The organism is Chryseobacterium sp. Chry.R1 (genome assembly GCF_039645525.1).
Lineage (GTDB): Bacteria > Bacteroidota > Bacteroidia > Flavobacteriales > Weeksellaceae > Chryseobacterium > Chryseobacterium proteolyticum.
The window spans coordinates 4210022-4267692 of record NZ_CP151793.1; the positions used below are offsets into that span (position 1 = coordinate 4210022).

The window sequence follows — 57671 nt, forward strand, 5'->3', positions numbered from 1 at the left end:
ATAGTTTGTTCATTTGGCATCCTGCAAATATCAAACAAAATAATTATCCTACCAAAAAAGTAGACTAACAATTCAAAAAAAAGGACCCGATCAGTCGATCAGATCCATTAATGTTTTTTCTTCTAAAATTTTAAGCGAAGCATCCCGAACCTCAATGAGGACATCGTGCAAACCACAATGATCTTCGTTGCAATCGTCACATTTTTCATAAAAATTAAGACTTACACAAGGAAGCATTGCAATAGGACCATTAACCAGGCGAATGATCTTCGCCAGTTTTACATCGGCAGGATTTTCTTTAAAGAAGTATCCACCACCCTTGCCTTTCTTGCTATCAAGGATATCAGATTTCTTGAGTTCAAGCAGAATATTTTCCAGAAATTTAAGCGGAATCTTCTTATGTTCCGCAATTTCAGAAATAAGGGTTGGCCCTTCATTTCTTTTTTCTACAAGATATGAAAGTGCCTTAAAAGCATATTGAGATTTTTTTGACAGCATTACAGCAAATTTAAGAAAATAGTTTCATATGTGGTAAGTCGTGAAATTGCTAATTTATCGAATAGCGAAACCATCTAATTGTGAAGCTGCTGAATTCACAATTTTACCAATAAGTAATTCCGCTTTTTCGCCTTTTCCGCTCTTCCCCCTTCCCTTTTCCTCATAATTCATTACATTTGCGGTATGTTCAGTAAACAAGAAGCACAGCAACTAAAGAAAGAATTTTGGACCGCCTTTGGGAAATCTTTTCCAAGAAAATGGATGTTGTACGATACCAAGATCAAAGATTTTTCTTTCAAATTCCATGCGGATAATAAAAAAGCCGAAGTATCTCTGGATATTGAAATGAAGGATGAGATTTTTAGAAATGCATATTATGAAAAGATATGGTCTTTGGAGGACATTCTAAAAGATTATGTGGGAGATTTTAATAAAGATGAGTTTTTTACACTGGAAAACGGAAAAGTTATCAGTAAGATCTGGATTGAAAAGCATCATGTTTCAATTTTCAATAAAAATACGTGGAGCGAAATATTTGAATTTTTTGTCGAAAAAATGGATGGCTTTGAAAGGTTCTACTATGAATATGAAGATTTTATCAAAGACGTGTAAATAATGACCATCATTCTTGAGTTATTTATCCGGTTATTTCTTGGAATACTCCATGATTCTTGTGGAGATATTCTTTCAACAAATAATTTATGGCGTTATAAAATACCTATATCGAAAGATTAAGAATATTCTTAAACTATTCTGATGAGCAACCCTGACAGCTGATAAATTATTTACCTTGCTATTTCTCTTAGAGAATTTCCTGATAATTTAGCTTTTGCTCTAAGTTGGGAAGCTTCTCTTTTTTTCTTCCTCCATTCCCATGGAGAAATTGTTTCACTTCCGGACCATAATCCTAATTTAAGACTTCTGGCTTTTGATTCGAGTACTCCAAGATTTTCATTATTAGAGTATTGGTAATACCACCACCCCAATCCTTTTTTTATAATCTCTTCGGACAGGTACTGATCTTTATCGAAATATACTTTAGCAATGATGCGTCCGTACCGGTCAGAAGTGGTTTTATAGTATAGGATCTCTTTTCCAAATACCAGATCACTTGTCAGTTGTTTGGCGTTTTTTCCAAATGGCTGACCTTTCTCAGGACAATCTACCTCAGCAAGACGTAATGTGGTCTGGTTATTATTTTTATCAAGAACCAGGATCGTATCACCATCCTTAATACCGATTACTTTTGCTTTGATTTGCGCCAAAACTAACCCTGAAGTCCCTATCAATAGTACAAAAAACATCTTCCCCAGCCTTTTCATGTATTTTTCTTCTTTAGTATAAACAAAATTCGCGAGGCAATTTTAGCTATTTTAAACATAATATCGCTTACTTTTCTCTGAATATTATCCACAAATTGTTTATTGTTCAGGAAATCCCTCTATAAATGATTGTACAGCAAACCATAATAGCTTTAAAAGTATTTTTTGCCAAAAGGCAAATACGGTATCATTTTCTTTAGCTAAATTTCGGGCATGAAAGAATTATTCAATTTCGTTTTAAGGTTTGGGAATCTCAATGAACAGCAGATCGAATTTATAAAAAGTAAATCCACCGAACTTCATCTTTCCAGAGATGAATATTTTTCCGAAGCCGGAAAAATTGCCAGACAGGTAGGATTTATCGTTGATGGTATTCTACGGGTCTGCTATTATGATAATAAAGGAGAAGAAATTACCAAATACTTTATCGAGGAAAATAACCTGGTCGTGGATCTGGAAAGTTTTGATAACGAAATTCATTCCAGCACATACGTTCAGGCAGTTACGGATTGTACGATGATCGTTTTTTCACGGAAAGACTGGCTAGAACTGTTGCAGACCATTGTCGGATGGGAAGCTATTGTTCATAAAATTATTTCAAGAGCACTGATCCAGAAGGTAGAAAGAAGAAGCCCTCTGGTTTCAGAAGATGCGACCACCCGTTATCTCAAATTTCTTGAAATCTACCCTACTGTGGTCAACCGGATTCCTCTTTCCTATATCGCCTCATATCTTGGTATCACACAGTCTTCCCTGAGCAGGATAAGAAAAAATATACGCTAAGATCACTTTTTGCCAAATGACAAAAGATCTCATTTTTTAATACCTCACCTTTACATCACTAAATAAAACAAGAAAATGAAATCAGTATTAATCACAGGTGCCAACAGAAGCATTGGCCTGGAAACTGCAAAACAACTCTCATCAAAAGGACTATTGGTCTACCTTGGAAGCCGCAGTCTTGAAAAAGGAGAAGCTGTAGTAAAAGAACTTCAGGATAAAGGATATCAGAATATCAAAGCAATTGAAATAGATGTTACCAACTCCGATTCTATTTCGGAAGCGAGGAATACTATTGAAAGGGAACAGGGCAAACTGGATGTTCTCATCAATAACGCAGGAATTCTGGGTATCAATCCGCAAACGGCTTCAGAAACTTCTATTAAGGACATCCAGCAAGTCTTCGACACCAACTTCTTCGGAGTGATCAGCGTTACACAGGCTTTCTTAGATCTTCTTAAAAAGTCAGACAGCCCGAGAATCAGCAATATCACATCCGGGCTCGGTTCTCTGACTTTACAAAGCGATCCCAGCTGGAAGTATTATCATGTAAAGGGAGCCGCTTACGGGCCATCAAAATCAGCGTTGAATGCATACACCATTGTTTTGGCGTATGAATTAAGGGAACTTCCCTTTAAGGTCAATGTAATAGATCCCGGCTATACGGCAACAGACTTCAATGCCCACAGCGGTCCGGGATCCGTAGAAAGCGCTGCTTCTTTTATCATTAAGCACACTCTGACTGATGAAAACGGACCAACAGGTCAGTATTTCAGTAATGATATTGAAGATGAGATTGGAATTAGTCCTTGGTAGGTTTGTATAATTTGATTTTTTGTACAATGTAAAAAGTAAAATGTATCAATGATTTTAGAGAGACCTTAAGGTTTCTCTTTTTTGTTTTCCTATTTTTGTTACTTACATACTAGCATGAATATTTTTAATAAAACAGAAATCAAATACATCGTCATCCAGATTATTGCTTTTAACTTTATTCTTATTCCGCCAAGGTTATTTTCCTATTTAACGGATATACACCTTTCGCAGTTGTTTTTAAATTCGGCTAAAAACTCTGGTAGTTTAGTTGAACTGTTTGAGAAAAACAATATTGATTCCATTCGATTCAATGACCTTATCAGTACGATCAGAAATTACCAGACTGTAGGGTTTATTATTGGCTGTCTGATCTGTATATGGATCACCTCAAAACGAAAATTAAGCTGGATCAATCCTTTAATTGTTATTGTGATCAGCTTTTTACTTATATTTTTAAAACAGGCATCATTTCCCTTTAAACCTTTGTATCTGGAACATTGGTTTAATCAATTTGAAATCTATGTCTATTTCAGTGGTTGCTTATTTTTGGTAATAAGTCTATCTTTATTTTATTTAAGTTATAAGATGAGACTCGGCAAAACTTAGAATTATCATATAAAGTTTACTCTTCAAGGATTCTCAATTTTCTATATGCCAAGAAAACATTTATCTTATTTTAAATCTTTTCTCTTATATCTATATTAAAAGAAAACTTAAAAGTTCCATCTCATTTTTTTATATTTGTACAAAACACAGGTACAACATCATTATGGAAAAACTACGAAATTTAAGAAAACAAAGAGGATTCTCACAGGAGAAACTGGCAGGCATTATCGCAACAGATCCTTCCAACTACTCCCGCAAGGAAAGAGGAGAAATAAGAATATATGATGACGAATGGGAAAAGCTTGCAGCCGCTTTGGATGTTCCTGTAGAAGAAATAAAAGAGGAAAGACCTACAGGTATAGTACATAATGATAATTCAACTTTCAGCGATAACTCAAATTCCGGTAATTTTTACAATCAGCAGTTCAATATCCCGGATTCGGTTATAGAAAACTTACAGGATTATATTAAGGTTTTAAAAGAACAGATTGAAGCCTTAAAGGAGGAAAACCAAAAATTAAAATCTAAGTAAGATATTTCTCGTTGATCATTTCTAAAGTTAGTATATTACCTATGACTATAGAAGAACAAATCAACCATTACATTTCAACTCAATCAGACACGAAACGCCGAGATATGGAAACCCTGCATCAGTACATTCTGCAAGTGATGCCAGAATGTAAATTATGGTTTCTGGATGGTAAAAATGAAGAAGGAAAAACGATTTCCAATCCCAATATCGGATATGGTTTCCGGGTCATGAAATATGCTGATGGAAGTACCCGGGATTTTTACCAGATTGGCCTCAGCGCTAATACAACAGGTATTTCAATTTACATTCTTGGTATTGATGATAAAAACTATTTACCCCAAGCCTATGGTGAAAAAATAGGAAAAGCCAGTGTGACCGGTTATTGTATTAAGTTCAAAGCATTGAAAGATATCGATATTGAAGTGCTTGGAGAAGCGATACGAGACGGTATTAGTAAGAGCCTGACACAGTAAAGTATATTCTGATCAATAAAAAAGAGAAACCGTAAAGTTTCTCTTTTTCAATTCATTATCGTTTAATTGAATTTTCTTTTTCTCAACCAGAAGAACAATCCTCCGAGTAACCCAATAATGACTAGCGGAAGCAGCAAATTAAACCATTGCCAGTTGGTCTTTTCTTCTGTAATTCTCTGTCTGTCCAATAGCCTTTCTTCGATATTCCTGTTTCTTAATTCCATCAGGTTGCTGTCATCTAAAAGGTAATCCAAAGCGTTTCGCAGGAACTGTTCATTTCCAAATTGTTCATTGGTTAATAAATCTACTCCTAACGGCAAAGGTTCTCCCTTGATCACTTTATTTCTTCCTACGTCACCATCTGCAATCACGATCATTTTATTTTCCGGGCTCTGACCTTTAAAACCAGGATAGGATTTTCTTTCAATTCTCGAAGCATAAGCGGAAGTAAATTTCCCTTCCAATGCTACAGCAAAGATTTTCGGAGTACTTGGCTTTTCCATTTGCCCAAGACTATCTACGCTTGAAATTTCTTTCAGATCCACATAATTCGGAACCTGTTTCAATAAAGTCCTTTCACTCGATTCAAAAAGAACTTTGGTTTTAATATTCTTTCTGCCTAAAGTATCAATTGATGTGGGAAATTCAAATTTTACCGGATTGATATTCTTGGTGATCGGGTCGTTCTTTTCAGCAATACCCAAAGGGAAATAGGGCCATGGAAGACTTGTATACTGCGGATTGCCACTCACCTCTCCCGTTACCAGCCTTAACAAAGCAAATTTCTTTACATCTTTAACCAAAGCAGGATTGATCCTGATTCCATAATTGAAGAAGAAATCAGTCATGTTGATATCCACTGGGAATGGCATTACCTTTTTAGATCGGGTTAAGGTATCCATTTCGGCATTTACGGCATCAATCATCCATAATGTTTTTCCACCGTTCATAATATACTGGTCCAGGATCACTTTTTCACCATCTGTAAATGCTTTTCTCGGCTTTGCAATAACAAGAGCGCTCATTTGTTTCAGCAACGGAACATCCGCAGCCGTTAGCTCAACCTGGTTTTTAGGAATCACAGGACCGGCATCGTAGTTTTCTAATGCTAAATGCATAAAACCCTGGAATTCTCCCGGACTTAATTCATCCTGGTTAACCAAAACTCCTATTTTCTTTCTCTTATCAGTGGCAATATTCTTGATGTTCGATACAAGATTATATTCTAAATTTTCAATGGATTTCGTCAGCTGTTCATCGGCATTGATATTGGCCTGCTGTACCACCAGCGGGATAGAAACACCGCCCTTATTGTATTTAAGAACCGCATACGGGAATAATACGATCTGGGAAACTTTACCGTCTTTTACATCCGGAAGAACGGAAGGCTGCATTCCCATCGCCATCAAAGTATCCTGGGACATTTTGGTTTTGATGGGATCAATAAATTTAAAATCAATTTTCGGATTGATCTTTCTGAATTCCTCCAGCATAAACTTCGTTTCACTTTGCAATTGTTTGAAGCTGGCCGGGAAATCTCCTTCCAGATATACCTCAACAGTCAGAGGCTTTTTAACCGATTCCAATACTTTGATGGTATTATCGGAAAGGGTATATCTTTTTTCTTTCGTTAAATCCAATCTGATCCCAGAAACGGCAAGAATAATCACTAAAGGCAGGATCACAAACAATAAAATCCCTAATGGAGATTTAAAAGGTATCTTCTTCATAATTCTACTTCTTTTTATTGATAAAATGATTGGACAATACTAATGAAACACCGATGATCAGAACAAAATAGGCTACATCTTTGAAATCGATCAACCCTCTTGTAAATCCAAGGAAATGCTGATAAAAACCTATATTCTGTAAGATAAAATCTGCTCCACCCAACAATTTATAGCTTGCTAACTGCTCGATTCCGAAATACATGATAAAACACATGAAAACACCTAACAGATAAGCCATGATCTGATTCTGAGACAACGATGACGCTAAAATCCCGACACCCGAAAAAGCAGCGATAAGCATGATCAATCCGATATAACTCCCAAAGGTCATTCCCAGGTCAATATTCCCCGCAGGAACTCCCAAAACATAAACGGTATACAGATAGATCAATGAAGGAATGAGGCATAAGATGCCGACTACCCAAACGGAAAGAAACTTCCCTAATACAAGGTCCGATATCTTTAAAGGCTGGGAAAACAACCAGTACAAAGTTCCCGTTTGCTGCTCCTCTGCAAAAGTTTTCATGGAAAGCGCCGGAATAATGAACATCAGTAGCCATGGGACCAAAACAAAATAGCTTTGTAATGAGGCCATTCCGATCTCAAAGATATTAGAGTCGTTGTCGAAAAAAAACAAAAAAAGAGTCGCTATCAGACTGAAAGCTGCGATAATGATCCACGCACTCCAGTTCCCGAAGTAACTCCAAAGTTCTTTTTTTAAAATTGCAATCATAGTTTTTTAGTAAAATGTAAAAGGGATTATATTGATGTACACACGATACCCTTTTTCTATTGTTTCTTTTTTTTGTTTTTATTGACCAGTTTCACGGTCATCATGATTAAAAATACAAGAACGAAAAATCCAACAATTAATTGCCACCAGTACTCAATTACTGAAGATTTCAGAATAACGGTAAAAACGACGAGGAATAAAATGAATGTGGCAATCTCATTCGCCTGTCTCAGTTTTATGTTCGCTGTCTGTAATGTATTTCCGTGAAGTGCTTTTAATTGAAGAACTTTTTTCCAGCACCAGTAATGGTAGATCGCCAGACCGACAAGAAATGTTAGTTTTAAATGAAACCAAGGCATTTTCATCAATCCTGTATTAAGAAAGATCATCACCAGTCCGCAAACCGCCATGATCACTCCTGCAGGAACTGTAATGATATTCCAAAGCCTTCTTGCCATGAAGGTATACTGTTCTCTTAGGATACTTTTCTTTTCTTCAGAGAATTCATCGGTATCTTTATAGTAAACAAATATCCTGACAAGGTAAAAAATCCCTGCAAAATAACTGACCATAAAAATAATGTGCAGTGCTTTGATTATTGTGTAAAGCATTTTAAAAACTTTCTATTTTTTATAAAACAATACGATACCATACTCCCGTCTCTCACTTCAACCTTTGAAATAACTTTGGGATCATCAGCCACAAAAACAGCCGAACAATCCCAAGTTTTCAATTTTTATTTTTTAATATTTTTAAGAGATCACACTAAGCTCTTTCCCCACTTTTTCAAAAGCAGCAATAGCTTTATCCAGATGTTCTCTGGTGTGGGCAGCAGAAAGCTGAACCCTGATTCTTGCCTTTCCTTTAGGAACTACAGGATAGAAGAAACCAATTACGTAAATTCCCTCGTCCATAAGTTTCTCTGCCATTTTCTGAGCCAATGGCGCATCATAAAGCATTACCGGAACGATCGCAGCATCTCCGTCAGGAATATCGAAACCTTTAGCTTTCATTTCTCTTCTGAAGTATTCTGCATTTTCCATCACCTGATCACGAAGTGACGTGTCAGCAGAGATCATATCCAACACCTTCAATGCTGCACCTACAATACCCGGAGCTAATGAATTGGAAAACAGATAAGGGCGGGAACGTTGTCTCAGCATATCGATAATCTCTTTTTTACCCGAAGTGAATCCTCCTAAAGCTCCACCCAGTGCCTTTCCTAAGGTAGAAGTGATAATATCTACCCGACCCATTACTTCATTCGCTTCATGTGTTCCACGACCTGTTTTTCCAATAAAACCAGTGGCGTGAGAGTCATCTACCATTACCAAGGCGCCATATTTATCCGCAAGATCACATACCCCCTTCAGGTTAGCTACAATACCATCCATAGAGAAAACCCCATCGGTAACAATGATCGTAAAGCGGTGATTTTTTTCAGAAGCTGCTTTCAGTTGAGCTTCCAGATCCTCCATATTATTGTTTTTATAACGGTATCTTGCCGCTTTACAAAGACGAACCCCGTCAATAATAGATGCGTGGTTCAGTTCATCTGAAATAATAGCATCCTCCTCGGTGAAAAGCGGTTCAAAAACACCACCGTTAGCATCAAAACATGCTGCATACAAGATCGTATCTTCCAATCCTAAAAACTGAGCGATCTTCTCTTCCAGCTGCTTATGAATATCCTGGGTTCCACAGATAAAACGAACGGATGACATTCCATATCCGTGAGAAGCGATCATATCCTGGGATGCTTTCATCACTTCAGGATTGTTGGAAAGTCCCAGATAATTATTAGCACAGAAGTTCAGCAACTTTTTACCGTTAGCTTCTATTTCCGCACTCTGTTGGGAAGTAATGATTCTTTCTCTCTTATAAAGCCCGTCGTTTTCAATATTTTTAAGCTCGTTCTGTAAATTTTGAAGATATTTTTCAGAGATCATTTTTAGTAATTTTTTAGATGCGCTAATTTAGTAAAAAGGCGGTAAACTATCCTCTTTTATGATTCTTATTCTAAAAAATTGAGCAGAAACATTCATTTTAACAATTAGTCTACTAATTTAGTAGGATAATAATTTTATATTTGTCCTTTAAATTCTAAAAATGAAGTTATCATCTGTACAAAAAGTTAGGAATATACCATCAATAAATTTTCTGAATCTCTACATGAAACCTCGTCTTCCGGTTATAATCGAAGATTTTGCAGATCCAGAAAGCCCGGCTTTTAAAAAGTGGAGCTATGATTATTTTAAAGAAATAGCAGGTAATCATAAGGTCAATATTTATGGCAGTGACCTTGAATCTTTGGATAGGGTTGCGAGTAAACCTATCGCTCAGAGCCATTTTTCTGAATATCTGGACCTGATCAGCACAAAACCAACAGAACACAGGCTTTTTCTTTTTAACCTGCTCACTATAAAACCTGAAATGAAAAGTGATATCCACTATAATGATGTTACCAATGGAAAAATTCTAAAGTGGCTTCCCTTTATGTTTTTTGGTGGTAAAGGCTCCATTACCAGAAGCCACGTTGATATTGATATGTCCCATGTTTTCATCACCCAGTTTCAAGGCATTAAAAAGATATGGCTATTTCCCTGGGAACAATCCAGTCTGATGTACAAATTACCTTATAACTTTCACAGTTTAGCTAATATTAAGGAACCCGACTATCAAGAATTTCCTGCTTTAAAGTATCTAAAAGGTTACGAAGCCGTTATCCATCCCGGAGAAACACTTTACATCCCTTCCGGATGGTGGCACTATATCCAATATGAAACAGAAGGATATTCCGTCTCTGTCAGAGCTCTTCCTTCCAGCTGGCTCGAAAAATGGAGAGGATTTAAAAATCTGGTCATGATCAGGCATTTTGATAATGCTATGCGAAATTTATTTAAAGAAAAATGGTTCGACTTTAAAGTAAGGAAAGCCCACAGGAAAGCAAAAAGAGCAGTTGCAAGGATTCTGAAATAACATAAAAAGGACTGTCTCAAAATATCATTTTGAGCGAATATAGGATGAAGGATATAAAATATTTGTCTTTATGATATTTTCCGTCAAGCTTAAGTTGAGAAAAGATAATTATCTGAATTTTTTTGAGACAGTTTTATTATTTCCGTATCCAACTTTTCTATTTTTCAATAAATTATTGATTTTCCCTAACCGGAAGATATTTATTAAATATTTTTCCACTTTTAAGGGCAAGAGAACTTTCCAGTTGTAAGACTTTCCGGCCATTAAAAATAGGAAGTCCTTTTCCGATCGCTACCGGATTCACAACAATATAATATTCATCAACAAGATCCTGATCGATCAGCGAGCTTACAAAATCAGCACCACCATACACAAGGATATCTTTTCCCTCCTCCTTTTTAAGAGCTTCTACTGAAGTTATAAGATCATTATTATTTACTTCCAGATTTCTGCCGGCTATATTGTTTTCTGTCCGGCTAAAAGCAATTTTACGCATATCAACGATCAGTTTTGCTAAATGGTTGGTAGGATGATCAGGCATATTATCTGCCACATTTTCCCAGTGATCAATGAATGGTCGTGTCATTTTTCTTCCCAGTAAAAGTGTGTCACTGCTCTCAGCAAGATCAACGATTTTCTGAAAACCTACCTCATCCGGCGGGCTTAACCATACCCAATCCTGCTCGCCCTCCGGCCCGGCAACAAAACCATCGATTGTCATCTGCATCTGTAATTTTAATTTTCTCATAGTAATTGTTTTTGGTGATTGTGTTAGTGTAAGTTGTTTTTCAACGTATTACAAATTTAGTCTTTTTCTAAAGTAAGAGAGTTGCCATTTTTAAGACGTAATAAAATTAGTTTTTAGAAGTAACATAGATTTTGCTAAGCATCTTAAAGAGGTAGAATAAAAAGATGTCGCAGGAAGGCATAGCTAAGCTGGGAGGTGTTAACGGTGCTGTCATTGGTAGATATAAGCGCGGGAAGTAAAACCATCTATTGTGATGGTTACGCAACCGAAGATTAAATACAGCTTAATTATAAGGAGATGGTCAGGCGTCTCGAGGAATTAGAAAGCCTCTCGGAAGATGAAAGACAATATACCCTTCACTACATTGATCACATCATCAGAGATAATAAAACTAAGAAAAATTGTATTTAACAAACTCTCACTTTTGTGAGAGTTTGCTGTTATTTTTTGTAACAAAGACCTTTCAAATTCTCTGTTATAAATAAATCTTTTTTAATATTGTAGTCTCTATCAAAAGGAACTAATGTACCATTGTATGTGATACCTCTAAGATTATGTGATACTAAATTTTTAGGATATAAAGAAATAGGTTTTAATTTATAATTCTTATCAACAGTAATGAGATTTTTTCTGTCACAATTTGTTTTAGCCTTTGCTGATGCTATTTTTATTATGGCAGTATTTTTTATATTAATATCTACCTTTTCCGCATATACTAAATACGTATTTTCAATAGAATCAATTTTAGTAATTCTATAATTATAACTCGCAGTAGATTGTGGTTTTACGCCACAAGCGTATAAAACGAATGATACTACTACAACAAATATTATCTTTTTCATAAATTTAAGGATAGGTTTGAACAACTTTAGGCTTTTCAACACCATTTGGATCAGTTACGAAAAATTCAGCTCTACCACTTTTGTATAAAACGCTAGAAGGTTTTCCATTTTTATCAAAATATCTCACATCATAACCATCCGTCTGTGGAGTAGCATTATTATGAGCGGCGTTATATACACTGAAAAGATTATCATTTTCCGCTTGCGACGCAAAACCAGAATCTTTTCCAAGTCTTCGGGAAATTACAGCTCCTTGATATGATTCCGTTACTTCATGTAGCATATCTGCACCAGGTTTATTAAAATAATCACTCATAGCACCTAATACTTTAGGATTAACTTCCTGATAAGCATTTGTTATAGCATTTAAAGCACTACCATCTCCATTAAGTAAATAGCTTGTTTTGTTACCTGAAAAAGTACCTCCTACATATAAATTTCCTGATTTTGTTATATTCGTATTTTCTGCACTAACATTTACATTTACCGAATGATCATCAATTGCATTAACCAACTGTTGAGCATCTGTGGATAGCTTTGCTTTAGGATCATTTTGTGTGTAGCTAACTTTTCCATTACTATCCATTTTAAGGACAAGTTCCGAAGAAACAGATTTTTGCAATTCCTGCAATGCAGCATCCTTTGCCCCTCCCGTAATAATAACATCATAATTCTGCCGCCCATCAGGGTCTATGAATCTTGTAGGATTATTAAAAGCATAATTATAAGGTGAATATCTTGTCATCTTTTCCGCCAACGGATCTACTACTCCCCATCTTCCCAAGTCTGGCATATACATCCTTGCTCCATAATCATACATTCCAGTTTCAGTCTGTAATTCTTTGCCATTATATTTGTATTGATACGCTGGATTTCCAGCTAAACCATTATATCCTTCATGTTTCAATCCAAACGGATAATAATTGTTTTCTTCAATAATCTCTATCCCTGTTGTACCCTTCTGATAACTCAACCTTACATTTCCTAAGTGATCTGTATAATTGTAAATGTACTTATTTTTTACAAAATCATAATAACCTTCTGAAGTGGGAATAAACTGTAGTATGGGACTAGGAGGAGTACAGCCAGTACATATTTCTCCGTTTACTAAGTTATATTGAAAGCCATCTAAATATTCTGTTTGGTTTATTCCTATTACCAAACTCCCTGACAAACTCTTTTTAAGTTTCACTCCATCTGCTCGATAAAGATAACTATTTGTTGTACTGAATTTACCGATTCCGTTTGTTATACTATTGGGTAAGTTCAGATAATTATATCCAATCTTGGTAATGTCCTTATCTTTATGACTTGTCATATTTCCATTATTATCATAAGTAATTTCATTTGGAGTTGCAAAATAAGGATACCCTGATGAATTCTGAGAAGCTTCTGCGACTTTTGATAATCTGTTTCCAGTGTATGAATACGTAAGATTATCTATCTGCATGGCTAGGCCATTGGTTGTGTTTTTTGTATTTCTGTATAATCGTGTAATATTTCCGTTTAAATCATATTCCGAAGATTCCCCAAAATGATTTTCCTGTGGTACTGTACTATTAGGTTCAGAATAATGTCCGTAATTAAGTCTGTTTAAAGTATCATAGGAATAAGAATATCGTCTTAATACGCTATCTACAGAAGTTTTCCAGTCTACTTCTGCAATATTTCCATTGTATCTTGAAATAGCAAATAACGTATTAACTGGATTATTATACCTCAGCTCATACCCAAAAAGTTTTCCATTGAGATTTGAAGGATCATTAATTTTAGTCATCCAACCTCTAATGTTGTATTTATAATCCACCTGCTGTAATGGAGTTGTAGTACTTACTCCACCTACTTTTTTAGATTCTAACTGGGAAAGTTCATTGTATTTGTTTTGAGCCAGATATTCAACAGCACCACCATTAACCTGATGAGTGTGGGTTAATAACCTATTTTGCGGGTCATAAGTGAAATTCTCGACAATAACTTTTTCAGTATCTGCGGCTAATCTTTTATGCCTTGTTACAAGCTGTTTAACTGTGCCTGCAAAGTCCAGTTCAGTTTCTGTTTTGGTATATCCTCCCAGGTGATTAACGGAATGAGTTCCTACCACTCTTCCTTTGCCATCATAATACGTATAATTACTGGTCCAGTTATCATCTTCTATATTTTTTACCAGGCTCATCACAGGAAGACTTTTGGTACTCACTGCATTTGATGTGGAATTATCCGTAATGACAGGCGTTCCTAAAATATGGGTTGGAAATGTTGGATTAAAGCTGTATACAGGATAAGTATCATAATAGTTGATACTTAAAAGACTGGTAACGGTATTAGGATAACTTGAAGCATTATTCGTGTAATAAGCTCCCCGGCCTCCCACAGTAAATCCTACGGAAGTAGTTCTTGTTACGTTGTTACTTCCCACAGCATCGGCTTTTACTTGCTCAGCAGCCCTCCCTATTGTTCCGGACGTTTCTGTGGAGGTGTAGATTCCTGTATAAGCAACTCTTCCAAACTGATCATACTTGGTAAAAAGCCACTGTTTATTAGCTCCCATTACAGCATCCTGGGTCATGATCAGTCGATCCTGTTTATCATATACCATAAACTCATAATCTTTACCCGGAAGTTTCTTAAGAATAAGCCTGTTTCTTCCATCATACCGGTAAATATAACAAAGACTTCCCAGCACCGTATTAACATCAGCAACCACAGCCGCTTTAGGAGGAATGACAAAAGCTAACTGATCAAATTCGTTATAAACATAATAAGTATCTGCATTTTCAGTAGGGCTAATAACTTTTCTTACCAGAATAGTCTGACCTTTTCCATTCTTGAATTCAATGGTCTTATTGCCATCTTCATCTGTGATTGTGTTTTTATACAATTGATTTGCGCCATAGTTCATGGACTGGCTGATGGCAGAAGACGTGGTTTCACTGGCCCATCCGGTTACCGTTACATATTTTTTAACTTCTGTCCCGGTATTAACACCGTACTCAAACCTTACAGGTTTATCATTCCAGGCTGTCCCTACTTGTTTTTGTTCTAATAGCCTATCCAAAGGAGAGTTTTCCAATGTCTTCTCAGCATATATCTTCTCCTGCCCGTAAGGAGTATTTATTACATTGGCTAAAGGATTTGAAATAATACCTCCGTTTAAGGTCTGTCCCTGGGGAATAGGTAAATAATCTTTTACCTGTCTCCCAAATCCATCGTATTCAATAGGAGTAACTACATCTTTTCCTGTTGGCGATGCTTTTATATTCACAACCTGCTTGGGTCTTCCAAGACCATCAAAATACTGAACCGTTTCTGAGGTTTTACTCGGTTGATTATTGGCATCATAATCAAGAATGGTCTTTGAGTATACATAGTTTTCCGTTGGAGAAAGTTGTGCATGAACCATGCCCGTTATTAGCAAAGCTCCTATTGGAATTATTATTTTCTTCATCGTGTGTTAATTTTTATAGTTGTACTTGAATTCTTTCACCAACTTACCTGTTTTAGAATCCTGTCTTATTTCCTTTAATCTGTTAGCAGTATCATAAATATATACCTCTCTAATCCCTGATGGAGGAGTAATACTGGTTACTCCGATCAAAGGATCGTAAGTATAGGTTGTAATCTGATATCCACTCAAAGTAGAGTTTTTTCTAAAGGTATCTAAGGCTAAGATTAAGCTCTGTTCAGTTTGCTCTGGAGTTGTTCCTTGTGGAGCAGTATTATCATCATTAGATGCATTCACGATGCTGGTTATTAAAGATTGAGTAATATCAGACAGTTTAGCTCCTTCAATTTTGGCGATAGGCTGGGTTTGATTATACCCCCAAATGATTACTGTTGGAATTTCGTCTTTGGTGGTGTATTGCAGGATATTTCCCTTAGCGTCATAATTATTATAAGTAACTTCTGTGGATGGAGTATTGCTTTGGATGTCATATGATAATACCGAGGTTGGAAAAAGATGAGATGGATCATCATACTTCGTTTCTGATCTTGAAATAGTTTTTCCTGCATCGTTATCATTTTGTTTTTGAACAACTGTAGTCTCTAAAGGAATTCCAATCATATTAGCATCAATAAGCTTTTGGTTTGCTTTTTCGTGAGCGTATTGATAGCTAGTTTGTTGAACAGATTGATCCGGATAAATTGTTTTTTGAGATGTTACTTGGTGATGATTATCACTATTTTGTACAGTATTTACATACGTAACTTGAATAGGAGTTCCATTAACATATTCAGTCTTTATTTTCTGATAATTTCTAATCATTCCACTATGGAAAAAAGCCGTTCTGTAAATATCACTAGAAATTAGAGTATTTGAATCATTAAGATACTTTCCCCATTTATACATTGGGACACTTTTTATATTATGTGATACAATATAGCTAGAAGGAGCTTGATTAGGAGGTGCCGGACTCAACTCAGTAGGTGGAGCATTTGTGCCTAATGTACCATCATATTTTTTAAAAAACCTGTATGGAGAAAATTCTTCTCCTGAAAAATTATATTTATTTTCTAATGTCTCCACTATTTTCCCTGCAGAATCGTAATTTATCGTTTTTAAGTTTAAGCCTCTTGCCCAATCCATATCATCAGGAAGATGGTATGGGAATCTGTAATATTCTCCCCCATCAGAATAATTGGAAAAGGTGTACTTTTTATTCCATAATAGGGAATCATCAGCTGATAAAAAAGATTCAATTACTTGAGAATAACCCACTTGCCCTGCATTATTAAAACTCGACATTGGTTGTATCCTGTTTGATAACTGTCCTGCCACCAAAGGAATACTACCATATTTTTTTATGATACACATATAATCAGGAATACCTAGCAATTTTCCTGAAGTTGTTCCATCATCCAAAGTATAAGTAAACTTTCTTTTCGTAATTTTACCATTTTCGTTAGCTTCAATTCTTGAAATTCTTCGTCCCCCTCCAATAAAGCTATTAATGGGAATATTGGTTTTTTGCTCTCTCCAACGGACCACAACTGAAAATGGATTAGTTTCAAAATTCTCAGAGTCAATTAGTGTAAAACTTGGATTAGATACTTCTAAACGATAATTTCCATTCTCAATAGGAGGGTTTATGATATCAACATTATTTCCTTGAGTAATAATATATGTGGCTAATATGGCACCAGTAGTTGGATTGAATCGATGAAGCCTTACCTTTGTTTTGCAGTCTGTGGTCTCTACAGATGTACATCCGACTCCCAACATAGCATTGAAAGAAAGTTTATTTCCATAAATTGAGGTAATTTGAAATTCTTTTATATACTTACCAAGTGTTGAACTGCCACTATTTAATACAAAATTGTTTGAAGTCTTAGCAATAGCTGTTGATTTTTCATCATATACAATTCCAGAAGGATTTGCCAACATGAAAAGTGAAAAATAATTTGGAACCAAAACTTGATTATCTTCATAATAAAAGTTCTCACTTCCACCAGTAGGATATATAATTTTAGTTAAGATTCCTGCCTCAGCAAAATTACCATAAACATCTCTATCCGAAGCATCAGTGAAAATGTTCATTTTATTGGGTTTGCCATTAAAATAGCCCCAATAATCAATTGATGTAGAGTGCCGGTTGGGAAGTTCATTGGGATTATATTCCAGTTTATAGGTTGAAATTATACTTTCATCTTTGCCAATTTCGTTGATTTGACTTAAAAATAGTCGCTTATCCGATTTCGGATCTTTACTAAGCACTACAGGATGAATATTGTTATTATCTCCATTTCCTAAACGGTAGTTTTGAACAAAAGACACTTTTTTTATCTGCGCTCCTATTTTATCCTTTAACGTGACGCCTATCAAAGCTTTACTCCCATTTAAATCTTCACGCTCTGACTGGTTAAATATGAATTCTATTGTTCCTTTAGGAAAAGAAATACCCTGAAGAATTTGTTGACTTGTTGTTATCTTACTTAATGAAATAGAACCAATATTATCACCTTTATTTAGATCTGATTTTGAATATGTAGCAACTTGTTCGGAAGTATAATTAAATATATAAGTATCTTTTTGTGTTTTAATTTCTTTTAAGTGCCAAGCAGTTTTATACCCATTTTCCTCATTTTTAGGAGTATCTGTAATTATTCCTGAACTCACAGAAGTTACTATATCATATGCAGAGGTCGTTCCTGCAGAGTCTTTTCCAAAATAATATTTATTTCCTGATTCGTCTGTGATTATAATTCTGTTAATTCTAAAATTTCCAGCACCCGCATCTTCATAATCTATATCGATTTTCCAATCATCAAAACTTTGAACAACCGCTTTTTTAGTAACATTATCAATAATAAACTTTGCAGACCTCCCTAAAAAATTGATGAAAAATAAATCGGGATCTTCATCAACTGGCGTATCCGAATCTCCATTACTTGCATTTTCATTAGCTAATTGTTGACGTAGTGTAGCATTATCCTCAAAAGTAGAATTATATGAATAAGTCAGATAACCTCTTGTATATTCATCCGGACGTTGTCTTACTTGTCTGGTTATTAAACCACCAGCATTTAAACTCCAACCAGTCCCAATAGAAGAAGCTACTTCACCAACACGAATTCCTTTGGTATCATATTGTATGGATACATTCAAAGGAATATCTCCAGTATCAACACTAATTAATGGAATATTTATATTAGCCGAACCTCTGTAATAAGAAACAGGACTTTCTACAAATTTTGCAATCGACACAGCATTTGGAGATGGTGGTAGTATTTTAGGAATATACTGGGCATCAATCTTACAGCTTACAAATAACAATATTCCTAAAAGTATAATTTGTCTTTTCATCCTTAATTTATTTCTTAATCAGTTTAGCATTAGCTGTTTTATTAGTATCCGTCTTGATCACCACCAGGTAAGCACCTTGTATCAACGGCTGTGTATTAATCTTCGTAACCTTATTCTTGGTTTTCAAACTTTGAAGCTGTCTTCCTCCCATATCATACAAAGTAATATCCGCTTCCCTGAAATCAAAACCTATTTCAACATAAGCATAATCTGATACCGGATTCGGATAGATCTTGATATCTTGTTTCTCAATTAGCTGATCCAGTTGTTTATCTCCCAGCTTCACAATCTTCCAGTTCTCCTTCCCTAATTCCTCTGCACTGGTTCCTGCTAAAATGATGGAACCATCTCTGTTCAGCTTAATATCCGATAATCTCTCCTCCCTTTTTCTTGATTCTCCCTTTACATGCTTTCTCCACTGTTCATTTCCATTATGATCCAGATACAGCATCCAGAATGTTTCATCATCTGTTTCTATTCTTCCTTCTGCCTGAGTATAGCCACCCAATAAAATTCCTTTAGTAACCTCTTGATTCCTGGTTCTTGATTCCTGGCTCTGTATCACACTCATACCCATCAAAACATCCCTGTTTTTGAAGTTGTAGGATTTCTGCCACTGTTCATCTCCTCTTTCATTTAAAGAAACCAACCATAAATCTGTTCCTTCTTCTATTCCTACTGTCTTGTTTCCGGATCTCTCACTTCTGGATTCTCCTCCGATGATATAACCGTTTGAGGTTAAAGCCAGTGTTCTTAGATGGTCATCTCCTTTTCCTCCCAGGTTTTTTTCCCATTCTACCTTTCCCTCTTTGTTTAGTTTTACAATCCAGTAATCTCCTTCACCAAAGTTTTCAGTGGTTTTTGCATAGCGGGATACGGAATCTGAGGTTCCTGTAGCTGAGTTTTGATTCCCGGAATCGGAAACACGAAACTCGGAACTCCTTGAATAGATTCCCAGAAGTGCTCCTCCGTCTCTTGTGGGGATCATCTTCTCCACTTCGTCTAATCCTCTTCCTCCTAAAATAAGTTGTGAGAGTTCTTTTCCGTTTTTATCGAGTCTGATAATCAGGATATCTTTTGAACCATAACCTTTGGATGCATTCTGAACATTTCCGGCTACAACAAATCCTAAATCTGTGGTTTGGATAACCGCTCTGGCTTCTTCATCAGCACTTGTTCCTAAAGTCTTCTGCCACAATTCATCTCCAAATTCATTAATCCTGATGAGCCAGATATCTGATCCTCCTTTCGAGTCATCTTTTTTATCTATTCCCTTTCCGGAATATGAGGTTCCTGAAACTAGAAAGCCTCCTTCCTGGGTAGCTACGGTAGACGACAAATAATCATGATTGTTTCCTGCGAAATATTTCTCCCAAACCTGATCTCCTTGCTGGTTCAGCTTCACCAAATGAAAGTCGTAACCATTATTTTGCTGGGTGCTTCCTGCATCTTTCTTCTGGTTTCCAGCCTGTATGACACTTCCTGTTATCAGATACTGCTGATCGATTGTTGTGGTTACCTGGCTCAGGAAATCCTGGGTAGAAGATTTGATATCTTTTTGCCAAACCACTTCCTGGGCCGATAGCCCGGAAATAATGCACGTAGAAAGTACACTGAAGTAGAGTTTTTTCATGCCTTGTGTTTAATTGTTAAATTCATTTTTATAATTGCCGCAAAAGTAATCTTTTTTATCTCACAACGAAAAGACTTATCGAAAATTTTTGACTTCATCTTTTTCATTTGTACAAAGTTAGCTTTGAGCTGCGACAAAACTCGTCGCTTAAAAAAGTTTATAATCTGATTCCACATAAAAACCGGTTTATTCCATGTATTTTAGAATAAACCGGTTCCTTGATAATGATGATATATAAAATTACTCTTTCACAAATTTCACATTTCTATCATCGATTTTAAAGATATATACTCCGGGAATAAGCTCAGCAATATGGATAGACTTTCCGGGTTGATATTTTCCGGATCTTACCAACTTACCGTCTATGGAATAGATGACAAACTCTGCCGATTTTTCTATTCCCTTCAGATAAAGTTCATTTTTAGCAGGATTTGGATATAGGGCAAACTGATCTTTCTCAATATTTTCAACGCTAAGGCTATTATCTTTTGCTACAGTAGAATTTCTTTCCAAAATCTGGTATTCATAATTGAACTGAACATTGGCAATCGGGAACGGTACCGGTTCTACAAAATATTGATTATTTGAGGTATTGTTTAAAGTAAGATAAGCGACCTGTCCTGCTGTTCCGTTTACCTTTATCGGAAGAGGCATTTCATAAAAGCTTACGGAAGAATTACTTTGAGTCTGGCTAACTTTAATCGTAATGGTTTGATTAGAAGACTCCCTCCATCTGATATCATAGGTAGGATACCCTTCACCATACACCCAATCACTGAAAAATCCCGAAAAATCCTTACCGGTAGATTGCAGTAAAGAAGCCGTAAGATCTGCTGTTTTTGCGTAGCTGTAGGCTAAGTTGGGTCTGGAATGATATTCCTGAATTGCCTGATAAAAAGCAGCATCTCCTAAGATCCATTTAAGCATTCTCAGAATATAGCCTCCTTTCGCATAAGATAATCTTCCACTGAAAATAGCCCCCTGATTCCCCAGGTTCGCATCAGCAACATAAGTACTTCCTCCTGGAGAACTGGTAATATAATCTTTCTGACCTGATAAGTAATTCATAAATTCAGGTTGGGTCATCAGTAACTTTTCATTGGCAAGGTGCTCCCCGAATGTGGCAAATCCTTCATTCAGCCAGATATCATTCCACGAACCACAGGTTACTTTATCCCCAAACCATTGGTGAGCCAGCTCATGAGCTATTACACTTTTTCCCCAGGAACTCATTGAAGACATCGTCTGATGCTCCATACACACACCTCCGTATTGAAACTCCATATGTCCATACTTCTCATTACGGAAAGGATAAAGACCGAAATAAGTTTCAAAAGTGTTCATGATCTGTTTGGTCCATTCTATATTGGACATTACTGCCGTATTATTTACAGTTGTAGGATATACATAATTTACAAAAGGGAAAGGTGGATTTCCCATAGTATCATTAAGCTTAACAAAATTAGTGATAGCAAGGGCTACTAAATATGCACTGGTTGGGTACATTGTTCTCCAGAATGTCAGCTTTTTATTATTCGGAAGTGCTGTCTCAGACATCAGCTTACCATTGGCAGCTACGTTATACTGATTTGGTGTTGTAATTTTAAAATCAAAACGGTCAATTTTATCATTTAAACTTTGTTTTGTCGGAAACCAATCCTGCGCGCCATAAGGTTCACTAAGGGTTGAGAGAATAAGCTCCCCGTTTTGGGAACCGGTGGAAAACGCACTATTTGCCGTATCCGGTGGGCCTGCATACTGTATTGTTAATGAATCAAGCACATTCGCAGGAAGGGAGGAAGGGAAGTCAATTTTTACCTCTTTCGTGGATAATTGCTGAAAGGTCAAATTATTTCCATGGTATTTCACTTGTGAAACCGTTAAGGTATTGGCCAAATCAAAATAGATACTGCTCATGCTTTGATTGGGCTTAAAATGTGATGTTACCGAACCGGAGATATTGTAAACTGCAGGATCCAGGCTTACATCCATCCTCTGGTATTGGAGATCATAGTTTAATGTATGGGGATTGATGTTGGGTGCCGTCATCTTTTGGGCAAAAGTTTTCATCTCTTTTACTATTAATCCCTTCATTTCAACATTTTGATTCTGACTATGCAATGATCCAAATGAAATAATGCATAAAACTACAAGATAAAGTTTTTTCATTTTTATTTTTATAATAATGACCAAAGATAAAAAAAACCTTCTAATCATTGATTAAAAGGTTCTTATGATATTAAATAAATATTTTTAAAGGTCTAATGCCGGTTCCAGCAGCCTTTCCATTCTTTTCTTCACCATATCTACGGATCCTGCATAGTTGTTAACCATCAGTGAGAACACAAGGGTCTTCCCGGAATTGGTTTTCATATACCCTGCCAGAGTTTTTACTTTATTTAAAGTTCCTGTCTTAGCAAATATCTGTCCGTTTCCTGTTCCGATAAACATTCTCTTTAATGTTCCCGATTGTCCTCCTACAGGAAGTGAAGTCAGGTAAGCTTTATAATACTTTTCATCCATTAATGAAGTTAAAAACTTCGCCTGTGAAATAGGAGTAACGGTATTGCTTCTTGAAAGCCCACTTCCGTCCATATAGTTTAAACCATTGATATCAAAGGCGTTTTCTTTCAAATGGGTTGTTACAACAATTCTTCCCGATTCTGAAGTCTGATCTCCCAGTTTCTGGAATCCTACTGTTTTTAACAGTGCTTCTGCTAAAGAATTATCACTATGCTGGTTGGTGTAATAAATAATATCGCTCAAAGTCGGAGATTTGTATGCTGAAATCAGCTTTCTGCTCTCCGGCATAGGATCTGTCATTTTTGGAGTAACTTTTCCACTAACTGCAATTCCACTTTTCACCATGGTCGCTCTTAAAGTATTGGCAAGATATGCCGGGGCATCAGGTAGCTTAGTAGTAAGAATACCATCTCCTTCATATTTATCTGCATATACCATCTGATTGGCATAAGGAGATACATAAAAATACTTTTTCTCAGTAGAGAAATTACCTGATTTCTTTACAATCAGTTTTTCATTAGCCGGATTAATCTCACGGGTGGTTCCAACCGGTAAATAATAGTTGTTATTTTCCAACCAAACAACATTTTCCGGAAGTCTTGAAATATTACCTTTGAAAAGTGCTGTCTGGATGATAATATCACCATTTACCCTTTTGATTCCTTCGTGAGAGATTCCACTAAGAAAGTCTGAAACAATCTCTCTATAGGATAACGCTCCGCCTTTGTTTGTTCCAAGCGATGGATCCCCGCTTCCTACGACATATAGATTACCATTTAAAACCCCGTTTTCATCTATACTTCCTGAGTATTCCAGCTGAGTCATCCAACGATAGTTCTCTCCCAACAGATTCAAAGCTGTTTCTGTGGTCAAAAGTTTTGTTGTAGAAGCAGGAACCAAAGGAGTGTTTTCATTGTATGAAGAAATTACTTTCTTCGTTTTCGGGTCGTACACTACAAATCCCCATGATGCATTTTTCAGCACAGGATCGGAAACCAGAGTGTTTACATTAATATCTACGAGTTCTTTAGCCGACAGAATTGTTTTCTCCACAACAGAAGTTATAGGAGAAGGTAAGTTTAAATTCGTTTTCTGATTGTCATAAGCCTGAGAGTAAAGAACGGTAGAAACGGTAGATTGAGCAAGGAAAAACCCAGAAGCCAGTACCGCTACGCTTGAAATATATTTTCTGAAATTTACCATCTATCTTAGTTTTGTTTCTATGTCTGGAAACCATAAAAAACGATTCATAATAATCATCCAATAAAGGCACCAAACAATTAATCAACGACCAAAAGTAGAAAATATTGTTAGAAATCAGACCATTATAGTCTGATAAAAGGCTATAAAATTTGTTAAAAATTGTTAAAAATCCACGAAAACGTCTTTTTTGATGCTTTGATAAGCAGTTATTTCATCAAAATCTTTTAAACTTAGCAAAACCTGCTCTTTGTATTTTTCATAGTTTTTTCCACGGGGAAGTTTGAGTAATATCTGGAACTGATACAGATTATTAATCCTTGCAATCTGAGACCTTTCCGGACCTAAAACACATTCTTCCGGAAGGTATTTTCTTAGAACAGAACCCAGAAACTGGGAAGCCCTGTTTACTTTATCTTCTCTCCTGTGTTTCAGCTCAATCATAATAAGCTTTGTGAAAGGCGGATAATGGAATTTCTGGCGCTCTTTTAAAAAATAGTAGTAGATCTTGGAAACCTTATTCATTTTGATTAGCTGAAAGACTGAATGCTCAGGATTAAATGTTTGAATATAGATTTTTCCTTTTCCAGACACCCGTCCTGCCCTTCCCGCAACCTGGGTAATCAGCTGGAAGGCCCTTTCTTCAGCTCTGAAGTCCTGTACATATAATAAAGAATCCGCTTTAGGAATAGCGACCAGTTCAATATGATCGAAATCCAATCCTTTTGAAATCATCTGTGTGCCCACTACAATATCAGTTTCCCTGTCTTCAATCTTTTCATAAAGTTTTTCATAGGCAAATTTTTTCCGCATGGAATCGACATCCATACGATCTACCTCGTTTTCAGGAAATAATTTGGAAACTTCTTCATGGATCTGTTCAACACCTACTCCTCTTTCATTCAGATTCTCTGAATGGCATTTCGGACATACTTTAGGCCTGGAAGCCCTTTGTCCGCAATAATGGCATTTCATTTCATTCGCAGCCTTATGATATGTCATTACCACATCACAATTGGAACAATAATTAACATATCCACAGGATTCACATTCCAAAACATTGGCATAACCACGGCGGTTATGAAGTATAATAGCCTGATTCCGCTCTTCCAGTACTTTTTTTATTTCATCGATCAGTTGCAACGAGAAATTTCCTGAAACTTTTTTAGAATCCTGAGCTTCTTTAAAATTTATAAGTTCAAATTCCGGCAGCTGAACATTTCCGAACCTTTCATTAAGGAAAACATATTTCATCTTCTCCTTACGGGCTAGATAATAGCTTTCCACAGAAGGAGTAGCAGAACCTAAGATCACGCGGGCATCATAAAAATTACCAAATACCAGGGCAGAATCTTTTGCATTAAAATAAGGGGAAACCTCCCGGGCTTTATAAGCAGAATCATGCTCTTCATCCACAATGACCAACCCAAGATTCTGGTAAGGCAGAAACAGTGCATTTCTTGTTCCTATAAGGATTTGGATATCATTATTTTTGATTCTTCTCCAGACCTCTACTTTTTCAAAATCCGTTAGCTTCTGGTGATAGAAGCCCAATTTCCGACCGTATTTTTTTTCAAGTCTCTGCGTAATTTGTTTGGTAAGAGAAATTTCAGGAAGCAAAAATAAAACATTTTTGCCCTGCTGAACACACTCCTCTATCTTCTCTAAATAAATATGGGTTTTTCCCGATGAAGTCACTCCATGAAGCAGCACATTTCTTCTTTCTTCAAAAGCTTCATCAACTGCCTCTTTTGCTTCTTTCTGAGCCTCTGAAAGCGCTTCTATTTCTTCTATTTCCCCATCATAACTTTCCAGCCTGTCTTTTTGCAGATAATACTCTTCGATGAAGTTTTTATCTACCAGAGGCTTTAGATGGGAATGCCCAAACACTCCATCTTCAAAAAGATCTGACTTTTTAATAAAAGTATCCGGATTCTCAGTCTGATGTGATAAAATGAGAAGAAAAAGATCCTTTTGCTTAGGTGCTTTGTTCAGTTTTCCGAGAATTACAGTAAGACTTTCATTGTTTAAAAGTTCTTCGTTGATCCTGACATAAGCAACTTCTTTCGCTTTGTATTTTTCGCCAATCTTTTCATCAATTTCAATGTATTGCAGATCAATCAACGAATTGATTGTTTTTATAATATCTTTTTTAGGAATAAAAGCTTCAAGATCTGTAAGATTGATAAGTTGCCGGACTTCAAGTGCCTGAATGAGATACATTTCATTAACATCCAGATTTTCAAAATCAACTGTTACGTTCGGCTTTAATTTCAGATATGTTTCACTTTCAAGCTTTAATGAGGAAGGAAATGCAAAACGATAGATTTCACCCAAATTACAAAGGTAATAGGCAGAAAGCCAGTTCCAGAAACCGATCTGCTCCTGGGGCAAAATAGGAGATTCGTCCAGAATACTGATGATTTCCCTTGGAATAAACCTTTCCGGTTCTGTATCATGAATTTCAAAAACAATTCCTGTGTAGATTTTTTTTCCACGAAACGGAACTAAAACCCTCATTCCGGTTTGTAGTAACGGCATTAGCTCTTCTGGCACTTTGTAAGTAAAAGAACCTTTTAAATTTAATGGTAAAACAATTTGGGCGTATCGCAAGAGAAATGATTAAAGTGTAAAATTAAATCATTCTTCACAGAACTGCAATTTTTTATGAGTTGTTCCCCATTTTCTAACCTATATTTGTTATTCAATTTTGATTCATGGAAAATTATATCCTGCTTTTTTTTATTGGACTCCTGGCCGGAGCGATTAATGCAGCAGCTGGCGGTGGATCATTTATTACATTTCCCGCACTTATATATGCCGGTGTTCCCCCGATTCAGGCCAATGCTTCAAGTACCGTTGCCCTGTTTCCGGGAAGCTTAGCCAGTGCATGGAAATTCAGAGAATATATTAAACCTTTCCCTGCTATTTCAATCGTAGCGATGATTATACTGACTCTGCTGGGAGGTTGTGCCGGAGGTCTGTTATTGCTATATACACCATCCAGTGGATTCAATCTGGTGGTTCCATGGTTGCTTCTGTTAGGTTCCATGGCTTTTGCATTTGGGAGGCAGGCCGGTAACTGGTTGAGAAAGAAAATGCATATAGGAGCGGGATTAGTACTGGGTGCTCAGTTTCTTTTAGGAATATATGGCGGTTACTTTGGCGGAGCCGTAGGAATAATGATGATGGCCGTTTGGGCGTTATTCGGTTTATCGGATATTAAAGTAATCAATGCCAATAAAACCCTGTTTACAGGAATTGCCAATGCGGTGGCTGTTGTACTTTTTATTTTTGCAGGGAAGGTTTACTGGCCGGAAACCTGCACCATGATGGTTGCCACAATTTCAGGAGGTTATTTTGGAGCTCATTTTACAAAAAAGCTGGATCCTGTAAAACTGCGTACAGGAATAGTTATCTTCAATTTCCTTATTACTGCGGTTTTTTTCGTCAAAACTTATTTTTAATTAAAAAATATTTCAATTATTCTATACCAGATAGCGGTTGTTAAGAATCCGACGATAATACTGAATCCAATGGTTAAATTCGTGAGTTTGGTATTCAGCCTGAACTGTTCGGCAATAATACTTGAAGTTACAAGAGTAGGCATTGCAGCTTCGAAGATGGTAATTCTAGCAATATCTCCTTTAATGCCTGAAAGCAAAGCCAGTCCCAAAACAATCGCCGGTGCCAGAATCAGCTTATACAGCATAGATACAGACATTTGGGGAATGAGTTTTTTCCAGCCATTAAATTTCAACTGTAACCCCACGGAAAACAAAGCTAATGGACTTACTGTCGCAGCTAATTTATCAAAGAAGGGCTCAGCAGCTGTAAAATCAATAAACTGAGAGAGGATCAGCGCACTGATACATCCAATTAACGGAGGAAATGTGATCAGTCTTTTCAAAATGAATACAGCACTTACCTTCCCCGACCTGCTACCTCCTTTTACTGCGGCAATAATTCCCAAGGTAGAAAGACTGAAAAACATGGTCTGATCACAAATAATAGCAATGCTCAAAAGGCTTTCTCCATAAAAAGCACTTATTAAGGGAAAACCGATAAAGGAAGTATTGCTGTATCCGCTAATAAGCTCCATTGTACTTTGTGAACGCCTTGAATAACCTTTTTTCTTGCTATAAACCGACATAAACACAAAACTGAATACCGCAATAAGAAATGTCGCCACAATAGGAAAAAGCATTTCCAGTGTCCAGTGAACTTTAGGTAAATATTTAAATGAAACGGCAGGCAGGGCTAGATAAAGAATCCAGGTATTGATTCCTTTATGGGCATCCGGATGAATTGACTTGGTTGATCTGAATACCATTCCAGCCAAAATACATACCGCTATCAAAACAAAATTCACCATAATTGTGTCTAAATATGTTGCAAATGTAAGATTGATTTTTCAGCCGGACATAGAAATTGAATCGATTTTTAACCGAAAACTATGCATGGACTATCTTTTTCTCTGGATTTTACTATAATCAGGAATTAATAACGTCCCATAAACTCATCACTCCTATTTTATCCAATGGCTTTGAAAGTTTAATACGTCTTGGTTTTTTGGGAAGCAAATCAAAGAAGTTATCACTGAAATGAGTATCTCCCATCAGATAAATATTTTTAGTTAAAACATCCGTAGATATTTCGATCTCTGAAGAAGATATTTTTTTGATATGTACCGCAGGTTTTGAGAGCTTCAGATCTTTAGGCTTTACAAGGAAATAAGTATTTTGTGCTATTTCTTTGTTACTTTTATCATTTAAAACCACATTTAGAAATACTTCGTTCCTGGAAAACCGGCCAAGTATCTTTTTAATTTCTATCGGATCAAAGGATATAATATCCTTTAAATTCCTGTTCCCGGAATGAATCCTTTTAATAATCTCCCCTTTAAATGTGGTTACTTCTATGGTTGCGCTTACACCGTTCAAGTCCTGTATAAGATCGTTAACAGCAAATAAATTCAGTTTATTGTCCTTTTCTTCTGCCAGAATAACCTGCTGCTCAAAACTCCTTTTGACCTGGTAGTGCAAAGCTTTCCAATTTCCGGAATAGTCGATAGAAGACCACGAAACCACAGGCCAACAATCGTTAAGCTGCCAATATAACGTTCCCATATTATAAGGTTTTGCTCTTCGATGTGCTTCAATAGCGATTTGCATTCCACGTGCCTGCAGCAGTTGTGAGATGTAATTGTATTTTATAAAATCAGCAGGTACAGGATAATCCCGTTCCATATATGTATTGATGATTTCCCAACCTCTTGCATGCTTTTCATGTGCTTTTATAGTACCATTATTCAGATCGAGTTGAGAAGTTCCGGAAAACATAGTTTTCGTGGTCTCAAGACTTGGCATTCCCTGAAATCCATATTCAGACATGAAACGCCCTACTTTTTCATTATACACTTCAAAGGGCTGTTCACCCCACCACACGCCCCAGTAATGAGAGTCACCTTCTGTAAGGCTTTCCTTATGGCCCCAGCCGATCGATGGCGAGCTTGGCCAATATATATTCTTATCAGAAGCCAGCTTTTCTTTTAATGTGTTGGGAATTAATTCATGAAAGACCTTTCTGTAATCTTTCCAAACCTGCAAAGAATCTTCTTTCGAATATTTAAATTGTTTCTGGTATCCCCAGTTGACAATAGCTTCGTCTACTTCATTGTTTCCACACCATAAAGCTATGGAAGGATGATTCTGCAAACGGGTGACCTGATCTTTTACCTCCTCTTTTACATTGTTCAGAAAATCCGCATCAGAGGGATAAAAACTTCCCGCAAACATAAAATCCTGCCACACGAGAATTCCATTCTCATCACATGCCTTATAAAACTCATCATCTTCATAAATCCCACCACCCCAAACGCGGATCATGTTGATATTTGCCTCTTTGCAATCTTTTATCAGTTTCTGATATTTTTCTTTCGTAATCCTTGGTGAAAAGCTATCTGCCGGAATCCAGTTCGTCCCTTTAATGTATAACGGTTGATTATTCACCTTAAAATAGAAAGACTTCCCTTTTTCATCCTTTTCCTGAACCAGTTGTATAGTTCTGAATCCCGTTCTAAGGCTTTTTGCATGAATCTCTTTTTCTCCTTTTAAAAGATTAATTTTAAAATCATAAAGATTGGCATCTCCCCAACCATTTGGCTGCCAGATTTTCAATCCATCGATTTGATAGGGAAATCTTATTTTATTTTCACCTTTTCCAAGAGAAAAGGTCTTTTGGGAATTATTGATTTTTAAGGCATAATTACCTGGTGTCTGTACTTCGATATCAACTTCAAAGCTAAAATTACCTTTAGGTTCCGCTGATACATTTTGCAAATCCTTTATGCTTTTAATCTTAGCATCATTCCAGAAGTCAAGTTTTACCTCTTTCCATATTCCTGCCGTAACCAATCTCGGCCCCCAGTCCCAACCAAACTGATACTGTGCCTTTCTAACAAAGCTTCTAGGGCTTTCAGGCATCGTGAAAGGAACTTTTTGAGCCAGCTTTTTACCTTCTTCTACAGCAGATCTGAATGAAATCTTTAGAATATTGTCGCCCTGTTTCAGATAATTTTTAACAGGAATACTCCATTTTCTAAACATGTTATCCGTCTTCTGAAGAAGTTTTCCATTAAGGTAGATTTCAGAAAAGGTATCCAGGCCTTCAAATACAAGATCTATATTTTGATTTTTCAACTCGTGTGATGAAATTTTAAAACGGGTCTGATAATCCCAGTTTTCATTTTCTACCCATTGGACTTTTTTCTCATTTTCATCTTTAAATGGATCGGGGATCAATTTATTATCCATCAAATCCTGATGCACGGTTCCCGGTACTTTTGCAGAAAGCCACTGAGTTTCTTTTGAGTTTTTAAACTGCCATTTTTCGGATGATAAACTGCGCTCAGAAAATTGTGCACTAAGAAAATTGTGAATAAGAAAAAAGGTAATAAGTATGGTTTTATTCATTGATGAGTTTATTTACAATTCTAAGAATTCCATCTTTTATAAGGAGTTCATCAGAATGAATGGGCAGGCCTCGTTAAATGGCAGATTGTTAATTATTTTTAAATCTTTATATTAAAAATTTAATGATCATTATCAGGAACCGTGATTGACAGTATCAGATTCTGTTATTTATTCTTCAAAGCAATTACCTCATCTGCGTCGGCAAACTGCCCACCATCCGTAATAGCTGAAGAATGAAAATAAGCTGCGTTTGTAAATTCACGGATATCCTGTATATTGGTTGATCTTAGTCCGCCACCCACAAGAATTTCTATTCTCCCATTTGAAAGCTCTACCAATTTTTTCAGATTTTCTTTACCCTCGGAAACATTAGGTTTCTGTCCGGAAGTAAGAATCGTTTTAAAACCACAGCTGATCACTTTTTCCAATGAGCTTTCTAAACCTTTTGCCCTGTCAAAAGCACGGTGAAAAGTACAAGGTAACGGATGTGCCATTTCAACCAGGGTTTTATTTTGTTCCATATTAACTTCATCGTTTTCATCTAAAATTCCGAAAACAAAGCCGTCGACATTAAGAGATTTAAGCTGGGTAAGCTCATTTTTCATCTGTTCAAATTCTTCATTTGTATAAGTGAAATTTCCTCCACGGGGACGGATCATGACAAAAACAGGAATGTTTATCTTTTCTCTCAGTTTTTTAGTTGTTTCAAAATCTGGTGTAGTTCCTCCCTCACTTAAACCATCACATAATTCTATTCTGTCTGCCCCATTTTCAAAAGCAACGATGGCAGAATGAGGATTAAAACATGCTATTTCTATCTTTGACATTTTTAATTTTTTTAGGAATTAGTAAAAATAATTTCTGATTTCTGATTATTATTTCAAGGCAAACTCAGGAGTTTCCAGCCTGTTTCCTTTTTGATCATGTACCGCAAAATTAAACCCGTCCTGTATGCAATAAGATCCATATTCCCCGTTTTTATTTAATGCAATAAAACCTACCTGAATATCTTTCAGATTTTTATTTCTTCTCTGTGTAATCTTTACGATTCTTTCAACCGCTTCTTTGCAGGCTTGCTGCGGATTTCTTCCTTGTCTCATCAGTTCCACAACGAGGTGAGTTCCAACAGTTCTTATTACTTCTTCACCATGTCCCGTTGCTGTAGCGGCACCCACTTCGTTATCTACGAATAATCCGGCTCCGATAATAGGAGAATCTCCTACCCTTCCGTGCATTTTAAAGGCCATACCGCTGGTAGTACAAGCTCCGGAAAGATTTCCCTGGGCGTCCAATGCAATCATTCCGATGGTATCATGGTTTTCAATATTTACGATAGGTTGGTACTTGCTGTTTTTAAGCCATTCCTTCCATTCTTTTTCAGATTCGGGCGTTAATAGGTTTTCCTTTTTAAATCCCTGAGAAAGGGCAAACTGAAAAGCACCATCTCCTACCAGCATAACGTGCGGAGTCTTTTCCATCACTGCTCTGGCTACAGAAATTGGATTTTTAATATTTTCAATGCAGGCAACCGATCCGATGTTGTAGTTTTCATCCATGATACAGGCATCAAGTGTTACTCTTCCATCTCTGTCCGGGCGTCCGCCATATCCCACGCTTCTTTCCGTGGGATCCAACTCTACCAAACGTACTCCTTTTTCAACAGCATCTAACGCTCTTCCGTTTTTGCCAAGAATCGTCCATGCTTCCTCATTGGCCTTTAAACCAAAATTCCAGGTTGACAGGACGATCGGTTTGTTTATGGTTTTATGACTTTCAGGTAATGGCCCAGCCATTAGATCTAGCGGATTTACGGCAAGAGCCAAAGAAGCAACTGCTGTCTTTTTGATAAAGTTTCGTCTGCTTTGCATATCAGGTTTATTAGGCTTACAAATTAGCAATTTTCCTGCTGGTACAAAAGTAAAAAAACAACAGATCCTATTTCATCGCGTTTAGCAATCGTCATTACAAAAAGTCTTTAAAACAATCTTCATATCATTGATCGGAATATTTCGGAATTCATATCAGCAAGATGGAAAATTCACCCCTGTAACTTTTCATTTACATTACTGACCTATTGTATGTTAAACTTTTTCAACCATGATCAGAATTTCAGTTATTTTAAGTTGTGTTTTATTCATTTTATTTTCCTGCAACAAAAAATCAGAAAAAGATATTCTTATAAATTTTTACAAGAAAGGAAAATTTAATGGTACCGTTCTCATAATTGAAAAAGGAAAAATAATATGTGATACAGCATTGGGATATAAAAATTTTGAAGACAAAAAACTTATGACCAAGGATACGCCATTCTGTATTGCGTCTGTAACCAAACCTTTTACTGCAACAGCGATTATGCTTTTACAGCAGGAGCACAAGTTGTCGTTTGATGATAAAGCAAGCCAATATCTAATGGACCTTCCGGAATATGCACAAAATATCAGTATCAGACAATTGCTTAACCACACTTCAGGGTTAAAGGATTATGAGAATGTTTTGATCTCAGATAACAGGATCACCAATGAAGATGTCCTGGCCTTTCTAAAAAAGCAACCCGGATTAACATTTCCTTCCGGCAGTCAATTCGAATATTGTAATAGTGGATATATCATACTTGGACAAATTATAGAGGCTGTATCGGGACAGTCATATAAAAATTTTATTCAAAATAGAATTTTTTCTCCTTTGAATATGCAGCATTCATTTGTTTTTGATGCTCAAACGGTACCGCCTTCTGATATTGCTAAAGCGTATGATATAGATAAAAAACCGAATGATTATTTTCTTTTAACATTGGGGGATGGCGGGATCTATTCTACGACATGGGATCTATATAAATTCGACCAGGCTTTAAGAAAGCATCATTTACTGACTAAGGAAAACACAAAAATTATGTATGAACTGCCCGTTTTAAAAAATGGGAAAACGAGTGATTATGCATTCGGATGGTACATTTCTGACGGTACCGCAATGCATACCGGTGGAATCAACGGGTTCAGAAGTATCATCTGGAGAGACCTGAGCAACAATACCTGTATTATTGCTTTGACGAATCAGGGAGATGCCTTTCCGGTGTATCAATTTCTGGAAGCTGAGAAAAAGTCGATACGGAATGCTTTCTGATATTGATTAATTCATCCCAATCTCATCTACAAAAAGCCAGGCTTTAGAATCAGCTCCCGGATTTCCGGCAGGAATAATTCCTGCATTTTCAATTTTAACTTTAATATATGCCGCGTTCTGATTACCAACATTGAGTTTTACTTTTCCTTTTACATTCTGAATTTCATCTTTTCCAATTTCTTTGATCATTTTAAAATTTACATTATCATCAGAAATAAAGATCTGTGCTCCTTTGGCTAAATGAATCCAGCTTCCTTTATTTTCAAGGGTATTAAAATAAACTTCTGAAAACTGAGTTTTTACTCCTAAGTCAATAACTGCTACAACATCTTTTCCCTGAAAGCCTAACCATGTTTTTCCCAGCTGTTTTTGATTACCCAAAATTCCATCCACCAAAGTAAACGCTCCGCCAAAAGAATAATTTTCGCTGGGCTGTTGTTCCAGAGTGATCTTCTTTCCCGTTGTTTTGGAAGGAATAAATGATTGGGAAGAAACCGCACTTTTTATCTGTCCATCTTCGAAATAGGCAGACTTTATGGTCATAGCTCTTGAAACAGGGATAGGCTCCTTATAAGATGGTGAATTTACTGTTGGATCTGTACCATCGGTTGTATATTTTATTCCCTGGGAATTTTGAGAAGTTGATAATTCATATGCAACACCTTTGGCAGAAGGTGTTACTTTTCCTGAAATATTATAAATGCTTTTCGCATAGTTAATCTTCATTTTATCTAAAACCTTAAACTGCCGGATAACCCTGTTTTCAAATTCTTTATAATTCTTAGGATCAGAAGTTCCCCATGCTACTTCTGAAAGTGCCATTATTCTTGGAAAAATCATATACTGGACATGCTTAAAATCCAATATATATTCGGTCCATAAGTTAGCCTGAACACCTAAAATATATTTAGCTTCCTCAGCAGTAAGCTCTGAAGGAACCGGATCGTAAGAATATACTTTATCTAAAGGAGTAAATCCTCCAAAAGCATTAGGTTCGGACTGGGGATCCCCCTGATAATGGTCAAAATAACAGAAAGCTCCAGGAGTCATTACAGCAAAATGCTTTGATTTTGCAGCTTCAATTCCTCCATTAACACCTGTCCAGCTCATTACCGCAGCGTTTGGTGCCAGACCTCCTTCCAGAATCTCATCCCATCCGATTATTTTCCGCCCTTTGCTATTTACATATTTTTCTATAGTCTGGATAAAATAGCTTTGTAATCCATGCTCATCTTTCAGATTGTTCTTTTTGATCAGCTCCTGACAATGCGGGCACTCTTTCCATCGTGTCTTAGGACATTCATCACCACCAATATGGATATACTGAGAAGGAAATAACTTTATCACCTCATCCAGGACATTTTCTAAAAATGTAAATGTTTCTTTTTTAGGACAAAAAACATCATCAAAGACGCCCCACTTGGTGGCAGGTTCAAAAGGTCCTTTCGTACACGCCAGCTCAGGATAGGCTGAAAGTGCTGCTAAAGCATGCCCGGGCATTTCAATTTCAGGTACAATTGTGATATGACGCTGTTCTGCATACTTAACCACATCCTTAATCTGTTCCTGAGTATAAAAATAAGGGCCATATGGTTTTCCGTCAAAGGTATTATCTACATAGGCTCCAATCATAGATTCTTTTCTCCTGGAGCCAATTTCAGTCAGCTTCGGATATTTCTTGATTTCAATTCTCCATCCCTGATCATCGGTTAAATGCCAGTGAAAGGTATTTAGCTTATACATGGCCAGATAATCAATATACTGCTTTACTTCATCTACCGTAAAGAAATGACGGCAAACATCCAGATGCATTCCTCTCCATGCAAATTTTGGATTATCTTTAATTTCCATAGCGGGAATCTCTCCTTTTTCCTGATAATCATCAAACAACTGGATCAAGGTTTGAATAGCAAGAAAATAACCTTGTTTAGTATAAGAACTTATAAAAATCCTTTTGGGAGAAATATCAATAGAATATCTTTCTTTATCACCCTGCGGATCGATCGGCATTTTGGGTTGTGGAATCAGCATATGCATTATATGAACATTTTCCGTACTTCCTGAGGATTGAAATGTTACGCGAGCACCAAGATGCTTTTTGAAATATTCCGTTTCCTCTTTTGGAAGTTTATCATTCAGTATCAATGTTTTGGGGATCACAAATTTACCTTCCTGAATCGTTAAACTTTGCGGGTAAGGAATTAAACTTGGTTTAGTTTGCGAAAAAAACAGATTGGAAATCATAAGGGAAAAGACCAATAATAAACGCATTATTTTGTGTAATTTAGATTTAAGCGAATATAATTAATTTCTGAAAAAAGTCAGTGAATTATTTAACCTATTATGATATAAAAGATCTAATTTTGCAAAAATATACAATGAGAAAAACAATTTTTTTAGCGGCAAGTCTGGTGTTTTCAGTTTCAGCACAAGCACAACTTTTAGATATTATAAAATCTAGAGTTAAGGAAAAAACAGGGGTTGACCTTAACAATACAGGAAAGATAAAGAACACTTCTACAGGAACAACTGTAATCACAACTCCATCACCCAACAGAGCCTCTTCAGTTAATCTGAATAATCTTACTTCTACCCAAATTTCGTCAGGATTAAAGGAAGCCTTAAGTATGGGAGTGAATGATGGTGTGAAGAAGCTTGCTTTAACTGATGGTTTTTTCAAAAATGAAGCCGTAAAAATTTTAATGCCCGAAAAACTAAGAAAGGTAGACACGACCTTGCGTTCTTTGGGAATGGGAAAACTCACTGATGAGGGAGTGAAATTATTAAACAGAGCTGCTGAAGATGCCGTAACAGAAGCTGCTCCTATTTTCACCAATGCCATTACATCAATGACAATTACTGATGCCAAAAATATTTTATTGGGCTCAAATCATGCTGCTACTAATTATCTGCAAACTAAAACCCAGAACCAGCTCTTTACAGCGTTCCAGCCAAAAGTACAGGCTTCATTGGGAAAAGTGGGAGCTGACACCCTTTGGAAAAGCCTTATTTCAAAGTACAATACTTTTACAGGGCAATCTGTAACTACTGATTTGAATGAATATGTGACTACAGAAACAATTAATGGCGTTTTCAAAATGGTTGCAGATAAAGAAAGCGGGATCAGAAATACTCCAGCCATGAGAACTACCAGTATTTTACAAAAAGTTTTTGGAGCTCAGGACGGTAAATAATCAATTATGAATAGTTGAAAAAACTCAATTTATAACATCTAGATACAAAATAAAAAGGCTGTTTCAGAATTTGAGCAGCCTTTCGTATTAAATTGTATTGCAAATCATGTAATTCTTCTTTTTTAAGATATAATAGTCAGGAATTCTGTAAACATAACAATTTTTTCATAACTTCAATTCCGTATATAAAATACAATCAGCGAAGTAAATCAATAAACACAAAAATAAACAACCATGAAAAAATTAATGTATGCTTTTCTTGTTTTCAGTCTGTTCGCAGCTTGTTTACCCATGTCCGGAAGTCCCATGACAGCTTTTATTGTGAAAAACACTTCAGACAAGCCCGTTAGCTTTACCTCTAGTGTTATCAAAATGTCACAAAGTTTTGGAGCGCAGGAAGTCTCTAATTCTTTTACGGTAAAGCCTCATGACAGTATTATTGTGAGGCAGACTTATTTCAAAAAAGACGGTACCAATCCTCAAAAATGGTTTTCAAAGTTCGACATATCACCAGTAGATGGTGTGGAATTAAATGATCCTCAACTTGCAGAAAATTGGAAAAAGGGATCCAAAGATAATGTTCCCACATATACATTTACCATTAATAAATAAGGACATGAAGATCTTTAAAATCTTAACCATTTTCTTCTGTTCAATGTGCTTTTCTCAGGAAAATAATATCCTCACAAGACTTTCCGCGTTGAATAATAATGGCAAAATCTGGTACAATATAGATGGATATAGTGTTACAAGTGAGGTTTTCAATAATTCTTTTGATGAAAAAGGGCTTTCAAAGGTTTTAAAAAAACATAAAATTTCAGATTCTGAACTAAAAACAAGAGATGAGAAAATCAATAGTAAAAACTTCTTTGTAACCAAACAACAAAAAATTTCAGGAAACAGCTTTCAAACAAATAATTATTATTTCGTTGAAAATCCGAATAAGACAATCACTGTAGTCTGGTTTATAAAAAACGGAAAAACAGATCAAGATACTGAAGAAAAGCTCGTTAATGCAATTATTGAGAATAGAATTCCGGAGGAGAATTTTGTTTCTATGAATATCAGTTCAATTAATTTTGCCGGAAGAAAAATAGAACTTGGCAGTAATTGTTACTGGACCTTCCTCAATACAGTTCAATGCCCATATGCAGGTGAGATGAACTGGTCTGTTCACAGAACATTACAGGATGCAAAAGAAGCTGTTGAAAACCAATTGAATGTAACAAAATCTAAAGGAGGAGGAAAAATTACATCCGAAGAAATGATTGATATTAATTTTCTGGATGTACCCACAAAAGCAAAAAAAATAGTGTATGACTTTACGGGCCTAACTTCTGTTCTTACAAAAATGTCCGGCGGAAAGTCTTTAACAATCTACTATATTGCAGAAAATATACGAGATCAAAATATAAGCTGCGTGATAAGTTTCTGGAACAACGATGAAATAAATCCACAAACAAAGCTTCATGCTCTTCCTGAAAAACTAATGAAACTTAATTAATCGATGATAAAAAAGGCTGTTAATGATAACAGCCTTTCTTTTGTTTTTATTAAAATTGCATTTCGGGAATTTCTCCTTCAATGATCAGATCTGCTTCTGTAGATTGTACAATATGCTCTACGGACACTCCAGGTGCTCTTTCAACAAGCTTAAAACCAGCTGGTGTTACATCTAAAACAGCGAGTTCCGTAACTACTCTTTTCACACAATTTACTCCTGTTAAAGGAAGTGTACATTTTTTCAGGATTTTACTTTCTCCTGCTTTATTTACACGCATCATCGCAACAATGATATTTTCAGCAGAAGCTACCAAATCCATCGCTCCGCCCATTCCTTTTACCATTTTTCCAGGAATCTTCCAGTTGGCAATATCTCCGTTTTCAGAAACTTCCATTGCGCCAAGGATCGTAAGATCTACTTTCTGTCCACGGATCATCCCAAAACTAAAAGCGGAATCAAAAAATGAACCTCCTGGTAGTATCGTAATGGTCTGCTTTCCTGCATTGATGATATCAGCATCTTCTTCTCCTTCAAAAGGGAAAGGTCCCATTCCCAAAACTCCATTTTCACTCTGAAATTCTACTGAAATGCCATCAGGAACGTAGTTGGCAACCAAAGTGGGAATCCCTATTCCCAGATTTACATAATAACGATCTTTTAATTCTTTTGAGATTCTTTTAGCAATTTGTTCTTTTGTGAGCATAGTAAAAACTTAGACTGCAATTTAATTATTTTCAATAGAATACAAAAGGGCTTTGTTATTGAAAATTATTAACATAATAAGTCGAAATAATATCTCTAATTTTGCAACATTATTTAACAGAATGAAAATACTTTTAAAATACCTTAAACCTTACCAGTGGTTGATTATTCTTTCATTGTTATTAGCAACCATTAATCAGGTATTCTCTTTATTTGCTCCGGCAATAACGGGTAATATTCTCGATAAACTGGTTACCCATCCTAATTTTTTTGATAAAGAAAAGCTTTTACCAAGAAACCTGAACCAATATTTATACGGAGACGGCATTTATCATGGTGTATTCTATTTCTTATCCCTCCTTATCGGAACAGCCATGGTGAGCAGGATCGCCAAAGCTTTTCAGGATTATGCAGTAAGTGTTATCACCCAAAAGTTCGGGGCAAAAATTTTCACGGACGGTTTAAAGCATTCTATGGCATTGCCATATCAGGAATTTGAAGACCAGAGAAGTGGTGAAACCCTTTCTATTTTAACGAAAGTAAGAGAAGATACTGTAAAGTTCATCAGTAATTTTATTAATATTTTCTTCGGAATTCTGGTCAGTATCATTTTCGTTGCTGTGTATGCTATCCGTTTACATTGGTCAATCATGCCGGTATACATTTGTGGAATATTTCTGATTGCATTCATCACGAATTTATTAAGCAAGAGAATAAAGAGTATCCAGAAAAATATTGTTTCGGAAACCACAGCTCTGGCAGGAAGTACTACAGAAAGCCTTAGAAATATAGAAATAGTAAAAAGTCTGGGATTAACCAATCAGGAAGTCATCCGCTTAAACAATAATACCTATAAAATTCTGGGGCTTGAACTTAGAAAAGTCAAAAGCATCCGTTCATTAAGTTTTATCCAGGGAACAATGGTTAATTTTCTTCAACAGCTGATCACCCTGACTTTATTACTTTTAATTTTTAAAAATATTGTAACTCCGGGACAATATTTATCGCTGATGTTTTATGGCTTCTTTATCTTCGGACCTATGCAGGAGATCGGAAATATCATTATATCTTATCGAGAGGCTGAAGCTTCCCTTCTTAATTTTGACCGTTTAATGAAAAAAACAGTCGAGGAAAAACCCCTTCATCCTAAACAGATCGGTGCTATTGAAGAATTGGAGTTCAAACATGTTTCTTTCAAACATCAATCAGCTCAGTATAAAGCGTTAAACAATATATCTTTTACCGTAAAAAACGGAGAAACAATTGCTTTTGTTGGTCCCAGTGGTTCCGGAAAAAGTACCCTGGTAAAACTTTTGGTTGGGCTCTATCGTCCTCAGGAAGGAAATATTTTTTATAATAATATCAATGGGAAAGAATTTGATTTTGATGAATTGAGGAATCAAATTGGCTTTGTAACTCAGGACACCCAGCTTTTTGCAGGAACCATTAAAGAAAACCTTCTTTTCGTAAATCCAAAGGCTACTGAGGTAGAACTTCAAATAGCTTTACAAAAATCAAGCTGTACTGCTTTACTGGAAAGGGCTGAAAAAGGTATAGAAACCGTAATTGGAGAAGGTGGATTGAAATTAAGTGGCGGGGAAAAGCAAAGAATTGCGATTGCAAGGGCTTTATTACGAAGACCTCACCTGTTAATTTTTGACGAAGCCACTTCAGCTTTGGACAGTATTACGGAAGAAGAAATAACTTCCACCATCAAAAGCATATCGGAGGAAAAAGAACAAATCACAGTATTGATTGCCCATCGTCTAAGCACCATTATGCATGCTGACCGGATTTATGTACTTGAACGAGGCCAGGTCATAGAAATGGGATCCCATGATAATCTGATTGCCGAAAAAGGATTATACTATGCCATGTGGAGACAACAGATCGGAGAAAGGAAAATGGTAATTCCCGAAGAATCATAAGAAGAATGATAAATAAAACGCCGGAAAATATTTTCCGGCGCTTTATTTATATGAATACTCTCTTTCAAACGAAGACTTAATCTTTTTTCCTTACTGTTCTTTGCTCAATTCGCTTTTCGAATTTATCACCCTGGAATATTCTCTGAATCATAATTCCTGGAATATGGACTTCATTGGGATCTAATTCTCCCGGTTCTACCAATTCTTCTACTTCTGCTATTGTAATTTTTGCAGCCCCGGCCATTGGATGATTAAAATTTCTTGCAGATCCTTTGAAGATCAGATTTCCTGCATGATCTCCTTTCCACGCTTTTACAATAGAGTAATCTGCATTATAGGCATGTTCAAGAATGTGAGGCTTACCGTTAAATTCCTTTACTTCTTTACCTGCCGCTATTTCAGTCCCATATCCTGCAGGTGTATAAAACGCAGGAATTCCGGCTTGTGCAGCTCTGCATTTTTCAGCAAGGGTCCCTTGTGGAGTAAGTTCAACATCAAGTTCCCCGGAAAGCATCTGTCTTTCGAATTCTGCATTCTCCCCTACATAAGAAGAGATCATTTTTTTAATCTGTCTTTTATGCAACAATAATCCCAATCCAAAATCATCAACCCCAGCGTTGTTGGAAATGCACGTCAGATCTTTCACATCACTTTCTACCAAAGCATTAATGGAGTTTTCAGGAATACCGCAAAGGCCGAATCCCCCCAGCATTAGTGTCATCCCATCCTGAATTCCTTCTATAGCTTCCTTTGCATTTTTTACTCTTTTATCTATCATGAAATATTAGATTTTTCTGTTGGCTAAATTTAATAATTTTCTTTTAAATCAAGGCACACAGGATTTTTTATTTAAATAGATAAAAGTGAAACACCATTTTAGATAATTGCTAAAAATCCAGCAAACCATCAGAAAGGGCCTTCCATTGAATTTTAGAAATTCCCATCATTCCTCCTATGCCTACCATGATATTTCTGATCTTATCAATAAAAGAAGCATTAAAATTGGGTGATTCATTCCTTCCGTAAATTGCTGCCATTATTTCTTTGCCATTATTTGAGATCATAAAAGTTGACGTAGCTTTACTGCTGTAAAAGTGTGCTATACGGTTGTTTTCGGAGTTTCCCGGAATTTTGGATGGTCTGCAGGTTATACTAATACGTTCAAATGACCCTGTATGATGAGAGGAAATATTGACTATCTGTACCCAATCGTATCCTTTTGCTTCTTTTTCTCCGGGACCAGGTATATCAATACGGATGTAATCATCAATTTCAGGAGATCGGTCAAGAGGTTTTCCTTTTGAATCATACAATTTAAAATCGGCTGTGAGAGCGCCACTGTACTCCCTCCACTGATTCACTGAAAAAAATCTTTTTTTCAAAACAGAAAACTTTTGCTTGTTCAATTCAGGATCGTCAAATTGTTTTTTACTTTCAGTATCATGAAATCCTCCACTCTTTTGTTGGGGAACTCCCGGAATTTCTTTAGGTTTCATAATTTCATCTTTTAAAATTGAACATGTAAGGAACTCACATTTTAGCTTTATTCACTGGTAAACTAAGATTCATAAAGTTAACCGGACCGGTAAAAACTATTTTATGACCAGGCTCATAAAACCAACAATTCCAATTACTACGACAATATACAGACCAAATCCTAATGGTCTGAATTTTGGAGTTCATGTATAAAAGAATTATAAAATTCTGAGTACATACAACCAATCACATTATTATGGAAACGAAAGACATATCAAGAATAGGACTTGGTGCATTTCTGATTACTGCAGGAATCAGTCACCTTACATTTGCAAGGAAAGAATTTCAGGCTCAGGTTCCCGAATGGGTTCCTTTAAAAAAAGATGATACGGTGGTATATTCCGGAATCGTAGAAATACTCCTGGGAACAGCAACGATCGTGACTCCTAAAAAGTATCGAAAAACAATGGGAAAAGTTGTTGCAGGCTTTTTTGCAGCGGTTCTTCCCGGAAATATTGCCCAATATAAAAACAGAAGGGATTCTTTCGGCCTGAACACCGATAATCAGAGATTCGCAAGACTTTTCATGCAAGCTCCTTTAATCGCATGGGCATTAAAATCCACGGATTAAAGTAAACTATTTATCTTCATTAGGTAATCTTAATAAAAAAAGAGGGAACAAATGTTCCCTCTCTGTACCTGATTAAAAAAGTGTTACTGAATAATCAGTTTTAAAGTAAATAACTTTCTTGTATGAACTTTTACAAAGTATACACCTTTAGGCAGATTTTCGTTGACCAAAGAAAAACGCTGATTGTGTACATTTTTAGATTCGTATAATAGATCTCCTGTAGCAGATAATAACTCAATCTTATCAATTGGATAATCGCTCTTAATAAATGTAGGTTCACCTGGCTTGGTCGGGTTAGGATACAACACTACATTTTTCTCCGTACTTTTTGAGGTTTCAGCAGTTCCTAATGTTGAAGAAGTTACCTGGAATTGCATTCTGTTTGAAACTTCAGTATAAGAATTATTGGTAAACATTACCATATAATAATTTCCAGGAGTCGTAGGTAAGGCAGCTCCATTCAATGTTTTTGTACCCTGAGTTATCCCGTCAAAATAAGTATATGAAACAAAATTATCGTCCGGCGTCTGAATATTTTGTGGATAAATACCCAACCAGTCTTTGATAATCCCCGGAGAATCCGTCCATGAAGCTGTAATATTTTCGCCCAACGTATAGACAGGTTTGTTGATCCATAATTCGGTAACAATATCTCCTACTTTAAAAAACACTTTCTCACCGATTGCCGTATAACCGTCTTCCAGAAAATATTGCGCAAAATAGTACCCTTTAGGGAGTCCGGTAAACTCAAGATTTCCGGCAGCGGTTGTTACATATTTATACATCGCAGAAGTATTGGTTCCCGGAGTTTGCCCCATCTTATAAATCCCGATCCAGTCTTTTACAAGATTGGGTCCGTTACTGAAATTTATTTTCACAGTTCCTCCTACCTGATAAGTATCTGAAGTGGCCTGAAGAACAACTTTAGGGCCTACATAGAAATTTTTTCTCGGTGTAATCTCCGTATATCCGTCATTGGCAAAAAATCCGGCAAAATACTGTCCTTTAGCTGCAAAACCATTGGTAAAAGTGGCCGTTCCCGCTGTTTGTCCGTTGGTATAAATATAGGCCTGCGAAGTTGATGTTCCCGGAACCTGCCCTTTTCTATAAACACCCACCCAATCTGTCTGATTACCTGGACCACCTGTATAGGTTGCAGTTACGGGGGTATTTTGTAAATATTCTGTTTTATCCAGCGTAAATGTAGGATTTGAAACTACGCTTCCCGTTATTTCAAACTGCTTTACATCACTCCAGTCACTCCATTCCAGATTTCTGTCCCTGTATCTTGTTTTTACGTAATACACACCATTGGAAATAGAATTGGCAGGAAAGCTTACTTTCGTAATATCTACATCGGAATTCAGATTTTTAGCCTTATCAGGAGCTCCGTCCTTACCGAACCAGTTTTCATAATCACGATAGAATTCTTTTTCTATCACCGAAAAATCTGCTGCTTTACTAATGAGGAATTGTGTTGTGTTTAAAAGCTCATTGTTAGGTGACGTAAAACTGCTTCCATTCAAAGTTAAGGGTAAAGTCACAGGACCTGAAAAAGTATTGGTGATCGTAGGCTTAACAGGTTTTGGCTGGTTTTTATACCTATGGAAAGAATCAACGAGCTCATTGTATTTTTTAGTATAGATCCCTCCAATCGAATAACATTCCACATCTACCTTACCATTGGTAACATCTACCTCTACGATTTGGTATGTCCAGTCGGTAAGTGTTTTCTGAACATCATCAAAATCCTGTTCTGTAGACATTCCCCAGTACTGATCCCACGCTGTTCCTCCAGATATAATCTGGTAGGTAGGGCTATCTTTTAATTGCCCTCTGTGATACAGGTGATGGTGCGCACCTACGTGCATCAGATATTTACTCGATGACGTTAGAAGAGGAACTGCATTATTTCTTACCCATGTTGAGATATCCCCTACATATTGCTCTGCCTGATAAGGCCTGTGGCTTAAGGAAATAATCCAATCTATAGTAGGATCGTTATTCGCAGCTGTAAGAATTTGCTGTAACCAGGTCTGCTGAGCAGTTCCCGTATGTTCAGAGCTTAAGCTGATAAACAAGACGTTCCCCGCTTGTTGCGCATAGTAATTTTCATTCCCGGAGCTGATATTTTTATATTTAATTTCATCGATATAAAAATGAGCATAATAAGAATTCATCCCCAATGTTCCATACGTTTCGTGATTGCCCACAGTCGTCTGGATCGGAAGATATGGTGATAATTTAATATTCTTTTTAAAGTGGACATTTTCGTAATGATCAAGCGTCCCGACATCTACCTGATCTCCCACCATAAAAGTAAGGGCAACATTATCCGAAGGATCTGAGTTTGCTCCAAATTTTTGCTTTAATTTTTTAAATGCATTTAAGGTAAGTGTATCATATCTGGGTTCCGCTTTGATTTGATTATCTCCCATAATCAAAAAACGTATTTTACCGTCTGGCGTAGTAGGCTGTCCCGGCATGGGAAGTGTCCTGAAGTTGTAAACTGCCGACTCGCTGTTTCCTGTTTTTATTTTATAATAATACTTTGTATTCGGCTGCAGATTATTGATTTTGGCCGTGTGATAATAGTAGTTATTATTATATCCCGTATCCGAAAATATATTGGTGGTTCCTGTTACCGTAACATTCAGGTTCGTCGGAGAATTCCCGTAGAGAACAGTAGTCTCATTATTGGAAGCTGTTTTCCAGTTTACGATCATTGAATTTGGAGTCGGATTTTGTAAATAAGGAAATAAAGCCTGCCCAAAGGTCATCTGGACGACAATAAAACATAAAAGGAAGAAATAATTTTTCATAGCTAATAATTTTTAAATTGGCACTCTTTAATAATTTACTGTTTATCAGTAAAATAAGAAGAGCAATGGTTAATTTTTACTTCGTGCAAAAGTAAAATTCCCATGTAAACACAGTTTCATCACAAGGTGAAGGATATGTTAAGTTTTGGGATTTCAATTCATGAAAAATGTCTGTTCAATTACATTTAAATTTATTTGGATTATTCAAAACTAATTTTGTACATTTGCAACCTGTTATTCAACCTCTGACGAAAAACGTGTAAGTTGCTTAGCCTTAACATTATATTATCATTAATAATGGATTTATTAAAGTACGTACAAGAGAAGTACATTGCAAAAAAAGAATTCCCGGAATTCAAAGCAGGTGATACAATTACTGTGTATTACGAAATTAAAGAAGGACAAAAAACAAGAACTCAGTTCTTCAAAGGGACAGTTATCCAATTAAGAGGTACAGGTTCTACAAAAACTTTCACTATCAGAAAAATGAGTGGTGATGTAGGTGTAGAAAGAGTATTCCCTATCAACATGCCAGCTCTTCAGAAGATTGAAGTTGACAGAAGAGGTAAAGTTAGAAGATCTAGAATTTACTACTTCAGAGATCTTAGAGGTAAGAAAGCAAGAATTAAAGACGCTGCTTACAAAAAGAAATAATTCAGACAACAATACATACAAAAGAAGCTGTTTACTCAATGTAAGCAGCTTCTTTTTTTATATATAAGATGTTTCATATAACTCTGATGCTATCCTGTAAACGGACTTCCCGTTCCTGTTTCAAGAAATAGCTTCAAACTATTGATAAATTGTACCCAGCCATTGGAACATATATGATAACATTCGACGTCAGGATGCAAACCCCTATGCGTAAGTTTCAGCAGAATTTCATTCTCATTTTTTTCAATTTCCCAAACGATAGTCGTTCCAATCCATTCTGTTTGATTTTTCAGCTCTGGAAGACCGATCAAAGAATCCACAACATACCATACAATTCTTGATTCAGGCACAGCTTCCTTTACCCGAAATGTCTTGTGAATATTGTCACCAAATTGTATAGTAAATACATCATCGGGTTCCCGGGAAGATCCGTTAAACATTTCTGACCACCATAAAGGAATTTTCCGGGTCAAAGCTTCATATGCCTTTTCAGGTGTAGTTATTACTTCTGTTGTATTGGTATAATTTTCCATAAATCCGTGTATTGGTAATACAATTTTATACAATTTATTTCATGGAAAACTATACATATGGCAAGAAAAGCTTTTAAAGTCAAAATTCTAAATCCTCCACTGTTTTCATTTTCGTTATGAACAGGCAAATTTCAAGAGTTCATGTTTTACCTTATAAACTCATATAAGGCTTCAAAAAATCGGGGATAAACTTCAATATGGGGAAGATGCCCTACATTATCGATTTCCGTTAATCTGGAACCAGGTATCTGCTGTTGTGTCTTTTTTCCCAGTTCCTGATATTGCCCCATCCTGGATTGAAGCTCTTTAGGTGCCCTATCCTTTCCTATTGCAGTTCTGTCCCTTGTTCCGATTATAAGCAAGGTTGGAGTTTTAATATTCTTAAATTCATAACAAACCGGTTGATTATAAATCATATCGGATGTGAGAGCAGCATCCCATGCCACAAGTGGATATTCTTTATGTAAAGTCCAACCAGCAATAAGATCCAGCCAGGGCTGATATTCTTTCTTCCATTGATTATCATAATAGAATTTTAGCTGATAATTTTTATAGGTTTCAGCTGTATTTTTAAACTCCGACTGATATGCCTGATCAATAGTCTGGTATGAAGCAAAGGTCTTATAATCTTCCAGGCCAATCGGGTTTTCAAGGACAAGCTTGTGAACCCTCTCAGGGTAAAGTAATGTAAAACGGGTTGCCAGCATTCCTCCCATAGAATGCCCCAAAACAATTGCTTTATCAATCTTTAATTCATCCAGTATTTTTTTTGTATTGTCTGCTAATTGCGAAAAAGAAAATTGATAACACTGAGGCTTGGAAGATTTACCAAATCCTATCTGATCGGGTATAATAACCCTGAAACCTTTAGCTGAAAGATCTTTCGCCGTTTGTTCCCAATACGCTCCGTTAAAGTTTTTCCCGTGAAGAAGCATAATTACTTTTCCATTGGGTTCTTTAGGCTTTACATCCATATAGGCCATTTTCAGATGCTGATTCTGAGTGTTCAAATCAATAAAATAAACTTCAAAAGGATATTGATAGTTCGTAAGCATGGCATCTAATGATTTTATCTGGGAAAACGATAAAAATGGTATCATCGATAGCATTAAAATCATAATGCTTTTTTTAAAATATTTCATGAATTCTTATTTATAGATTAAAATTAAAAAAACCGTTCCAAAAGAAACGGTTTTACTTATTATTTTCAGCTTAATTATCTTTTCAGGACAGTTGTTCAGCAACTTGCAATTCTTTTTTTACCGGCAAATTCATAAGTACAATAGCAAAAAGGATTAATGCAATGCCTGCCCATTGAACTAAAATTACTTTTTCACCCAACAAAACAAAAGCCATTGTCACAGAAACCGGAAGTTCCAGTGATGAAATAATGCTTCCCAAGCCCAATCCTGTATTTGGAAATCCCAAATTAAACAAAATGGGGGGAATGATAGTTCCAAAAACAGCAAGAACAAAGCCATAGGTCCAGAATATAGAATAATCAAAAGAATGAATATGTTGGGTATTGTCGGTAAAATTTAAATAAATTGATTTAAGACCATCAAAATAGAGGGGCCCGATCTGAGCAAAGAAAAGGAATGCCAGAATAACAATAGATCCTCCTGAAAGCATTACCATACTTTTACGTAGGACGGGTAAATGTGTAGCCAGTGTATTAGAGGTGAACATCGTCAGAGTATAGGAAGCTGCTGCCATTAATCCCCAAAAAACACCATGCCAGTCTAATTCTATATCCACATTAATAAGATTCGTAGCCAATACAGTTCCTATTAGTACAATAATTGTAGCGACCACTTTCCTCACGTTGGGAAATTTTCTGGTTAAGAAACTTTCTACAACCACACTAAACCATACAGACTGCATTAACAAAACAATCGCTATTGAAACATTGATATATTGAACTGCGATATAGTAAAATAAACTTGTACACCCCAGTGAAGTACCTGCCAGCATCAGCATCCTAACTTCTTTTCGGCTTGGTGATGATAATTTTGTTTTTGATGTTAAAGTCTGGATAAAATTCAGGATCAGAAGTCCTACTAATCCTAATACAAACTGAGCAGTGGTTACTTCGGATGTGGTATATCCATCATGATAAGACATTTTAACAAATGTAGCCAACATTCCATAAACACTTGCACCAATACCCACTAGCAATACGCCTTTCAATAAATTTTTCTTCTTCATAATCTTTTTAACAGCCTGCAAAGGTACAATATAATAATTTAATTCACCAGGAGGTAAAAAGCTTATAGATAAATAAAATCACCCCAGGTTTTCCCTGGGGTGATTGAAACTGAATAAAAAAAACAGCTTATTTTTTAACGATTACTTTAGACGCAGCTTCAAAGCCAAGGCCTTTTACTTTTACCATATAAGTTCCGTTGATCAAGCGATCTGTAGAAATAGCTTTTTTAGCATCCGGAGAAATTTTATCTTCAGAAGAAACAAGCTTTCCAGACATATCATAAATTTCCACACTTACTTTACCCATTGTATTGCTTGGGAAATTGATGAAAAATTCATTTTTAGCAGGATTAGGATAGATAGAAATTGAGGTATTTTTTACAGATTTCACTTCATCAGTAGCCAATAACGGACATTCATCAGGAATTGTGAAATCCTGAATCTGATCATTGATATTTGTTTTAACTCCTGCACTTGCATTCACTCCTAAACCTCTTTTTGCAAAAGTTCTCCATATCATACATTTATCTACTCCTCCGGTAGTTGCCTGTTCTGCAGCTAATATCGCATTTCTTCCATCAATAAATGTTGGATTACAAACCTGAAGTTTTAATGCATCGGTAACAAGTTGTAATATTCTTGAACTACCATTGGTTGTATTAGCAGTAACATCGGCAGAATAACCATATTTTGCTACATACTGCCAATGCAGATCCCATAACATCGTAGCCCATACAAATCCGATTGAATGCACATCAGGAACTATATTTCCACTTTGATTCGTATATTCCATTCCATTGGTATCTCCATAGGTATAATCGTTGATCGTGAAGTCAGGAGAATATTTTGCAGGGCGAATTCCTCCTCCATCCGGAAGCTGTCCTGCAGCATATGTTGCCATTCCTCTAGGAACAGAAGCATTATCTCCTATTTTATTGGTAAGCATTAAGGCAAAGAAATCCGACCAACCTTCACCCATTTGTTCTTTATCAGATGAAGCATTCAGACATCCATATCCGGTTCCCGTTAATCTGTTAGAAATTCCATGACCATATTCGTGTGTTACAATTCCATTATCAAAACTACCATCCGGAGTAACACTGGTTGCAGGATCATTCTTCAAAGTAACATTTACTGTTGTGGCCGCTGAAAGCTGGGTTTTAATATATTCTCCCTCTGCATTACTAATTAATACAGATGGAATAGTAACTGTTGCATCAGTTCCTGACATATTTCCTATAGTTGATCCATTCGCAGCATTATTATAGATAATGGCAGCAGTAGCTCCTGCATTCTGTAAATTCTTTGTTTTGATCACGAAAGCACAGGTTCCACGCTCAACCAAACCAATCTTCCCTGTAAGTGAACCTGCTGGTAATGCAGTACATCCATCTAATACGGATGATAATTGTACATTTCCAGTAACTCCAGTAGGGTTTAGTGCATTCCCGAATTCAGCAACACCAGCAGCGGGTTGGCGGGCTACCGCTGTACTAGGTGTATTATAGAAGAAAAGTCTATTTCTAGTCGACCATAAATACATCTGCATTCTCCCATTGTAATTATCCGGAGGACTGGAAAAGTTCGCGTTATTAGTACCTCCGCCATCTTGCGCTTCTGCATAAACTGAATCATCGTCTAATCCGCCAAGTCCAAAATTATTTTGCTGGAAATTTCTCGCAGATTCTGTAAATCCAAATTTATAGAATACATCATGCACTCTATTATTAATATAAAATAGATTGGTAATTGCTGCACTTTGATTCGCCGCAGGAGTTCCATTGATACTAAAAGGAAAATTAAAATTTCTTGAAGCTCCACCATCAGGTGAAAATCCAGGAAGATTTGCATTAGCTGTATCTTCATACGCATATACATTATTTCCCCTTGTATTGGTGTAATGGGTTGTGCCATCCGAATGCCATCCTTCTGGTGAGGAAGTCAACATCCATGGATTAGAAACTACAGATCTTGATCCGAATGTGGGCGCTTCCAATGGCGTTGGAAATACATTGTAACTTGCTGGATCAGCCACCAAAACCAAATTTTGCTGATAGCCATTCTCAGGACCGACAAAAGTATTATTATTCTCTATTGCTAATCCCTCTGAAGAATAAGAATCCGGTTTAAAATTACAAGATAATGTTAAATTATTCTTTTCTATGATTTTTCCATCATTGGCATCTACCAGAATATTCCAGTAATTGGAAGATTTTGGCTCCATCATAATAAACTCATAGGCTAAACGCAGATCTCCAGTAGACGTATTTGCATACACCAACCTTTGTTTAGCTGATTTTGTATTATTTAAGCTTTTTTCAAAAAATCCAAGAATTGAAAAATCAGCAATCTCAGTGTTTCCAAGTTCATTTGCTATTTTCTGAAGAGCTGCTGTTTTAGTGATTTGTGCAGAAACGGGAGTAGATTCTGTATAATTTTTCACAAAATTATCCGTGTAATAAACGATCTTACGATCTTTAATTAACGCAGTTCCTCCGGAACTGTATATAGGAATTCCATTATAAGTCTGTTGAAATTTTATAACATCACCATTTAATGACTTTGATGCATCCGTATTATCAATAACAAAATTAGTGAGATCGGACTTTTTATATTCTCTGATCTTATTCTGAGAAATATAGTCTTTGATAATCTGAGTATTTTCCTGTGAAAATAATTGTAAAGATGGAATAACTGCGAAAGCAGCAACCATAAGAGGTAGTTTTATTCTTTTCATTTATACTGAACAATTTTTAATATTGAAATTTATTAGACTTTATATTTCCTGATCTTACTTTGTGAAACATAATTTTACTTAACCTTTCCTTATATATTAATATTAAGAAAACGAACAAAGATCAAATACTGCGGATACAGTAAAAAAAATGGATCGGGTTATATTTTTCATATATATTAACAAAGCCGCTAATTTACAAATATTTACTAATCAAAAATCATTTTAATTGATTTTATTACATGAAAATAAAATTATAAGTATTTTTTTCCACATCAATACTTATTTAAACATTTACATAATTAATTTTTTATACTTAAACTCTATAAAACAGACAGCTATTTTTATTAAAAATACGATAATTAGAAATAAAAAAAGCCACTCTTACGAGTGGCTTCATATTCATAAATGATTAAGGATTATTTACCTTCTTCCATTTTTCTTTTTAATTCTGCTAATGCATCAATATCTCCCAATGTAGATCTTTCTTCGTTTGAAGAAGATGAAGAAGAAGTATTAGATCTGTTGTTAGATTCTTTTACATTTTTCTTTTCCTCATCTCTGAAGATACCTGTGTGAGATACTACTACTCTCTTGAACTCCTTGTTGAATTCGATTACTTTGAACTCAGCATCTTCACCTTTTTTGATTTTAGATCCATCTTCTTTCTCTAATAATCTTGAAGGGCAGAACGCTTCAACCTCAGCATCTTCGAATTGTACAGAAGCACCTTTATCGTGTACTTCTACAGCTTTACCAGCATGGATAGTTCCTTCAGCATATTTAGTTTCGAATTTATCCCAAGGGTTTTCAGTCAATTGCTTGTGACCTAAAGATAATCTTCTTGCCTGGATATCTAATTCCAATACGATAACATCTAATTTGTCTCCTACAGCGCAGAATTCAGATGGATGCTTGATTTTCTTAGTCCAAGAAAGATCAGAAATGTAGATTAGACCGTCGATACCTTCTTCCAACTCTACGAATACACCAAAGTTTGTGAAGTTTCTTACAGTTCCTACATGCTGAGATCCAACAGGATATTTAGCTTCGATATTTTCCCAAGGATCTTTAGATAATTGTTTCATACCTAGAGAGATTTTTCTGTCCTCTCTATCTAAAGTAAGTACTTCAGCTTCAACTTCATCACCTACTTTTACAAAATCACCAGCAGATCTCAAGTGAGTAGACCAAGACATTTCAGAAACGTGGATCAATCCTTCTACACCTGGAGCGATTTCTACGAATGCACCATAGTCAGCAAGAACGACTACTTTTCCTTTTACTTTATCTCCAACTTTCAGGTCAGCAGAAAGAGCATCCCAAGGATGAGCTTCTAATTGCTTCATACCTAACTGGATTCTTGTTTTCTCATCATCGAAATCAAGGATAACAACTTTTACAGTTTGTCCATCTTCTAAGATTTCAGATGGGTGGTTCACTCTAGACCAAGAAAGGTCTGTAATGTGGATCAATCCATCTACACCTCCTAAGTCAATGAATACACCGTAAGAAGTAATGTTCTTAACAGTTCCTTCAAGAACTTGTCCTTTTTCAAGCTGAGCGATGATTTCTTTTTTCTGACCTTCGATATCTGCTTCGATCAATGCTTTGTGAGATACTACTACGTTTTTGAATTCAGGGTTGATTTTCACAACTTTGAACTCCATAGTTTTACCTACGAACTGATCGTAATCTTTAATTGGCTTAACATCAATTTGAGAACCTGGTAAGAATGCTTCGATTCCGTGTACGTCAACGATCATACCTCCTTTAGTTCTAGATTTCACAAAACCGTTAACGATTTCTCCAGTTTCGTGAAGTTCGTTTACTCTATCCCAAGCTTTAAGCGTTCTTGCTTTTCTGTGAGATAATTGTAATTGTCCAGTTTTGTCTTCTCTTCTGTCAACCATTACTTCTACCTCATCACCTACTTGTAATCCTTGGTTGTAACGGAATTCGTTAAGAGAAATAACACCTTCTGATTTGAAGTTGATGTCTACGATAGCTTCTTTATCAGTTAATCTTACAACTCTACCAACTAAAACGTCGTTATCGTTTAAGCTGTTTAAAGATCCGTTGTAGATTTCTTCTAAATCACTTTTTTCTTTTCTCGCATCTGCATCAAGACCTGATTCGAATGAATCCCAATCAAATTGTTCTGGTGCTACGTTTTGGTTTAATAAAACCTCTGCTGAATTTGTCTCTTTTGACATTTTCTAATAAAATTTGTATTCCTTCTTTTTTAACGGTTTGAATAAATGTGGATTTAAAAAATACGGAAGTAATTAATTTTTAATAATTTACCTCTTCAAACCTTGACCACAAAAAGTGGGTGCAAATATACGAATATTATTTAATATAAACAATATTTTAATCCGCAGAAACGTCACACCTAAATGCCTGATTGTCAAAATTAAAATCATTAAAAGATTAAAATACATCTTCGCCAACAATCTTTACAACAACTTACAGCTTATGACTCTAAATTCCTAGCCACCTATTTTCACTATCTTTGCCCAATGGAACTACAATCAATTTATCAAAAACTGCAAATTCAGGATATGAATCAGATGCAGAAATCTACTTATAAAGCTTCTGAAAACAATACGGATATTGTATTGCTCTCTCCTACCGGATCAGGGAAGACGCTTGCTTTTTTATTTCCGGTTCTAAGAAATCTGAAAAAAGACGTTCAGGGAGTCCAGGCATTGATATTAGTTCCGGCCAGAGAATTGGCTCTACAAATTGAACAGGTGTTCAAGTCAATGGGAACGGATTTTAAGGTTTCCGTTTGCTATGGTGGCCATGATAAAAAGATTGAGGTTAATAATTTAATTGAAGCTCCTGCCGTATTGATTGGAACACCGGGAAGAGTTGTTTACCACGTAAGAAACAATAATTTTGATCCTAAGACAATTAAGACATTGGTTCTTGATGAGTTTGATAAAGCATTAGAGCTAGGCTTTCATGATGATATGGAATTTATTTCTAATTCTTTAAAAGGGTTATCCCAAAGAATTTTAACTTCTGCAACTGCCATGGATGAAATCCCTTCATTTACCGGGCTGAAAGATGAAAAAGTAATCAGTTTCCTTAAAGAAAACGATATTAAACCTGATTTACAACTGAGAAAAGTAATGACAATTCCGGAAGAAAAGCTGGATACACTTTTCAATCTTGTTTGTAAAATCGGAAATAAAAGAACGCTGATTTTCTGTAATCACCGTGACGCAGTAGACCGTATTTCCGAACTTCTTCATCAAATGGGAATTGACAGGGAAACATTCCACGGGGGTATGGAACAGGACGAAAGAGAACGGGCTTTACTGAAATTCAGAAATGACTCTGCAAGAATCCTAATCACAACCGACCTTGCCGCCCGGGGACTTGATATACCTGAAGTAGAGTCTATTGTTCATTATCAACTACCTCCCAAAGAAGATGCTTTCATTCACAGAAACGGACGTACCGCGAGGATGAATGCTAAAGGTTTTGTTTACCTTATCATGACAGAGGAAGAAAATTTTCCTTTTATCAAAAATAATACGCCTGAAGAAAGTGTTTCAGGATACGATAAAGCTCCTGAAAAGACACCTTTTCAAACAATTTATATCAGTGCAGGTAAGAAAGACAAAGTTAATAAAGTAGATATTGTGGGTTATCTCATTAAAAAAGGAGAATTACAAAAGGAGGATATCGGGCTGATTGAAGTGAAAGACACAACATCATATGTTGCTGTTTCCAGGAAGAAAGTAAATTCATTGTTAAAGAAATTATCCAATGAAAAGCTTAAAGGAAAAAAAGTCAAAATGGAGATAGCGTATTAAACGACATCAATTTTAAGATAAAAAAGAAAGCGGCCATTATTTATTAATAGCCGCTTTCCTTTTACAATAATATTAAAAAACTTATTTGATGATCAGTTTTTGACTATACATTCCTTTGGAAGAATTAATATTAATAATATAAACTCCTTTTGGAATGTTCATGTTAAATTCTTTTGTAAAATCTCCATTACCTTGATAGGAATCCGAAGAGATCAGCCTGCCACTTGAATCAAATAGAGTAACTTTTATTTCTCCTGATAAATTCCTGGATTTAACAAAGAAATTCCCATTACTCGGATTAGGGTAAATTTTGATATCATTTCCTGATACAGCGGAAGCATCCTTTGTCCCTAAATTTTGTGTTTCGCGGGTACAAACTTCAAGCGACCAAGAATTAATTGTTCCCACATCACCTGCATAATTGTCCGATGCGAACAACTTCCATTCTCCCTGAGCCTTATGCCCTTTAAAGATTGCTAATGATTCATCAGATTTCGTTTCTCCCTGAATCGGAGAAGCACAAGCTACTGCATTACCTGTATCTGTGAACGAAGCTGTAATACCTGAATATGCCGCATTTCCACATTTTCTGTTCCATATGAGAGCAGAAGATCCTTGCGGACTTTCTATACCAACAGCCAAATCACTTACATAAGGGTGTGCTATAGTTGGAGTTACTTTAATTTTAGTAATAACTCCGGTATTATTTACCATTAAAGGAACAATAACTTTAGGTGAAGAAATCTTGTTCCCTCCAGGTCCATCTGTAATGCCAACAGCTGGTCCATTATAAGTATACGTTGCACATGTTTCTCCGGTTACATTATAATCAATAACAAAACTTGGACTTACCGCATAATAAACATTTCCTATAGCTTCAATCAGAATGTATGCGTTTGCCGAAGTTGATCCGGCAGGAATTGTAATCTGTTCGCTACCGTCATTAGGTGTATTTGCTGCCAGCACGGTAAATGTTTGCCCTCCGTCGGTAGATAATTTAATCGTAACATTTGCTGTATTAATCGGAGCCTGAGTGGTATTGGCAACATCCCAGGTTATAGTTGCTGAATTTCCGGAACTTAACGACTGTCCAAATGTCGGAGCTGTAATTTTGAAAGGCCCCGATGCAGCATCAACCGTTATT

45 protein-coding genes (1 of these 45 cut by a window edge) are annotated in these 57671 nt (G+C 36.1%); 16 read left to right on the forward strand and 29 right to left on the reverse strand.

Features of this window, described 5'->3' with window-relative positions:
• Positions 1-90: 90 nt before the first annotated feature.
• The gene (locus tag AAEU33_RS18825; protein ID WP_172277557.1) at positions 91-498 is read right to left on the reverse strand and encodes an Rrf2 family transcriptional regulator; all 408 of its coding nucleotides are present in this window, start codon (positions 496-498) and stop codon (positions 91-93) included.
• 183 nt (positions 499-681) lie between these two features.
• On the opposite strand from AAEU33_RS18825, the gene AAEU33_RS18830 reads away from it, so the two are divergent.
• Positions 682-1110, forward strand: a complete 429-nt coding sequence (locus AAEU33_RS18830) for a DUF4268 domain-containing protein (protein ID WP_273647439.1) — start codon at positions 682-684, stop codon at positions 1108-1110.
• Between the two features lie 173 nt (positions 1111-1283).
• On the opposite strand, the gene AAEU33_RS18835 is transcribed toward AAEU33_RS18830, so the two are convergent.
• Positions 1284-1802: a thermonuclease family protein gene (locus AAEU33_RS18835; protein ID WP_273647438.1), complete on the reverse strand. Its 519-nt coding sequence runs from the start codon at positions 1800-1802 to the stop codon at positions 1284-1286.
• A gap of 231 nt (positions 1803-2033) precedes the next feature.
• Here AAEU33_RS18835 and AAEU33_RS18840 point away from each other — a divergent pair, with 231 nt between their 5' ends.
• From AAEU33_RS18840 to AAEU33_RS18860, 5 genes are all read left to right on the forward strand, one after another.
• On the forward strand, positions 2034-2603 hold the full coding sequence (locus AAEU33_RS18840) for a Crp/Fnr family transcriptional regulator (protein WP_172277549.1): 570 nt from the start codon (positions 2034-2036) through the stop codon (positions 2601-2603).
• Positions 2604-2678: 75 nt separating this feature from the next.
• Entirely contained in the window at positions 2679-3416 is a 738-nt protein-coding gene (locus tag AAEU33_RS18845; RefSeq protein WP_345989640.1) for an SDR family oxidoreductase, read from the forward strand.
• A 114-nt stretch (positions 3417-3530) separates the two neighbouring features.
• Positions 3531-4022, forward strand: coding sequence for a hypothetical protein (locus AAEU33_RS18850; RefSeq protein ID WP_345989642.1), 492 nt, complete (start codon positions 3531-3533; stop codon positions 4020-4022).
• 163 nt (positions 4023-4185) lie between these two features.
• On the forward strand, positions 4186-4554 hold the full coding sequence (locus AAEU33_RS18855; protein ID WP_172277540.1) for a helix-turn-helix transcriptional regulator: 369 nt from the start codon (positions 4186-4188) through the stop codon (positions 4552-4554).
• Positions 4555-4658: 104 nt separating this feature from the next.
• A complete protein-coding gene (locus AAEU33_RS18860; RefSeq protein ID WP_345989644.1) occupies positions 4659-5027 on the forward strand; it encodes a DUF1801 domain-containing protein in 369 nt (122 codons plus the stop codon).
• Between the two features lie 62 nt (positions 5028-5089).
• Here AAEU33_RS18860 and gldG read toward each other — a convergent pair whose 3' ends face one another.
• The 4 genes from gldG to kbl form a co-directional block, all read right to left on the reverse strand.
• Positions 5090-6757: a gliding motility-associated ABC transporter substrate-binding protein GldG gene (gene gldG, locus AAEU33_RS18865; RefSeq protein WP_172277534.1), complete on the reverse strand. Its 1668-nt coding sequence runs from the start codon at positions 6755-6757 to the stop codon at positions 5090-5092.
• A gap of 4 nt (positions 6758-6761) precedes the next feature.
• Positions 6762-7490: an ABC transporter permease gene (locus AAEU33_RS18870; RefSeq protein WP_172277531.1), complete on the reverse strand. Its 729-nt coding sequence runs from the start codon at positions 7488-7490 to the stop codon at positions 6762-6764.
• 56 nt (positions 7491-7546) lie between these two features.
• Positions 7547-8101: a CopD family protein gene (locus AAEU33_RS18875; protein ID WP_345989646.1), complete on the reverse strand. Its 555-nt coding sequence runs from the start codon at positions 8099-8101 to the stop codon at positions 7547-7549.
• 141 nt (positions 8102-8242) lie between these two features.
• The gene (kbl, locus tag AAEU33_RS18880) at positions 8243-9439 is read right to left on the reverse strand and encodes a glycine C-acetyltransferase (protein ID WP_172277525.1); all 1197 of its coding nucleotides are present in this window, start codon (positions 9437-9439) and stop codon (positions 8243-8245) included.
• A 223-nt stretch (positions 9440-9662) separates the two neighbouring features.
• On the opposite strand from kbl, the gene AAEU33_RS18885 reads away from it, so the two are divergent.
• Positions 9663-10469, forward strand: a complete 807-nt coding sequence (locus AAEU33_RS18885) for a cupin-like domain-containing protein (RefSeq protein ID WP_306611445.1) — start codon at positions 9663-9665, stop codon at positions 10467-10469.
• Positions 10470-10641: 172 nt separating this feature from the next.
• Here AAEU33_RS18885 and AAEU33_RS18890 read toward each other — a convergent pair whose 3' ends face one another.
• The 8 genes from AAEU33_RS18890 to priA all read right to left on the reverse strand — a co-directional run bounded on the left by AAEU33_RS18890 (position 10642) and on the right by priA (position 26830).
• Positions 10642-11217: a dihydrofolate reductase family protein gene (locus tag AAEU33_RS18890; protein ID WP_345989648.1), complete on the reverse strand. Its 576-nt coding sequence runs from the start codon at positions 11215-11217 to the stop codon at positions 10642-10644.
• 440 nt (positions 11218-11657) lie between these two features.
• On the reverse strand, positions 11658-12059 hold the full coding sequence (locus tag AAEU33_RS18895; protein ID WP_345989650.1) for a hypothetical protein: 402 nt from the start codon (positions 12057-12059) through the stop codon (positions 11658-11660).
• A 4-nt stretch (positions 12060-12063) separates the two neighbouring features.
• The gene (locus tag AAEU33_RS18900) at positions 12064-15504 is read right to left on the reverse strand and encodes a DUF6443 domain-containing protein (protein ID WP_345989651.1); all 3441 of its coding nucleotides are present in this window, start codon (positions 15502-15504) and stop codon (positions 12064-12066) included.
• Positions 15505-15510: 6 nt separating this feature from the next.
• The gene (locus tag AAEU33_RS18905) at positions 15511-18861 is read right to left on the reverse strand and encodes a hypothetical protein (protein ID WP_345989653.1); all 3351 of its coding nucleotides are present in this window, start codon (positions 18859-18861) and stop codon (positions 15511-15513) included.
• Positions 18862-18868: 7 nt separating this feature from the next.
• Positions 18869-20494: a T9SS type A sorting domain-containing protein gene (locus AAEU33_RS18910; RefSeq protein ID WP_345989654.1), complete on the reverse strand. Its 1626-nt coding sequence runs from the start codon at positions 20492-20494 to the stop codon at positions 18869-18871.
• Positions 20495-20734: 240 nt separating this feature from the next.
• The gene (locus AAEU33_RS18915) at positions 20735-22663 is read right to left on the reverse strand and encodes a M1 family aminopeptidase (RefSeq protein WP_345989656.1); all 1929 of its coding nucleotides are present in this window, start codon (positions 22661-22663) and stop codon (positions 20735-20737) included.
• 84 nt (positions 22664-22747) lie between these two features.
• A complete protein-coding gene (gene dacB, locus AAEU33_RS18920; protein WP_345989658.1) occupies positions 22748-24220 on the reverse strand; it encodes a D-alanyl-D-alanine carboxypeptidase/D-alanyl-D-alanine-endopeptidase in 1473 nt (490 codons plus the stop codon).
• Positions 24221-24382: 162 nt separating this feature from the next.
• Positions 24383-26830 carry a primosomal protein N' gene (priA, locus tag AAEU33_RS18925; RefSeq protein ID WP_345989659.1) on the reverse strand — a complete coding sequence of 816 codons (2448 nt, stop codon included), beginning with the start codon at positions 26828-26830 and terminating at the stop codon, positions 24383-24385.
• Between the two features lie 104 nt (positions 26831-26934).
• Between priA and AAEU33_RS18930 the strand changes: the two genes are divergently transcribed.
• A complete protein-coding gene (locus AAEU33_RS18930) occupies positions 26935-27684 on the forward strand; it encodes a sulfite exporter TauE/SafE family protein (RefSeq protein ID WP_345989661.1) in 750 nt (249 codons plus the stop codon).
• On the opposite strand, the gene AAEU33_RS18935 is transcribed toward AAEU33_RS18930, so the two are convergent.
• From AAEU33_RS18935 to AAEU33_RS18950, 4 genes are all read right to left on the reverse strand, one after another.
• Complete coding sequence (locus AAEU33_RS18935; RefSeq protein ID WP_273647422.1) at positions 27681-28592, reverse strand: AEC family transporter; 912 nt, start codon at positions 28590-28592, stop codon at positions 27681-27683. The genes AAEU33_RS18930 and AAEU33_RS18935 overlap by 4 nt on opposite strands.
• Before the next feature lie 118 nt (positions 28593-28710).
• Positions 28711-31191: a glycoside hydrolase family 2 protein gene (locus AAEU33_RS18940; protein WP_345989663.1), complete on the reverse strand. Its 2481-nt coding sequence runs from the start codon at positions 31189-31191 to the stop codon at positions 28711-28713.
• A 164-nt stretch (positions 31192-31355) separates the two neighbouring features.
• A complete protein-coding gene (locus tag AAEU33_RS18945; RefSeq protein ID WP_273647420.1) occupies positions 31356-32018 on the reverse strand; it encodes a copper homeostasis protein CutC in 663 nt (220 codons plus the stop codon).
• Positions 32019-32066: 48 nt separating this feature from the next.
• The gene (locus AAEU33_RS18950) at positions 32067-33059 is read right to left on the reverse strand and encodes a N(4)-(beta-N-acetylglucosaminyl)-L-asparaginase (RefSeq protein WP_273647419.1); all 993 of its coding nucleotides are present in this window, start codon (positions 33057-33059) and stop codon (positions 32067-32069) included.
• Positions 33060-33288: 229 nt separating this feature from the next.
• Between AAEU33_RS18950 and AAEU33_RS18955 the strand changes: the two genes are divergently transcribed.
• Positions 33289-34311, forward strand: a complete 1023-nt coding sequence (locus AAEU33_RS18955) for a serine hydrolase domain-containing protein (RefSeq protein WP_345989667.1) — start codon at positions 33289-33291, stop codon at positions 34309-34311.
• A 6-nt stretch (positions 34312-34317) separates the two neighbouring features.
• Here the strand turns inward: AAEU33_RS18955 and AAEU33_RS18960 are convergent, their stop codons facing one another.
• The gene (locus tag AAEU33_RS18960) at positions 34318-36582 is read right to left on the reverse strand and encodes a family 20 glycosylhydrolase (RefSeq protein WP_345989669.1); all 2265 of its coding nucleotides are present in this window, start codon (positions 36580-36582) and stop codon (positions 34318-34320) included.
• Between the two features lie 107 nt (positions 36583-36689).
• Here AAEU33_RS18960 and AAEU33_RS18965 point away from each other — a divergent pair, with 107 nt between their 5' ends.
• The 3 genes from AAEU33_RS18965 (at position 36690) to AAEU33_RS18975 (ending at position 39009) form a co-directional block, all read left to right on the forward strand.
• Positions 36690-37505: a DUF4197 domain-containing protein gene (locus AAEU33_RS18965; protein ID WP_345989671.1), complete on the forward strand. Its 816-nt coding sequence runs from the start codon at positions 36690-36692 to the stop codon at positions 37503-37505.
• A gap of 234 nt (positions 37506-37739) precedes the next feature.
• Positions 37740-38117, forward strand: coding sequence for a hypothetical protein (locus AAEU33_RS18970; protein WP_273647415.1), 378 nt, complete (start codon positions 37740-37742; stop codon positions 38115-38117).
• A gap of 4 nt (positions 38118-38121) precedes the next feature.
• The gene (locus tag AAEU33_RS18975; RefSeq protein ID WP_345989672.1) at positions 38122-39009 is read left to right on the forward strand and encodes a hypothetical protein; all 888 of its coding nucleotides are present in this window, start codon (positions 38122-38124) and stop codon (positions 39007-39009) included.
• 49 nt (positions 39010-39058) lie between these two features.
• Here the strand turns inward: AAEU33_RS18975 and AAEU33_RS18980 are convergent, their stop codons facing one another.
• Complete coding sequence (locus AAEU33_RS18980; protein WP_345989674.1) at positions 39059-39712, reverse strand: CoA transferase subunit B; 654 nt, start codon at positions 39710-39712, stop codon at positions 39059-39061.
• A 121-nt stretch (positions 39713-39833) separates the two neighbouring features.
• Here AAEU33_RS18980 and AAEU33_RS18985 point away from each other — a divergent pair, with 121 nt between their 5' ends.
• Positions 39834-41639, forward strand: a complete 1806-nt coding sequence (locus tag AAEU33_RS18985) for an ABC transporter ATP-binding protein (protein ID WP_172277480.1) — start codon at positions 39834-39836, stop codon at positions 41637-41639.
• Positions 41640-41715: 76 nt separating this feature from the next.
• Here the strand turns inward: AAEU33_RS18985 and AAEU33_RS18990 are convergent, their stop codons facing one another.
• Both AAEU33_RS18990 and AAEU33_RS18995 read right to left on the reverse strand, forming a co-directional pair.
• Positions 41716-42417, reverse strand: a complete 702-nt coding sequence (locus AAEU33_RS18990) for a CoA transferase subunit A (RefSeq protein WP_172277477.1) — start codon at positions 42415-42417, stop codon at positions 41716-41718.
• 109 nt (positions 42418-42526) lie between these two features.
• Positions 42527-43135: a hypothetical protein gene (locus AAEU33_RS18995; RefSeq protein ID WP_345989676.1), complete on the reverse strand. Its 609-nt coding sequence runs from the start codon at positions 43133-43135 to the stop codon at positions 42527-42529.
• A gap of 236 nt (positions 43136-43371) precedes the next feature.
• Here AAEU33_RS18995 and AAEU33_RS19000 point away from each other — a divergent pair, with 236 nt between their 5' ends.
• Positions 43372-43746 (forward strand): hypothetical protein, encoded by a 375-nt coding sequence (locus tag AAEU33_RS19000; RefSeq protein ID WP_172277471.1) that lies wholly within the window; start codon positions 43372-43374, stop codon positions 43744-43746.
• A gap of 83 nt (positions 43747-43829) precedes the next feature.
• On the opposite strand, the gene AAEU33_RS19005 is transcribed toward AAEU33_RS19000, so the two are convergent.
• A complete protein-coding gene (locus AAEU33_RS19005) occupies positions 43830-46568 on the reverse strand; it encodes a fibronectin type III domain-containing protein (RefSeq protein ID WP_345989678.1) in 2739 nt (912 codons plus the stop codon).
• A gap of 297 nt (positions 46569-46865) precedes the next feature.
• Between AAEU33_RS19005 and rplS the strand changes: the two genes are divergently transcribed.
• Positions 46866-47222 carry a 50S ribosomal protein L19 gene (gene rplS, locus AAEU33_RS19010; protein ID WP_172277465.1) on the forward strand — a complete coding sequence of 119 codons (357 nt, stop codon included), beginning with the start codon at positions 46866-46868 and terminating at the stop codon, positions 47220-47222.
• A gap of 89 nt (positions 47223-47311) precedes the next feature.
• Here the strand turns inward: rplS and AAEU33_RS19015 are convergent, their stop codons facing one another.
• The 5 genes from AAEU33_RS19015 to rpsA form a co-directional block, all read right to left on the reverse strand.
• On the reverse strand, positions 47312-47755 hold the full coding sequence (locus tag AAEU33_RS19015; RefSeq protein ID WP_345989679.1) for an SRPBCC domain-containing protein: 444 nt from the start codon (positions 47753-47755) through the stop codon (positions 47312-47314).
• 146 nt (positions 47756-47901) lie between these two features.
• A complete protein-coding gene (locus AAEU33_RS19020) occupies positions 47902-48897 on the reverse strand; it encodes an alpha/beta hydrolase (protein WP_345989681.1) in 996 nt (331 codons plus the stop codon).
• Positions 48898-48979: 82 nt separating this feature from the next.
• The gene (locus AAEU33_RS19025; RefSeq protein WP_345989682.1) at positions 48980-49963 is read right to left on the reverse strand and encodes a DMT family transporter; all 984 of its coding nucleotides are present in this window, start codon (positions 49961-49963) and stop codon (positions 48980-48982) included.
• A gap of 127 nt (positions 49964-50090) precedes the next feature.
• Positions 50091-52700, reverse strand: a complete 2610-nt coding sequence (locus tag AAEU33_RS19030) for a T9SS-dependent M36 family metallopeptidase (RefSeq protein ID WP_345989684.1) — start codon at positions 52698-52700, stop codon at positions 50091-50093.
• 416 nt (positions 52701-53116) lie between these two features.
• Positions 53117-54913 carry a 30S ribosomal protein S1 gene (gene rpsA, locus AAEU33_RS19035; protein WP_172277450.1) on the reverse strand — a complete coding sequence of 599 codons (1797 nt, stop codon included), beginning with the start codon at positions 54911-54913 and terminating at the stop codon, positions 53117-53119.
• 306 nt (positions 54914-55219) lie between these two features.
• On the opposite strand from rpsA, the gene AAEU33_RS19040 reads away from it, so the two are divergent.
• Entirely contained in the window at positions 55220-56527 is a 1308-nt protein-coding gene (locus AAEU33_RS19040) for a DEAD/DEAH box helicase (protein WP_345989686.1), read from the forward strand.
• 81 nt (positions 56528-56608) lie between these two features.
• Here AAEU33_RS19040 and AAEU33_RS19045 read toward each other — a convergent pair whose 3' ends face one another.
• A protein-coding gene (locus AAEU33_RS19045) for a reprolysin-like metallopeptidase (protein WP_345989687.1) crosses the window boundary here: on the reverse strand, positions 56609-57671 show its 3' end. Its footprint extends 1622 nt past the window's final position; the window shows 1063 of its 2685 coding nt (coding positions 1623-2685); the start codon falls outside the window, past its right edge; it ends in the stop codon at positions 56609-56611.

Excerpts from the sequence above, each read along its gene's own strand:
- AAEU33_RS18825 (WP_172277557.1), bottom strand. The coding sequence starts at position 498 with ATGCTGTCAAAAAAATCTCAATATGCTTTTAAGGCACTTTCATATCTT.
- AAEU33_RS18830 (WP_273647439.1), top strand. The coding sequence starts at position 682 with ATGTTCAGTAAACAAGAAGCACAGCAACTAAAGAAAGAATTTTGGACC.
- AAEU33_RS18835 (WP_273647438.1), bottom strand. The coding sequence starts at position 1,802 with ATGTTTTTTGTACTATTGATAGGGACTTCAGGGTTAGTTTTGGCGCAA.
- AAEU33_RS18840 (WP_172277549.1), top strand. The coding sequence starts at position 2,034 with ATGAAAGAATTATTCAATTTCGTTTTAAGGTTTGGGAATCTCAATGAA.
- AAEU33_RS18845 (WP_345989640.1), top strand. The coding sequence starts at position 2,679 with ATGAAATCAGTATTAATCACAGGTGCCAACAGAAGCATTGGCCTGGAA.
- AAEU33_RS18850 (WP_345989642.1), top strand. The coding sequence starts at position 3,531 with ATGAATATTTTTAATAAAACAGAAATCAAATACATCGTCATCCAGATT.
- AAEU33_RS18855 (WP_172277540.1), top strand. The coding sequence starts at position 4,186 with ATGGAAAAACTACGAAATTTAAGAAAACAAAGAGGATTCTCACAGGAG.
- AAEU33_RS18860 (WP_345989644.1), top strand. The coding sequence starts at position 4,659 with ATGGAAACCCTGCATCAGTACATTCTGCAAGTGATGCCAGAATGTAAA.
- gldG (WP_172277534.1), bottom strand. The coding sequence starts at position 6,757 with ATGAAGAAGATACCTTTTAAATCTCCATTAGGGATTTTATTGTTTGTG.
- AAEU33_RS18870 (WP_172277531.1), bottom strand. The coding sequence starts at position 7,490 with ATGATTGCAATTTTAAAAAAAGAACTTTGGAGTTACTTCGGGAACTGG.
- AAEU33_RS18875 (WP_345989646.1), bottom strand. The coding sequence starts at position 8,101 with ATGCTTTACACAATAATCAAAGCACTGCACATTATTTTTATGGTCAGT.
- kbl (WP_172277525.1), bottom strand. The coding sequence starts at position 9,439 with ATGATCTCTGAAAAATATCTTCAAAATTTACAGAACGAGCTTAAAAAT.
- AAEU33_RS18885 (WP_306611445.1), top strand. The coding sequence starts at position 9,663 with ATGAAACCTCGTCTTCCGGTTATAATCGAAGATTTTGCAGATCCAGAA.
- AAEU33_RS18890 (WP_345989648.1), bottom strand. The coding sequence starts at position 11,217 with ATGAGAAAATTAAAATTACAGATGCAGATGACAATCGATGGTTTTGTT.
- AAEU33_RS18895 (WP_345989650.1), bottom strand. The coding sequence starts at position 12,059 with ATGAAAAAGATAATATTTGTTGTAGTAGTATCATTCGTTTTATACGCT.
- AAEU33_RS18900 (WP_345989651.1), bottom strand. The coding sequence starts at position 15,504 with ATGAAGAAAATAATAATTCCAATAGGAGCTTTGCTAATAACGGGCATG.
- AAEU33_RS18905 (WP_345989653.1), bottom strand. The coding sequence starts at position 18,861 with ATGAAAAGACAAATTATACTTTTAGGAATATTGTTATTTGTAAGCTGT.
- AAEU33_RS18910 (WP_345989654.1), bottom strand. The coding sequence starts at position 20,494 with ATGAAAAAACTCTACTTCAGTGTACTTTCTACGTGCATTATTTCCGGG.
- AAEU33_RS18915 (WP_345989656.1), bottom strand. The coding sequence starts at position 22,663 with ATGAAAAAACTTTATCTTGTAGTTTTATGCATTATTTCATTTGGATCA.
- dacB (WP_345989658.1), bottom strand. The coding sequence starts at position 24,220 with ATGGTAAATTTCAGAAAATATATTTCAAGCGTAGCGGTACTGGCTTCT.
- AAEU33_RS18930 (WP_345989661.1), top strand. The coding sequence starts at position 26,935 with ATGGAAAATTATATCCTGCTTTTTTTTATTGGACTCCTGGCCGGAGCG.
- AAEU33_RS18935 (WP_273647422.1), bottom strand. The coding sequence starts at position 28,592 with ATGGTGAATTTTGTTTTGATAGCGGTATGTATTTTGGCTGGAATGGTA.
- AAEU33_RS18940 (WP_345989663.1), bottom strand. The coding sequence starts at position 31,191 with ATGAATAAAACCATACTTATTACCTTTTTTCTTATTCACAATTTTCTT.
- AAEU33_RS18945 (WP_273647420.1), bottom strand. The coding sequence starts at position 32,018 with ATGTCAAAGATAGAAATAGCATGTTTTAATCCTCATTCTGCCATCGTT.
- AAEU33_RS18950 (WP_273647419.1), bottom strand. The coding sequence starts at position 33,059 with ATGCAAAGCAGACGAAACTTTATCAAAAAGACAGCAGTTGCTTCTTTG.
- AAEU33_RS18955 (WP_345989667.1), top strand. The coding sequence starts at position 33,289 with ATGATCAGAATTTCAGTTATTTTAAGTTGTGTTTTATTCATTTTATTT.
- AAEU33_RS18960 (WP_345989669.1), bottom strand. The coding sequence starts at position 36,582 with ATGCGTTTATTATTGGTCTTTTCCCTTATGATTTCCAATCTGTTTTTT.
- AAEU33_RS18965 (WP_345989671.1), top strand. The coding sequence starts at position 36,690 with ATGAGAAAAACAATTTTTTTAGCGGCAAGTCTGGTGTTTTCAGTTTCA.
- AAEU33_RS18970 (WP_273647415.1), top strand. The coding sequence starts at position 37,740 with ATGAAAAAATTAATGTATGCTTTTCTTGTTTTCAGTCTGTTCGCAGCT.
- AAEU33_RS18975 (WP_345989672.1), top strand. The coding sequence starts at position 38,122 with ATGAAGATCTTTAAAATCTTAACCATTTTCTTCTGTTCAATGTGCTTT.
- AAEU33_RS18980 (WP_345989674.1), bottom strand. The coding sequence starts at position 39,712 with ATGCTCACAAAAGAACAAATTGCTAAAAGAATCTCAAAAGAATTAAAA.
- AAEU33_RS18985 (WP_172277480.1), top strand. The coding sequence starts at position 39,834 with ATGAAAATACTTTTAAAATACCTTAAACCTTACCAGTGGTTGATTATT.
- AAEU33_RS18990 (WP_172277477.1), bottom strand. The coding sequence starts at position 42,417 with ATGATAGATAAAAGAGTAAAAAATGCAAAGGAAGCTATAGAAGGAATT.
- AAEU33_RS18995 (WP_345989676.1), bottom strand. The coding sequence starts at position 43,135 with ATGAAACCTAAAGAAATTCCGGGAGTTCCCCAACAAAAGAGTGGAGGA.
- AAEU33_RS19000 (WP_172277471.1), top strand. The coding sequence starts at position 43,372 with ATGGAAACGAAAGACATATCAAGAATAGGACTTGGTGCATTTCTGATT.
- AAEU33_RS19005 (WP_345989678.1), bottom strand. The coding sequence starts at position 46,568 with ATGAAAAATTATTTCTTCCTTTTATGTTTTATTGTCGTCCAGATGACC.
- rplS (WP_172277465.1), top strand. The coding sequence starts at position 46,866 with ATGGATTTATTAAAGTACGTACAAGAGAAGTACATTGCAAAAAAAGAA.
- AAEU33_RS19015 (WP_345989679.1), bottom strand. The coding sequence starts at position 47,755 with ATGGAAAATTATACCAATACAACAGAAGTAATAACTACACCTGAAAAG.
- AAEU33_RS19020 (WP_345989681.1), bottom strand. The coding sequence starts at position 48,897 with ATGAAATATTTTAAAAAAAGCATTATGATTTTAATGCTATCGATGATA.
- AAEU33_RS19025 (WP_345989682.1), bottom strand. The coding sequence starts at position 49,963 with ATGAAGAAGAAAAATTTATTGAAAGGCGTATTGCTAGTGGGTATTGGT.
- AAEU33_RS19030 (WP_345989684.1), bottom strand. The coding sequence starts at position 52,700 with ATGAAAAGAATAAAACTACCTCTTATGGTTGCTGCTTTCGCAGTTATT.
- rpsA (WP_172277450.1), bottom strand. The coding sequence starts at position 54,913 with ATGTCAAAAGAGACAAATTCAGCAGAGGTTTTATTAAACCAAAACGTA.
- AAEU33_RS19040 (WP_345989686.1), top strand. The coding sequence starts at position 55,220 with ATGGAACTACAATCAATTTATCAAAAACTGCAAATTCAGGATATGAAT.